A 57671-nucleotide genomic window follows, 5' to 3' on the forward strand; every position below is an offset into this window, starting at 1 on the left:
CCGACCAATGTGAGATCGCCGTCGTGGTTAACCTCGTGCAGCCAACCAGGGAACAATGGGCCAGCTGGCCACGTCTGCATGGCAAATGGGATGCAGTCACGCTGGGGGGCATCTGCCTGCGGCGACTGCACTTGCCGGTTGCCTCCGGTCGGCCCTTGCCGTTGCTGCTGGAGGCCGTAGCCCGGACTCACGATGGGGAGATGAGACATGGCTGATGCCCGGCGCCTGATCATCGTCAGCGGCCTGTCCGGCTCTGGAAAGACCGTCGCGCTGCACACCCTGGAAGATGCCGGCTATTACTGCATCGACAACCTGCCCATCTCCCTGCTCTCCGGTCTGGGCGCGCACCTCGGCCTGCTCGGCACCGATGGTGGCCAGGATTTCGCTGTCGGCATTGATGCGCGCAACCGGCCAGGGGATCTACAACAGTTTCCAAGCTTTCTCGATCATCTCCGCGCTCACGGGGTCAAGACGGAGATCGTCTTTCTAACCGCCGATGACGCCACACTCATCAAGCGCTTCAGCGAAACCCGCAGACGCCACCCGCTAAGCGCCGACGATCGGCCGCTGGCCGAGGCCATCGCGGTTGAAAGGCATCTGCTCTCGCCCATTCAGGAGCGGGCCGATCTGCTGGTGGATACGACAACCACCACGCTGCATCAGCTGCGGGATATCATCAACGAGCGTCTGGGCGGTCATCACGCCCGGCTGTCCATCCTGTTCCAGTCCTTCGGCTTCAAGCACGGCGTGCCCGCGGACGCCGACTTCGTGTTCGATGTCCGCTGTTTGCCCAACCCTCATTGGGAGCCGGCACTGCGTCCGCTGACCGGGCGCGATCAACCAGTGGCCGAATACCTTGAGGCACAGCCCCAGGTCGAGCAGATGTACGTGCATATCCGGGACTTTCTAGCTCATTGGATTCCGGCCTTCGAGCGGGACAACCGCAGCTATCTCACCATTGCCATCGGCTGCACTGGTGGGCAGCATCGCTCTGTCTACCTGTCGGAACGCCTTGCCGCGCACTTCGCCCGCCAATTCGGACAGGTCTCCATGCGTCACCGGGAACTCTCATGAGCGTGGGCATTCTGCTGGTCACCCACAATGCCATCGGCCAGCAGTTGCTGGAGACGGCCAAGTCGACCCTGGGCTTCTGCCCGGTCCAGACAGGCAGCCTGGCCGTGACCCAGGATGTCGACCCCGACGGCGTGGAGCGCAATGCGGTGCAGATGCTGGAAACCCTGGACACCGGCGACGGCGTCCTGGTCCTGACCGACGCCTATGGCTCCACGCCGAGCAACGTGGCCTGCCGGCTCGCGCGTCGGGAACGCATCTGCGTGATCGCAGGGGTGAACCTGCCCATGCTGCTCCGGGTATTCAATTATCCGCGACTCTCCCTGCACGAACTCGCCGAGAAGGCACTGACCGGCGGACAGGATGGCGTTGTCATGGTGCAGACCAATGAATGAGCAAGCTGCCGGCGACAGCGCAGGTAAGCTGCAGCGTCGCGAGATCACCATCATCAACAAGCTCGGCCTGCATGCCCGGGCGGCAGCCCGTTTCGTGGCCATTGCCTCGGGTTTTGACAGTCAGGTTCGGGTGATTCGGGGGAATCGCACCGTCAACGGCAAGAGCATCATGGGTGTGATGATGCTGGCCGCTGCCCGGGGCACCACACTGTTGGTCGAGGCGGAAGGTGATGATGCCTCGGCAGCGCTGGACGCCATCGAGGCGCTGGTGAAGAACCGGTTTGAGGAGCAGGAATAAGGCTTGCGCTCTGACCCGGCGCGGGTTACCCATGAGCTAGTGTCCCGACACAGAAGTTCGCTGCATTTCTGTTTCGGGCACTAGGGATACGTTGCTATTGACGGAGGCCATTGACCCAATGAAGGTAAAGCAACTCATCGAGGCCTGGGAAGAGTCTGCCAGCGAACTGCGGACGGCCAACGAGTATCGGGTGCGCCTGTCCATCCATGACGCCGCGAAGCTCTCAGCCTTGCAGGAGATGTTTCCGGGGCGTTCGGAAAGCGACCTCATTACCGATCTGCTCTCTGCTGCGCTGGACGATCTGGAGGCCGCCTTCCCGTATGTGCAGGGGCAACGCATCGTGGCGGAAGACGAGCACGGTGATCCAATCTACGAGGATGTGGGCAGCACGCCGCGCTTCCAGGAGATCACCCGAAAGCACCTGCAGCGGCTGCAACGCCAGCTGCAGGAACCCTGATACACCTGTCAGGACCCGGCCACGGTCATGCCATCGATGAGGATGGAGCCGGTGTGAATGTTGCCCCGGGTATCCACGTCGTTGCCGACAGCCTGGATACCCAGCAGCATGTCCCGCAGGTTGCCGGCCACGGTGACTTCCTGCACGGGCCTGGTGATCTCGCCACCCTCGACCCAATACCCCGCGGCACCCCGTGAGTAGTCGCCGGTGACCATGTTGATCCCCTGCCCCATGAGTTCGGTGATGAGCATGCCCTCGCCCATGGTGTTCAGTAGCCCGTCCAGGTCGCTGTCACCCGGCGGCAGATGCAGGTTATGCACACCGCCGGCGTTGCCGGTTGTGGTCATACCAAGTTTGCGGGCCGAGTAGCTGTCCAGCACATAGCCCTGGAGCACGCCGTCGCTGACCAGATCCCGCTCCCGGGTGGCAACCCCTTCGTTGTCGAACGGCGCACTGCCGAGGGCGCGCGGCAGGTGCGGGTGCTCGGTCAGTGACAGGCCCTTGGGGAGTACCGGGGTGCCAATGCTGTCCAGCAGAAAACTGGCCTTGCGGTAGAGGCTGCCACCGCGCACCGCTGACACCAGATGCCCGAGCAGCCCCCTCGCCATGGTGGCGTGGTAGACCACCGGTACCCGGCGGGTCGGCACCTGGCCGGCTCCAAGCCGCTTCAGCGCATGGTCCGCGGCCTTGCGCCCCACTGCCTCTGGCGCGTCAAGTCGCTGGGCATCGCGGTCCACCGTGTACCAGTAATCGCGCTGCATGCCGCCGCCGTCCTCGGCGATGACCACACAGTTCATGCCATGGCGTGACCCATGGTAGCCACCCATGAAACCATGGCTGTTGCCATAGACCCGAACGCTGACGTTGCTGGACACCCCGGCAGAATCCGACTTGGTTATCCTTGAATCGACTGACAGCGCCGCGGCCTCGCAGCTCAGGGCCAATTCCACCGCGTCATCGGGGCTGAGCGCCCAGGGGTGGTAGAGATCGAGATCGGGCACATCCCGGGCCAGCAGTTCCGGGTCGGCAAGACCCTGGGCCGGATCCTCCGACGTATGCCGTGCAATTGCACAGGCTGCTTCAACCGTTGCCCGGATGGACGCCGGGGAGAAATCCGCCGAACTGGCAGTGCCCTGACGCTGACCGAAATACACAGCCACTGCCAGCGAGCGGTCCCGTTGGTGTTCCAGGGTATCCACCGCACCGTTACGGACCTGCACCGACAGGCCCGAACCCACGCTGGCCGAGGCTTCCGCCGCAGTGGCACCCTGCCGTCGCGCTTCGTCCAGTACCTGCTGGACAAGTTGCTCCAGCTGCGCCTTGTCCGGCAGGGATGTCCGCCCTTGCGGCTCTGCAATTGCTGTCATGATTAACCCTCAGTGCCGCCGACCGTCAGCCCATCCACCTTGAGCGTGGGCTGACCCACACCCACCGGTACGCTCTGCCCGTCCTTGCCGCAGACGCCAATACCCGTATCAAGCCGCATGTCGTTGCCGACCATGCTCACCCTGGTCAACACCTCGGGTCCGTTGCCGATCAGCGTGGCGCCCTTCACGGGGCGGGTGACGCGTCCGTTCTCGATCAGGTAGGCCTCACTGGCGGAGAACACGAACTTGCCCGAGGTGATATCCACCTGCCCGCCGCCGAAATTCACGGCGTACAGGCCGCGCTCCACGCTGCGGATGATCTCTTCCGGATCGTGGGGCCCATTGAGCATGTAAGTGTTGGTCATGCGGGGCATGGGCAGGTGAGCGTAAGATTCGCGGCGCCCGTTCCCCGTCGGCGCCATCTTCATGAGCCGGGCGTTCATGCTGTCCTGCATGTAACCCACCAGCCGACCGTTCTCGATCAAGGTGGTGCACTGGGTGGGCTCGCCCTCGTCATCGATATTGAGCGAGCCGCGACGTCCCGCCAGGGTGCCGTCATCCACCACCGTGCAGAGTTCCGAGGCAACCTTGTCGCCCATGCGCCCGGCGAAGGCCGAGGTTCCCTTGCGGTTGAAGTCGCCTTCCAGGCCGTGACCGATTGCCTCATGCAGCAGCACTCCGGGCCAGCCCGGGCCCAGCACCACCGGCATGGTCCCCGCCGGGGCAGCAACGGCTTCCAGGTTGACCAGCGCCTGTCGTACCGCCTCCCGGGCGTAACCCAGTGCCCGGTCATCCTCGAGGAAATAATGGTAGTCGACGCGCCCGCCACCGCCGGCAGAGCCGTTCTCCCGCCGGCCGTTCTGCTCGGCCAGGACGGTCACATTCAGGCGCACCAGGGGGCGTACATCGGCGGCCAGCCGTCCTTCGTGATCGGCTACCAGCACCACGTCGTGGACCCCGGCCAGGCTGACGATCACCTGTTCGACCCGTGGGTCCTGACGCCGTGCCTCGGCGTCCACGGTGCGCAGCAGCGCCACCTTGTCTTCCGCGCTCATGCTGTCCAGCGGGTCGTGGGCGTCGTAGAGGCGCAGCCCGTTGCGGGCGCTCCAGGCCTTGAGACCGCGGCCGCCATCGCCCCGGGCAATGGCCCGCGCCGCCGATGAAGCCTCCAGAAGGGCCGGCAGCACGATTTCGTCGGAATAGGCGAATCCGGTTTTCTCACCGCTCATGGCACGCACACCAACCCCCTGGTCGATGCTGTGGCTGCCCTGCTTGATGATGCCGTCCTCCAGCACCCAGCTCTCGTGACGGCTGCACTGGAAGTAGAGGTCGGCGGCGTCCACCGACGGCGTCATCAGCCGGGAGAACGCCTGATCCAGGTCAGACTCCCCCAGGCCCGTTGGAGCGAAGAGTGTCTGTCGTGCGATGTCTAGGCTCTGCTGCATGCGTGCACCTTGCTGGAACTGATCAGGATTGTCGTGTGTCAGGCTTCGACAACACGAAAGCGTCTGTGATCCAGCGCCGGGAAATGCTGTCGCAGTTCCCGCTGGCGCTGAATATCGATGTCGCCGAAGACCACACCCGAGCCGCGGGACAGACTATCGAGAATCCGGCCCCAGGAGTCGACGATCATGGTCTCGCCGTGGGTCTCCCGGCCGTTGACATGGTAGCCGCCCTGGTTCGGGGCGATCACGGTACACAGGTTCTCGATGGCCCGGGCCCGGACCAGGGTACGCCAGTGGGCTTCGCCGGTCTTCGCGGTAAAGGCTGAGGGCACAACCAGCAAATCCGCGCCGTGCTCAATCAATAATCGGTACATTTCCGGGAAACGCAGATCATAGCAGACCGAGAGCCCGATTCGGCCGAACGGGCTGTCAACGGTCACCACGGTGTTCCCCGGCTCCAGGGTGTTCGACTCCCGATAGGCGGTATCGCCTTCCACGTCCACATCGAACAGGTGGATCTTGTCATAGCGGGCCACCCGCCGGCCCTCGGCATCAAATACCAGGCAGCTCTGCCGCGCCCGCGCCGGATCGGCCCCCGCCATCGGGATGGTGCCTGCAATGATCCAGATGCCGAGCCGAGCCGCTTCCGCGGCGAAGAATCCCTGCAGCGGTCCACCCTCGTCGGTCTCGCGAACGGCAAGCTTGTCGGTCTCGGCCATGCCCATGAGCATGGCGTTCTCCGGCAGAACAGCGAGTTCGGCACCACCGTTGGCGGCAATCTGCAGGAGTCTGCGGATCTCCTGCTGGTTGCCTTCGATTCGCGGCCCGGACGCCATCTGAATGGCCGCAACCCGGCGTGTTCCCTCAACGACCTGCTGCATCGTCAACTCCTTCCTGCAGGGACGAACGCTGCCTGACGGGGTCGCCCCCGCTGGCCTCGATCCGGGAAATCCTGCGGATGTCCGGGGCCTGCCATGGGCCCGTCAGGCGGTAGTGAAAACGGGTTGCCCGATCCAGTTGATCGCTGAACACCGTCTGCGCGAGAAACAGTGCCGCCGCTCCCGGTGGCCCCGCCACCAGGCCGCCAAGCAGCGGCAGTGCCGACGAACTCCTCGGCACCACCGTCACGGTCTGATCATACTCCCTTGCCACCAGGTCGATGGGACCTTCCGCCTCGATTCGCGCGGCCGGACCATCCAGCCAGAGCTGGCGGGGTATCGCAATGCCACTGTCAAACTCGAATTCGCCGCGAATCCGGTCGAAACTGAATCCTTCGCTGACCAGATCAGAGAAATTCAGGGCCAGCCGCTGCGGTAACCGGGCGACACTGATCAGGCCCAGCATTCGCCCGGCACCGGGATCCACCTGGACCAGTTGCCCGTCCCGCAAGTTGACGACCATATCGCCTCGCAACGTTTCCAATGCCACATCCTGAGGCGCTCCGGGCCACCGAAGATCGACACGGGCCCGCGCGGTTCCGCCCCTGATGGCGTCAGCGTATCCCAGTCGGGTCAGTGCGGCGTTGACGTTATCGCTCGCACCGCGGGCCCGAAGCTGTGTCTCGCCAGCGGCGCCATCATCCTGCCAGACGCCGTCGCCGTGGAGTTCCAGATCCGGCGAGGAGATGGCGATGGAGTCGAACCGATAGCCGGGGCTGTCCCGGGTTCCCGACAGACGCGAGGCTCCCAGCTCAAGGCCGAATACCGACAGCCGGGTAATTTCCACGTCCAGAGCTGGCCAGTCCCGTGGCGTCGCGGCATCGTTCCCATTGCCGCCTACCCCGCCAGGGTCGTCAGCGGCAACTGATTCCGAACCATCGGGTTCAGCCAGGACCAGATGACGCAAACGCGCCTGCAGCTCTGGCCGTGGACCGCCAGACCATTGCAGGGTACCGGCGACGCCGGATCCCTCCAGGTTGAAGCGCCAGTCTCCGTCATCCCGTCGGCCGAAAACGGAAACTTCCGGCAAGCCAAGCGTGCCGACGTCGAGCCGACCGATCTCCAGGTCCAGCCCTCTCAGGGGCACCCCCTCCCCATCCTGTTCCACCGCACTGCCATCACCTGCGCCCACCTGCAGCCGTCGCAGCCAGCCCGCCAGATCCACCACGTCGGCCTGTCCACTGACTGCCATGCCCTCCAGGGCAGGCAGGGACGCGGTACGCGCCAGGCCGATACCCACACGCTCCGGCATGCCATCCACTGACCAGCCGATGATTCCTGTGACCCGCTCACCGGCGGCGAAACGCAAGTTGCCTGGACGCTCGCCGATGCCCATGTTCAGGCTGAATGGCAGGCGCTCGTCAGCGACCTTGTGTGCCGGGCGTGGCAGTGTGCTGACGACTCCGATCAGGTCGGATTCGAGCCGCAGGCTCACCGGGGGCGTGGCGGCCTCCCCGGTGAAGCCGGGGAAAGTCATATGCAATCCGAAGTCACCCCGCCCCTCCAGGAAGTCGAGCCCGGGAAGTTGCGCCGCCACCGCGTCCATGCCGAGACCGTCGATATCCGCAGACAGGTCGATACGGCTTGTGCCGGGTTCCGTCACGGTATCCAGGGACAGCGACACCGCAGCACCGTCAAGGCTTGCAACCAGACCGTCGGCCTGCAGCCCCAGATTACTGAAATTCACATCACCGGTGAGGTTCGTGAGGTTGATATCCCGCTCCGGGTAACGCATGACGCCATCCAGCAGATGCACCGTGCCATCCACCGTCACCGGCTCGCCACGAAACGGGATGGCAAGCCCCAGGGTCAGGCCGTGTTCACCGTCGAGGCGGAATCGGTCGATAATCCCGGCCACCGCCTCCGGCATCACCGGCATATCACGCAAAAACGCCCACAGGTCATCGCCGGCGCCGTTCAAGGTGCCGTCGATCAACAACGGCGAACGACCCAGGCTGTCTATCCGTGCCTCAGCGCCCTGGACACGTGCGCCACCGATCACGCCATCGTGGGCAATGATGCGCATGGCGCGGTTCTCGAACCGCAATGTGCCGTCGAGATCCGTCAACGGCTCCCACTCCGGCCAGAAGGCAAGCCGCACACCCCGGGTTTCGGCAATCACCGAAAACCGACCCTGTCCGGCGTCGAAGGGAAAAGAGTTGACGTAGCCATGATAGAGCACCTTGGCCCGCTCGGCGGTACCGCTGGTGATTGCGGCATCAAGCCAATCTACCAGCCGAGCGGGCATGATTGCCGCAGGCAGATAACGCCCCGTTCGGGTCGCGTTCCCGTCTCGACCTTCTGCCGTGGCGCGGATATCCAGAAATACCGGTTGCCCCGCCTGACGGGCAATGCGGACAGCTCCCTCGGTGACGCCATCCTCGTTGTTGACGAGGACTTCATCCACGTCGAGTTGCCAGTCGGCCCCATCACCTCGCCAGCGCACTTCCGCAGCCAGGTCATCATAGGGAATCACGTCGCGAAACAAGCGTGGCAGGTGCACGCTGCCGTCCCGGCCGCGAACCGTGACGTCCACGGCCCGGCGCGCGTCATCACGACTTGGGCCGAGGCCAGGAAACCCACCCTGGAGATTGCCCCAGAACTCGAGATCTCCCGCCACGCCGACCATGGGTGATTCGCCCGGCGGGGCAAGCGCCCGCTCCAGCAGCTCCGGCTGAAGGCCTCGCCCGCGGGCGTAGAAACGCACAATGTCCTGCTCAAGCGGCAAACCATCTCCGCCCCACTCCATGACGAACGCCAACTCCTCACCAAACTCCGGAGGCAGAGGCATGGAGCCGGCAAGCTGTCTGCCACCGTCGGGGCGCGCAACCAGTCGCAGGTCTACATTCTGCAGGCGGTAGATCTCGCCGCGGGTGGGGTCCTCGTAGACAATCCGGCCGTCGTTAACGCGGATGCGGGTCTGCTGGATGAGAAAATCGCCCAGAAACTGGTCGATGACCGCCATGAAGCCGGGCCCCGGCTCCACGCCGGCCATGGCGTACTGGCCAGCCAGATCGCGCTGCATGATGATATCGGGCTGCTCGAGCACCAACTCCCTTATTGCCGGGCGTTGCTCCCGCAGCGAGGCACGGACGTCGAGGGCAAGCTCCAGGCGCTCGATCTGGAAACTGTTGCGGCTGTCCTCGCCCGACACTGTGACCTGATCCAGCACCAGGTAAGGGTTCAGCCCCTCCAGGCGCAGCCCCAGGCTGCCCGTATGCACAGGAAGGCCGATGGCGTCGCTGACAGCCGTATCAAGCTGGGCACGAAACTCTGGCGCAGCCCAGACGGCCAGTCGGAGCGCGGTGATTGCCAGTGCCACCATCACCAGCAGCACAACGCCGGTCAACCAGAGCAACCGGCCAGCCTGCAGGGCAAGACGCAGCGGGGCGGCCATCAGCCACGCTCCGGAAACTGGCTGTATCGGCCGCCAACAATCGACGACAGCTTCATGTGGGTGAAACCCTGTCCCATACCAAAGCGCCGGGCGAAGCCACGCGAGAGACGCTGATACGCTTCTAGATCAGGACGACGTCGAACTGATCCGGCGCATACAACGGTTCGGCTTGGAGCGTGATCGGCCGCCCGATGAACTCTTCCAGCTCCGCCACGCTCATGTTCTCGTCTTCCAGCAGACGATCCACCACCGAGGTGGCAGCAAGCACAAGCAGCCGCTCGGCCTCGAACTGCCGCGCTTCGCGCATGATCTCTCGAAAGATTTCGTAACACACGGTTTCCGGGGTCTTCATGGTTCCACGACCACCGCAGGTTGGACACGACTCACAGAGCACATGTTCCAGACTTTCGCGGGTTCGCTTGCGGGTCATCTCCACCAGCCCCAGTGCGGATACACCACTGATCTGGGTCTTGGCATGATCCCGCTCCAGGCTTTTCTCCAGCGCCCGGAGAACCTGCCGACGGTGTTCGGCATCCTGCATGTCAATGAAATCGATAATGATGATGCCACCGAGATTACGCAGCCGGGTCTGCCGGGCAATGGACTGGGCCGCTTCCAGGTTGGTCTTGAAGATGGTCTCTTCCAGGTTGCGCCGCCCCACGTAGGCCCCGGTATTGACGTCCACCGTGGTCATGGCCTCGGTTTGATCGATGATGAGGTACCCGCCGGACTTGAGCTCGACCTTGCGGGACAGGGCGCGCTGCAACTCTTCCTCGACGCCGTACAGGTCGAAAATCGGCCGCTCGCCGCTGTAATGCTCCAGGCGTTCCAGAATTTCCGGAAAGAACTGGCGGCAGAAGCGCTCGACCCGGTCGAAGTTCTCACGGGAATCGACCCGGATGCGCTCCACCTCGTTACCGTTGAGGTCACGCAGCGCCCGTATGACCAGCGGCAGATCCTCATGAACACACTGCCCGCTGACGGCGGTCGCAGTCCGCGCCCGAATCGACTCCCAGAGCTTGCAGAGAAACGTCCTGTCAGCGGCAAGCGCGGTTTCGTCGACCTGCTCCGCCGCGGTGCGGAAGATATAGCCACCGGCATCTCCGGCAGCGATAAAGTTCTCGCCGATGGTCCGCAGGCGGGCGCGCTCCGTCTCGTCCTCGATGCGGGCGGACACGCCAACACTGGAGCTGTCAGGAAGAAACACCAGGTGGCGGGAAGGAATGGTGATATGGGTGGTGAGCCGCGCACCCTTGCTGCCGATGGGGTCCTTCACCACCTGGACGATGACCTCCTGCCCCTCCCGCAGCAGCTGCCGTATGTCCTGCAGGGTGCGCCGCTCACCGCCATCCACACATTCTGCAGTCGAAGGCAGGGTGATGTCGGATGCGTGCAGGAATGCGGTGCGCTCCAGCCCGGCATCGATAAACGCCGCCTGCATCCCCGGCAGGACGCGCTGCACACGGCCCTTGTAGATATTGCCCACCAGGCCGCGACGTCGGGTACGCTCGATGGTGACTTCCTGCAGCACACCATTCTCGACCACCGCCACGCGGGTCTCCTGGGGCGTGCAATTGACCAGGATCTCTTCGGACATGGGTTACCAGCGGTGCCGGAAATCGATGTCGAACTCTTCCATCAGATCCGCCACCTCGAACAGCGGCAGGCCCATGACGCCGGAGTAGCTGCCCTCGAGGTGCTCGATGAATACGGCACCCCGACCCTGGATCGCATAGGCACCGGCCTTGTCCACCGGCTCGCCGCTGTCCCAGTAACGCTCTATCTCCTGCCGAGTCAGCTCGCGAAAGGTCACGGAGCTGTAGCTGAGCCGTGTCGCCTCCCGATCATCCACCAGGGCAACCCCGGTCAGGACACGATGGGTGGCGCCGGACAACTCCTCCAGCATGGCAATGGCATCAGCGCGATCCCGGGGTTTGCCGTAGAGAACGTCATCCACCGCCACCACGGTATCAGCACCCAGCACTGGTAGTGGCGCGCTGCCGGCGACCTGCTGCCAGCCCGCGCGCGCCTTCTCCAGCGCGAGCCGCAGGACGTAGACCTCGGGCGACTCCTCATCGCTGCGTCGGGATTCGTCTACATCCACCTGCAACTGACGAAAGGCGATGCCGGCCTGCCCCAGCAAGGCGGAGCGCCGTGGCGAGTTGGAGGCGAGATAGATATCTGCTTGATCGGCTTGCATAAGTCCTCGGACTGTCCGGTGTCTGTTGTCCGCAGGTTGGCGGACGGCGGTCATTGAAGCACTGATTCAGTGTGTCAACGATGATACGGGTGATTGGCGAGGATGCTCCAGGCCCGGTAGAGCTGCTCAGCCAGTACGACACGGACCAGCATATGGGGCAGCGTCAACCGGGACACGCACCAGCGATGCTCGGCAGCAGCCAGCACCTCCGGGGCAAGACCATCGGGCCCACCGATCACCAGGGCTATCTCGCGACCATCGAGCATCCAGTCTGACAGTCGCTGCGCGAGTCGTTCCGTGGTCTCCTGCCGGCCACCAAGGTCCAGTGCCACGGTGCGGGCACCGGCGGGCAGCGCCTTGATGATGCGTTGCCCCTCGATGTCCCTGGCCCGGGTCGGGTTTCCACCCCGCCCACGGTCCCCCGGCGGCAGCTCGCGCAGCTCCATTCGCAGCTCCGGCGGCATGCGGCCAGCGTAGTCGGCATAGGCATCAGCCACCCAGGCGGGCATTTTCTGCCCGATGGCGATGATCTGCAGCCGCATCAGCCGGTGTGCTGTTCGTCGGATTCTTCGGGCGCTTCAAGCCCCCAGATGCGTTCAAGTCGATACAGTTCGCGCACACGCGGCAGCATCACGTGGATCACTGCGTCACCCAAATCCACCAGAATCCACTCCGCCGACTCCTGGCCTTCCATCCCCAGGGGCCGGAAACCGGCGGCCTTGGCCTGCTCCGCCACGTTGTCGGCAATGGCCTTGACGTGACGGTTGGAATTACCGGAGGCAATGAACATGGTATCGGTAATGCCCGTACGGCCTCGCACGTCCAGCGTAACCGTGTCTACGGCCTTCATGTCCTCCAGCGCCCGCAACACGATTTCCGACAATCGCTGCTGCAGGTCGTCACCACTACTTTCAGTCTGTGCTCTGCTGATAATGCACCTCCCGGGTATCCAGCCGGGCTCAGCCGCCCCCGCGGCAATAAAGCCCGTGCTCCTGAATATAGCGCCAAACCGCATCCGGCATCAGATATCTGCCCGAGCCCCCGACGGCGAGACGCCGTCGCAGTTCAGTCGCCGAGATGTCGAGCTGCGTAACCGTTTGAAACAGCACAAGCCCGGCCTGGGTACGCCGCAACTGCGCCCAGTCATCCGCCTGGCGCCCGGGCAGCCAGCGGCCAAGGGACTCAGGCATTTCGGTGCCGGTCGCCGGGCGCTCCATGATGACCAGATGGGCCAGATCCGACAATTCCTGCCAGCGGTGCCAGCGCGGCAAGCCGTGGAAACTGTCGGCACCGAGCAGCAGGCAGAGTACGTCGTCGGGAAACGCCTCGCGCAGGCCGCGCAGGGTATCGACCGTGTAGGAAGGCATGTCGCGACGCAACTCCCGGTCGTCCACCACGAAGCGTGGCTCATCGGCAGCCCCCAGGCTGAGCATCTCCAGTCGCCGCGCCGCCGTGACCTCGGGGGTATCCCGATGGGGCGGTATGTGGCAGGGGATCAGGCGCACCTGATCCAGGTCGCCGGCTTCGGCGACATCCAGCGCCACCCGCAAATGGCCATTATGGACCGGGTCGAACGTACCACCGAATATGCCGACAAGCCGGGCCATGATCGCCTACGCGCCGGGGTCAGTGGGGCGATTACTGCCGCACATGACCATCCCCCAGCACAACCCACTTCTGCGTGGTCAGGCCTTCCAGACCAACGGGGCCCCGGGCATGCAGGCGGTCGGTGCTGATACCGATCTCCGCGCCCAGGCCATACTCGAAACCGTCGGCGAAGCGGGTCGATGCGTTCACCATGACAGAACTCGAGTCCACCTCGCGGAGAAAACGGCGCGCCCGAGTGTAGTCCTCGGTCACGATGGCTTCGGTATGGCCCGAACCGTATGCGGCAATATGCTCGATGGCATCGTCCAGCCCATCAACCAGGCGCACCGCGAGGATGGGCGCCAGATACTCGGCATGCCAGTCATCCTCGGTGGCTGCCTGCATGGCGGGAACCAGAGCGCGACTGTCGGCGCAGCCGCGCAGTTCGACCCCAGTCTCACGATAACGGGCGGCGAGCCCGGGCAGCACCTGCTCGGCGATGCCCCGCGCCACCAGCAGGGTTTCCATGGCGTTGCAGACACCGAAACGATGGGTCTTGGCGTTATAGGCAATCGCCTCGGCCTTGGCCACATCGGCCCGGTCATCGATATACACGTGGCAGACACCGTCCAGATGCTTGATCACCGGCACCGTCGCCTCGCGACTGATCCGCTCGATGAGGCTCTTGCCACCGCGGGGAATGATCACGTCCACGTACTGGTTCATGGTGATCATCTCGCCCACAGCACGGCGATCTGTGGTGCCGATCACCTGCACGGCGTCCGCAGGCAGGCCGGCAGACTCGAGCCCCTGGCGAATGCACTCGGCGATTGCGGTGTTGGAATGAATCGCTTCCGACCCGCCCCGAAGCAGCGCCGCATTACCCGATTTCAGACAAAGAGCAGCGGCATCGGCTGTCACATTCGGCCGTGATTCGTAGATGATGCCGATGACCCCGAGGGGCACCCGCATATGACCCACCTGGATACCGCTGGGCCGATAGCGCAGGCCGCTGATCTCTCCAACGGGATCCGGCAGGGCAGCGATCTGTCGCAGACCCTCGGCCATGGCCGCGATGCGTGGCGGTGTCAGCTCCAGGCGATCAAGCAGGGCGGCATCGAGGCCGTTGTCGCGCCCCCGGGCGAGATCCCTGGCGTTCTCTTCCACCAGTCGATCAGACTGCGTCTCGATGGCTCCAGCGATGGCCTCAAGGGCCCTGTTCTTGGCGCCGGGCTCGGCCCGCGCCATGGCCCGGGATGCATGGCGTGCATGCTGCCCCAACTTCAACATCTCGTCTTTCATTGCTAAAACACGCCTGTAGATAAACGTCTGTACAAGCGCCGATCATTCAGAGCATCGACGCCAACCATGTCTACGGCAAGTTCCCGCAGGGCCTGCCAGGCGTCGCCTTCTCCGGCGCCCTTTATGAGCCGGTCGATGCGCGCGCAGTCCCGTAGCAGGGTCTCCCAGGCCATGGGGTCGGCCCGTCGGGCCGCCTGCCCCAGCAGCTTCTGCCGTGCGCCGAAGACCCGCTCCTGCCGAAACAGCTCGTCCACACGCCCGACGGCGGTGATCCGGCATACCAGGCGGATATCCCGCGACAGCGACCAGAGCACCAGCGTGGGCTGTTCACCCTCTTCCCGCAAGCCCTGCAGAATACGCAGGGTGCGCCTGATTTCCCCCGCCAATGCAGCCTCTGCCAGATCAAATACATTGTAGCGTGCGCTGTCGGCAACCACGGCACGGGCGGCTTCCACGGTTACCGGTCCTCCCCCCAGGAGCAGGCGCAGTTTGTCGACTTCCTGGGCCGCCGCCAGCAGGTTACCCTCGTTGCGCTCGGCGATCAGCCGCATGGCCTCGGGCTGTGGCTCAAGGCCGGCGGCACGCATGCGCCGGTTGATCCAGTTCGACAGCTCACCCCCGTTGGGCGCCCAGACCTGCATGAACACCCCCGCCCGGTCGATGGCCTTGGCCCAGGCCGAGTCGCGACTGCGCGAGTCGATTCGTCCCATGCTGATCAGCAAGACCGTGTCTTCAGGGGGCTGTTTGCACCAGTCCACCAGCGCGCGGCTGCCGTCCTTGCCAGGCTTGCCACTGGGCACTCGCAACTCCAGCAGGCGCCGGTCGCCGAATAGTGAGAGGTTGCCGCCGGAGCCCGCCAGGCGCCCCCAGTCGAATCGGCCATCCACATCGAGAATTTCGCGCTCGGTATGCCCAACCTCCCGGGCCCGGGCACGAATCGCATCCGCCGCCTCCTGCAGCTGCAAGGGCTCGTCGCCGCTGATGCAATAGACAGGCGCAAGCCCCTTGCCAAGAGTACTGGCGAGTTGTTCCGGCTTCAGTCGCATGAGCTACCAGAGCCAGTCATGGTCATTCTCCGATCAGCGCCTGCACGCGGTCAGTGAGCAGAAAAGCCGCATCGCGGCGCAGTTCCTGCACCAGGGCATCTTCCCGCCCTTCACTGCCAAGCACCTGCTGCTGTTCGAACCGATAACTTCGAATCTGCTGGTAAACGTCGGGCCCGACAAGGCGCTCGCCATTGCCGTCGAGAAACTCCCAGCGCAGGCGGTAGCGCAGTTCGTTCTCGCGGACTTCGTCACTGCGCCCACCGGAAATCCGCTGCGTGGAGCGGCTTTCATCCAGCAGCCTCAGGGTCGGAATGCCGGATCCCGTACTGACGACCTCGGCACCGGCAGCCTCAAGGGCAATACGCACCTCACGGTAGAGTTCATCACGACCCACGCGGGAATCCACCGCCAGTTGCACGCCCTCCAGCGATGCGGCTCCGGGTGCCGAACCCCGGAGATGCCAGCCGCAGCCAGCCAGCGATACAGCAAGCAGAGTGGTCAGCAACAGGGCGAGGCCACGGCGCATGTCAGTTGGCCACCACGTTGACAAGTCGCCCGGGCACCACGATGACCTTGCGCACCGTCTTGCCCTCGATAAAGCGCTGCACGTTACCCTCGGCGAGGGCCGCCCCTTCCACGGCGGCGCTGTCCGCATCGGCGGCCACGGCCACCTTGCCCCGGACCTTGCCGTTGACCTGCACCACCAGTTCCAGGGTGTCCTGCTCCAGGGCGGACTCGTCCACCTCGGGCCAATCGGCATCCAGCACCATGCCGTCATGGCCCATCGCCTGCCAGAGCTCCTGGGTTACGTGGGGCACGATGGGCGCGAGGATGAGAACCGCCGCCTCCAGCCCCTCCTGCATGACAGCGCGCCCCTGGGGCGACTGATCATCTGCAGCCTTGTACAAGGTATTGACCAGTTCCATGACCGCCGCGATGCCGGTGTTGAAGGTGAAGCGCCGACCGATGTCGTCGGAGGCCTTGCGGATGGTCTCGTGAACCTTGCGGCGAGTGGCCTTTTGCGTGTCGTTCAGTTCCGTCGCTGTCACCGCCGAACACGGCCCTGCAGCAACATGCTGTCTAGCCAGAGCCCAGAGGCGCTTGAGAAAACGATAGCCCCCTTCAACGCCACTATCGGACCACTCCAGGGACTGATCCGGCGGTGCCGCGAACATGGTGAACAGGCGCACCGTGTCGGCACCGTAGCGCTCCACGAGTGCCTGTGGATCCACGGTATTGCCCTTGGATTTGGACATCTTGGCACCATCCTTCAGCACCATGCCCTGGGTCAGCAGATTGGTAAACGGCTCGTCGGAGTCGATCAGGCCCTCATCGCGCATGGCCTTGTGGTAGAAGCGGGCGTAGAGCAGATGCAGGATGGCGTGCTCGATCCCTCCCACGTACTGATCCACCGGCAGCCAGTAGCGGGCCCGCTCATCCACCATGGCGCCATCGTTGCCGGCACTGGCGAAACGGGAGAAGTACCAGGACGACTCCATGAAGGTATCGAAGGTATCCGTCTCCCGCTCGGCCTCGCCGCCACACGCCGGGCAGGTGCAGCGATACCACTGGGGCATCTTCTTCAGCGGCGAGCCACTGCCGTCGAAGTCCACATCCTCCGGCAGGATCACGGGCAGATCCTCGTCGGGCACGGGGACGGTGCCGCAGGACGGGCAGTTGATCATGGGGATGGGAGCACCCCAGTACCGCTGCCGGGAAACACCCCAGTCCCGCAAGCGGAAGTTCACCTGCCGGCGGCCACGGCCCTCAGTCTCCAGTCTGGTTGCGATGGCGTCAAAGGCCTGCTCCGAGGTGAGCCCGGTGAATTCACCGGAATCGATGAGCACGCCCTTCTCTGCAACAGCGCCGTCGCTCACGTCCACCGGCGAGCCGTCGGCCGGGGCAATGACCGGACGGATCGGCAGGCCATAGCGGGTGGCGAATTCCCAGTCACGCTGATCGTGGGCCGGCACCGCCATGATGGCGCCGGCACCGTAGTCCATTAGCACGAAATTGGCGACCCACACCGGGATGGCGTCGCCGGTGAGGGGGTGAATGGCCCGCAGGCCGGTATCCAGCCCTTTCTTTTCCATGGTGGCCACGGTGGCCTCGGCGACACCGGCGTGGCTGCATTCCTCGACAAACGCGGCCAACTCGGGGTTGTCGGCAGCAAGCTCCCGGGTAATGGGGTGCTCGGGTGCAAGGCCCATGTAGGTCACGCCGAACAGGGTGTCGGGGCGCGTGGTATAGACGGTGAGTTGATCGGAACGGCCCTCGATGCCGAACTCCAGCTCCACCCCTTCAGAGCGACCGATCCAGTTGCGCTGCATGGCGCGGACCTGCTCGGGCCAGCCGGGCATGCGGTCCAGACAATCCAGCAATTCGTCGGCGTAGTCGGTGATGCGCAGAAACCACTGGGGAATCGCCCGGCGTTCCACCGGTGCACCGGAACGCCAACCCTTGCCGTCCACCACCTGCTCGTTGGCGAGCACGGTCTGATCCACCGGATCCCAGTTCACCGTGGCCGTCTTCTTGTAGGCCAGCCCCTTGCGGTACAGGCGAGTGAACAGCCATTGCTCCCAGCGATAGTACTCCGGGTCGCAGGTTGCAAATTCACGGGACCAGTCATAGGCAAAACCAAGCTGTTGGAGTTGCCCACGCATATAGGCGATGTTCTCCCGCGTCCACTTTGCCGGCGCAACCCTGTTTTGCATGGCGGCGTTCTCCGCCGGCAGGCCGAAGGCATCCCAGCCCATGGGCTGGAGCACGTTGCGCCCGCGCATCCGCTGGTAGCGGCTGATCACATCACCGATGGTGTAGTTGCGAACATGCCCCATGTGCAGCTTGCCGCTGGGGTAGGGAAACATGGACAGGCAGTAGTAGGTGTCCCGCGCCGGATCTTCGTCGACCTGGAAAGCCTGCCGCTCCTGCCAGAGGGACTGGACACGACGCTCGATCTGTTCGGGCTTGTAGTGCTCTTCCATTACCGCAACTGATTCCAGAGAGAGGGGTGGATTGGAGAAAGCGCGAATTATACGGCAAAGCTCCCCGGATTTCCGGTGGCTGCCCGGTCAGAAATCGACCCACCCGGCAAGCTGAACAATGCATGGGCTTGCGTTGCGCCCCCACCGCCCTACAGTTCTGGTAGACACCAATGTAACTACGGAGCCCCACTGCATGAGCGAGAAAGAGCGCGAGCGCGAACCGAAAGCCTACGAGAACATGCTCGAGCGCGTGACCGATGCGATGGAGCGTGCAGGCGAGGAAGCGCGCCCGAGATTGAACGAAGCCTTGCAGTGGGCACGGCAAAGGGCGGTGGAGCTTGGCGAACTCACTGCCGAGGAGGCCGAGCGGATCAGCGAATACATCCGCCGCGACGTAGAGGACGCCGCACGCCATCTGGCCCGGCGCAACGAGGACCTTGCCGGCTGGTTCAGAATGGACATGACCCTGCTGCAGAGCTGGTTGATCGACAAGTTCACCAGCATCGCTGATCGCACCCGGCTCGAGCTCGAGGAGCTTAACGCCTCCCTTGAATGGGCTACCCACGTGCATACCGGAGAGATCACCGGCCCCGGGGAACTGCGCTGCGAGGCCTGCGGCAAAGTGCTGCAGTTCACGAGGGCAGGTCATGTCCCACCGTGCCCGGCTTGCAGCGAGACCAGATTCCAGCGAGTTGGTGTGGGCAGCTAAAAAAACGGCCGGTCTGAGACACCGGCCAAAAGGGGGGGTCGAACGCATGCAACGCGGGCAGGCTCCTGCCCGCGTTTCCTGATCAGAACCAGATCTCGGTCTGGGCGCCGAACTGCCACTGACCTCCGGTAAAACCATCGGAGCCGAACGCGTCGTCGGCCGCGTAGTCGTTGAGTGCGGAATCCCAGTCGGTGTAGCTCGCGAAGACACGGATCTCGGGGCGCTGGAAAAAGCCGCCGACTTCCGGCTTGAAGGTGGGAGCAACGGTGAACTTGTAGAAATCACCATCCACCGCATTGCGGTCGAGATAGCCCTCCGGCTCCAGATCCATGGTCTGCCAGGTACCCTCGAAGGCCAGCTCGAAGTTGCTGGTGATCTCGCGCACCAGGCGCATGTTCAGCGTCAGCCAGCGGTAGTCATCATCCTCGACGTAGCGGTCCTGGCTGGCCTCGGCAAAGATCGCCGGCGCAAGTCGCCAGTTCTCGGACAGATAGGTGGTGCCATAGATCGCCAGACGCAACGCTTGCGCATCGTCCTGCAGGTTGGCGTCGCCGCCCAGCACCTTCACCTCGGCACCGAGACGCGCGCCGTAGAGCAGGGCCACCTTGAAGAATCCATCGGAGAGTCCGAAGAAACTGTCGCCGTGGTAGGCAAGCATGGTCTGCACGCCGGTGTTCGCCGGCGCCTCGCCGCCTCCGCCCACGCCGTCGTCGCGGTTACGCGGCGCGCTGATGCCGTTCAGCATCCACTGCCAGTTGCCGACAAAGTTGTTGACGGTACCGATGTAGACTTCCACATCGCCGCTTTCTTCCTCGAAATCCCGGGCGTACAGGGAGAAGTTGGCCCGCCATGCGTCGGCCATCTGTACGTCGTAGATGCCGGCACCGGTTCCCGCCAGGAACACCACGTCGGAATCCAGCCAGTGAATATCGAAGTTATCCCGGTCGAAACGCTTGCCGGCCCAGATGGTGCTGTTCTCGAAGGCGCCACTGAAAGACGGCAGGTGTGACAGTTCCACGAACACGTTCCGGGTGTTCAGGTTGCCAACGTCGGCAGTCCAGTCGTTATTGCTCTCGAGGCTGTCCGCAATCATTGCGGTGAAGCGGGTGCGTGTTCCGTTGCTTGCGATGCTGCGATGGGTCAGGTAGGCCTCGTAGTAGGTGTCGGGCTCGTTCCCGAGCCTCCCCACCGCACCACCCACGGAGCCCGCCGGAGTGGAGAACGGCCCGCCCACACCACGACGACCCTCGTCATTGCTGAGAATGCCAGACCGCGCATAGCCATTGAACGCGAACCCGGTCTCCTCCCGCTCCTGGATCTCACGCTCAAGCCGGTCCATCCGCTCTGCCAGACTGTCGTCGGATTGGGCGCTGGCCAGCATCGGCAGGCAAGCGACGGTACCCGCGACAAAGCCGATGACCGGCAGGATGATGTGCTTTCTCGTTAGCATCGTTGCTCCTCCATAAGGTTTGAAACGTCGTTACTCGGCGCCTTCCCGGCGCGTTATTGCTCCCGGCCGTTTGAGTGTTTCCCTGACGTCGGCCGGAACATCCAGGCACGAAACCATCCAAAATGGCATCGATGTCATTTATTTCGGGCTGCAGTCCATGGCTATTCTTGCTCGGTATATTCCGTGTTCGAGAGGGTTCTAGGGCCTTGTCGGCGGAGCCACGGAGTCACGGACTCGTAACAGACACGGAACCCGTTGCGGGACCGTGGACATTGGGGCCTGTGACGGGTCGACCAGCGCGCGAACGGCAAGCCGTCCCATCTCGGCGTATGGCAATGCGACGGTGGTGAGCGCTGGCCGCAGCGTCTCGGAGATCAGCTTGAGGTCGTCAAAGCCCATGACGGACAGATCCCCTGGCACCTGCAGTCCACGGTCCTGTGCGGCACAGTAGACCTGCAGGGCGATCTGATCGTTACCGCAGAGGATGGCACTGGGCCGGTCGGGTCGCCGCAACATTTCCATGGCGGCCTCAAAGGCGCTGAGCTGCTCGGCTTCCAGGGGCCCGACAAAACCGCACTGCACAAGATCCGGGCTCAGGGAGAGGCCCCGCTCAGCAAGTGCCGTGCGCAGCGCGGCCAGTCGGAGCTGCGTCGCGGGTAACACTGGATTCAGCGAGATCACGCCAAGATGGCGGTGCCCCTGATCGAGCAGATAGCGGGCAGCCGCGTATCCACCACCGTGGTCGTCGGGCACGAGGCTGGCGCCCTGCCAGTCATCTGCGTAACAGTTCAACAGCACCAGGGGCGCGCCTGCCTCGGGAACCGTATGGAGTCGCCGGTGGAACATCGAGGCAAACACCATGCCCTCAACCCGGTGCTGGCGAAACATGCGCAGGAACTCGCGCTCCCGCTGTGCATCGCGTTCGGTGTTGGCGATGAGCATGGTCTTGCCAAAGGCACGCAACTCATCCTGCATGCCACGAACCATGTCCACGGAATACGGTGTGCTCGCCACGACGTCGGTCATGAAGCCGACCACGCCGGAGCGGCGGGTGCGCATCATTCGGGCCGCGTGGCTGGGCTCGTAGCCCAAGCGGTCAATCACGGCCTGCACCCGACTCCTGGTTTCCGGACGGATGGGGGCTTCACCGTTAATGACCCGGGACGCGGTCTTGATGGAAACCCCGGCCTCACGGGCAATGTCCTTCAGGGTTGACACGATCTACTCCTCGTTATTGTTGCCGCTACTCTAGTAAAGCGATGACATCGATGTCAACCGACCATCCTTGCCCTCAGAATGACGCGAAAATCATGTCCCACCGACGCTCGCGGTTCTGGTGAGCAGGGACTGCACTTCATCCAGCGTGGGCGTCTCGGCTCCCGCGCGGGTGCAGCATATGGCAGCTGCCGCGCTGGCAAAACGCAATAGCTCATGCAGTGGCCCGCGGCCCAGCCCGACAGTTGCATCCCGTGACAGGAGCCCTTGCCGGTGCAGCCAGACAAGACAGGCTGCCGTGTAGGTATCCCCAGCGCCCACGGTATCGCGCACGGTAATCTTCGGAGGGCGGACAAAGACCCGCTCTTTCAGCGTGAGCGCCACCGCGCCGTCACCACCCCGTGTCAGCACCACGAGGGCGGGGCCATGCTCGAGCAGGTGCCTGGCGAAAGCTTCAGGTTCTTCTCCCGGCGCCAACCAGCCAACATCTTCATCACTCACCTTGACGATATCGGCGCAGGCGAGTTGACGCCACCAGCGATCAAGCAGCGCTGGACGGTCGTACATGAGCGTCGGGCGTATGTTCGGGTCCAGCACAAGAAGCCGATGGCCACGTTCCCTTTCAAGCAGCGCTTCGACAACCTCTGCGCTCCCGGGCAGACCGGCGGCAAGACCCCCGGTGACAATGCAGTTGACCTGGTCTGGCAGGTTTGCCGGAATGTGCTCTTCCGTGAGGCATGGGCTGTCCGGACCCAGACCGTGAAAGATGTATTCGGCGGAGCCGGTTGGATTCCTGCGAACCAGGGCGATGGGGGTCGCCGCCGTCCGCTGGGCCAGCAGCCCGGTATCGACACCGGTTTCCCGCAGACGGGCGCGCAGCAGCTCTCCCAGCCAATCATCAGCGACAGCACCAAGAAATGCGGCGGGCGCGCCCATGCGGGAAACCGCACAGGCCACGTTATATGGCGCCCCACCCGGCACCGGCTTGAAGTCCGAGTCGCCGGACTCGCCCGGCACCAGATCAATCAGGGCTTCACCACAGGTAAGCAACATGGGAAGACGCGTCCTTGGTTTCCACTTGGGACGCGAGTGTCGGATGCACGGCCGGCAGCGTCAAGCCGCCGCGAGTCAACGGCCGACTGCGGTACGCTGATCCGAAACCGGAACGAAGTAGAAATCTCCCCCTTCATGCCCGGCGGCGCGGATCGGCCGCATCTCCGGCGTCTGTGGTGGCGACCCATCACCACCAGAGCGGCGTCGCACGTTCACGGCCACCCGGGCAAACAGCATGTTCTCACGCATGACGCCGTCGTTTTCTTCAAGTGCGTCGATCAGCGAGCGTGAGAAAAGCGAGTGCGGTCGGTCCACGGAGTCGGGAACAGGCCGCTCCCCACCGGAGGAAATCACGATCCTGGAGCGACGATCGAGGCCAGCACGGATGCTGTCCTCGGTCAGTGCGGACTGGCCACTGCCGAGCAGCAAAGCACTGGATTCAGCCGCCATGGTGCTGCCATAGAGCGAGTCGGCCACCACCAGAATGGAGCGGGCACGAATGCGATCCAGATGATCGCTGATCACTGCGTTGTTGATCCAGCGCACCAGGCGCTCGGCCTCGGCATCGACGGGCAACCAGTAACCGCGCTGGCGGCTACCACTTTCCCGACCACCCGACATGTTGCCGTGGCCGGCATAGTAAACCAGCAGATTGTCCCTTGGACCGACGCGATCATGCAGGTCGTTCAGCGCGTTCATGATCTGATACTGGTCGGCATTGGGCAGGAACGTCACGTTGAACCCGTAGCGCTCCTCGAGCAGTCGATGCACCCGCTCTGCATCGGTCAGCGGGGATTCCAGATCGTCCAGATACTGGTATTCCTGGTTGCCGATGACCAGGGCATAATAACGTCCGAAATCAATGCCACCGGCAATGGCGGCGCCTATCTCCGGGCGCTCAAGGGCCGGCCTGTCCTCTTCGGCCTCCGCAATGGTTTCCTCGGTGGGTTCCGGCAATTCGCTGAGCTGCTGGGCAAGTTCGTCGCGCTCATCCCGCGCCCGCTGGAAGAGTTGCTCCAGCGTTTCGATCTGCAGTCTTGCACCGGCAAGCTCCGTGCTGAGGCGCTCTGACTCCTCGGGATCAGCGGCTCCAGCGTCGTCTCCTCCGCTCTCGGCCTCTTCTACACGACGCTGCATGGCATCCCGCTCATCCACCAGCCGCTGCAGTTGCTGCTGCAGCGTATTGACCTGCTGATCGGCCTGGGCAATCTGGGCATCCAGCTGGGCGCGCAACTCGGCGATTTCGCCGTCCATTTCCGAACGGAAGACCAGGTCATCCTCGGACACACCGGAGGCCTGCCGATAGTAGTTCAGCGCGGTGGCCGTATCCTGCTGCACGCCGAGCCCCTGTTCATAGAGGAAACCCAGGTTGATCTGCGCCCGGGAATACCCCTGATCGGCAGCACGACGATACCAGGTGGCAGCGGAGACATAGTCCGGATCCCGGCCGAGACCCTTCTCGAAGATCTCGCCAACGTAATTCTGCGCCTCGGCATCGCCGCCCTCGGCACGTTCCAGCCAGACATTCAACGCGGTTCGGTAGTCGGCACGGTCGTAGGCAACGTACTCGCCACCGCGAATGCGGCAGTCCTGCACCGTGGTGCGCGTCGGCCGCCGGGGTGTGAGATAGGTCATGCCCCCGACGCGCCGCACCTGCCCGGGAAGCAGGCAATCCACCACGTACAGATCCTCCACCTCGGCGCTGCCCCGATCCCGGCTCTCCAGGCGTGGCTCACCACCACCGGAGGCGCAGCCAGCGAGTACGGCGGCGGCCAGAATGGTCGACCAAAGGCCGCATCGCTGTATCGACAGCGCGGACGGGTTAGTATCGGAAAGGCTCGCACTATTCACTGGACGTTCCCTCGCATCAATGCCTGTCACTGTGGTTTTGACCGTTTTACACCATCAAGGCCCGCGACAACGGGCCAACGCTCTGTATGGTCTGGCCCGCCAGGCAAACGCCCCGATCCGGGTCGGCATCTTTATAGTACTGGCCAGTATAACCCTTCTCTGGGGGTGCTCCAGCCCCGGTGCACAACACCGCCTGGCGGCGGAATCCAGGGGCTTTGACACCGTGGAGATTGCCGTGGAGCAGTTCGTCCTCAGCACCTACAGCCCGCCGCAACAAGCCGAAACCGACCGGCCACTGCATGTCTATCTCACCGGTGACGGCACACCCTGGATCGGCGGCCGCCGCATCGCTCGGGACCCGACGCCGCGGGGCCGCCTGACGTTGGAGCTGATGGCGCAGGATCACGCACCGCGGATACTCCTCAACCGGCCCTGCTACGCCCGCAACCCCATGGATCAGGCCTGCCGCTCGCGGCTGTGGGCGGATGGCCGCTATTCCGAAACGGTGGTTTCCGCCATGGATCAGGCGCTGGACAGCCTGGCGGAGAGCCATGGCGATCATGGCCTGGTGCTGATCGGCTACAGCGGTGGCGGCACCCTGGCCCGCCTGCTTGCCGGCCGTCGCGACGACGTGCGGGCGGTGGTGACGCTTGCCGCCAACCTGGACCACACAGCATGGGCTGAGCACCACGGCTATCGGCCGCTGCGCGGCTCGCTGTCGGCAAAGGACCAGCCGCCGTTGCCTGCCGACATCCTGCAATGGCACTACGCCGGAGGCCGGGACACGGTGGTTCCGGTTGATGTAGTAGCCGCCGGCATCGAGGGTGACCAAGCAGCGGAACTTCGGGTAGAACCGGACTTCGACCATGTGTGCTGCTGGGTGGAGCGCTGGCCAGCGATTCTGCGGCAACTGGATCGCGCCCTTGGAGTGACTAATCCAGTCGCGCATTGACGTCATCCAGGGCTCGCTGCAGGCGGTCTCGCCGTGTCCCGAGTTCCGAGCGCTCAAGAGATTCCAGGCTGATGCGAAGCAACTCCAGGGAGAAGTCGTCCAGATCCTCTCGTTCCGCCTCGCGGATGTAGTGATCCAAGACCTGGTCCGTATGCCGGTCTACCAGTACACGCAGGCGATTGCGATCGCGACCGCTGACCTCCTCCTGCTCCTCTACCCGCTCCCAGGCCAGGGTGTAGTGGCGGTGGGCCTGGGGTATGTCACCCTCAGCCAGGTAACGATCACCCTGGATGATCAGTGCGCGTGACTCTTCCAGGCTGGTGGGCAGATCATCCAGGGTGACCATCATGTCGGTCTCGCGAATCAGCATCCACCAGGACACGGCCGCCACCAGACCCAGGGCCGCCAGGCTGGCCATGACCTTGCGCCCCAGGCGTGCGGGCGGCTTGACCGCCTCGAGGAACATCCCCGCATTGGGGAAGCGCTCGTCACGACTCGGTGCGATGGCCCGCAGCACAGCCCGGACAACCCGTTTCGGCACATCCTTGGGCGGCGTCGGCCGGATGCCCTGCCGCGCCACCTCGTCGGCGGGCAGCTTGCGGCCGGAGTCATCGAGATAAGGATGCCGGCCGGTCAGCAGTTCATAGGCTACACAACCAAGGGCATAGACATCGTCCGCAGCCTCCGGCACCTCTCCCGCCAGCATCTCCGCGCTGGCGTAGGCCGGCGTGATGGCACCAATGGTTGCCGGATCAAACCTGGTTTCATCACCCTCGCCTGCGGCCTGTACACGGGCCGCCCGGGCAATACCGAAGTCGAGAATCTTGGCGTTATTGTCCTTGGTCAGGAACACGTTGCCGGGCTTGAAATCGGAATGCACGATGCCCTGCTGATGGGCATAGGCCAGCCCCCGGGACATGCGGTCAATGATGTGCAGGGCCTCTGACCGGGGTAGTCCGCCGCCAGCCCCCCGCCGCCTGATGACCACGTCCAGAGGGTCTCCCTGCAGGTACTCCATGGTCATGTAGACCTGGGTGCCGTCGCGGTCGAAATCGTAGACAGTGACGATGTTCGGGTGGGCCAGGACCTGGGCCTTCTTGGCCTCCCGCTGGAGCGCAACCAGGGAGTCCGGATGCTGGCGGAATTCGTCGCTCAGCAGCTTGATGGCAACGTGGGGCTCGCTGTCCTGGGCTTCTTCCTTGCGCAGATCCCGGGCCCGGTAGACGGCACCCATACCACCCTGGCCGATCAGTTCCTCAAGCACGAAGCGCTGCTTGATGACAGCCCCTGGCCCCATGCTGCCAGCGGACGGTGCACTCCAGGTCTCCGGTCGGGCCCAGTCCGACGCAGTGCCGGAAGTGCGGTCAGGTCGGGATGACTCGGACGACGCAACGCGCGTTGCGTCGTCCGGTGCGATCCGCGTGGCATCATCGTTGCCGACGCGGGTTGTATCGTCATCCGTACCGGCAACTCGCGTCTTGTCGTCATCCCGATGCTCGGACATCACACTTTCTCCCTGCCTTCCAACGAGCTGACGTCAATCACAGAACACCGCAACCGCCGTGCAGTTGTCCTTGGCCGGTCCACCGAGAACAGCTGCGGTCAGGGCATCCACCGCACCTTGAGGAGACTCAGCGCGCAAAGCGCGGGCGATGACTGTCTCCTCGATCGCCCCATGGATGCCATCAGAGCAGAGCAGATACCGGTCACCGGGCTGCAGGTCGGAGTAGCGGTGCTCCAGCTCAAGGCTGGCTGCCGCGCCCACGGCCCGGGTGATCACATTGGCCTGGGGATGTCCTGCGGCCTGCGCCTCCTGCAGTTCGCCTCGATCCACCATGTCCTGCACCAGGCTGTGATCTCGCGTGCAGCGTGTCAGCTCGCCACCCCGCAAACGGTAAAGCCGGCTATCCCCGGCCCAAAGCCAGGCACACTCATGACCCCCGGCAAACAGTGCCACGACGGTGCTGGCGCTGCGCACGGGTTTGTCCGGTCGCGACGCCGCGCAGGCAAGATGTTCATTGGTCAGTCGCAGCATTTCCCGGGCGGCAGCGAGCCGCTCCTGCAGTTCGCCACCGGTACGGACCTGCTGCAGGCTGTCGACCACAGCGCGGCTGGCGACATCACCCGCGTCATGTCCGCCGACCCCGTCCGCCACCGCCCACAGACCGAGATCCGGCCGATCCAGCCAGGCATCCTCGTTGATCTGCCGCACCTTGCCCACGTGGGTCTGGGCGGCGGAGCGCAGGTTGAGAGGCACCTCGACCAACTCGGCCTGGTCCATCGCCGACGATGTTGCCGCTTGCCAGCGCACAGTGCGGGAATCCCAGCCATGGCGGTGCCATTCGCCGTCGATCATGGCGGCAAACTGTTCCGGCTGTGGCAGGCCGCCGAGCATGAACAGGCAGGGTGCAATACGCTCCGAGCCTTCTGTCCACCACAGGCTGAAGCCCTGATCGCCGCTGGCGAGGGCCTGCTGCGCCGTCAACAGCGCAGGCATGACATCGGACAGATTCTGCAGGCGAAACCGCACCGGACCGCGCAAGGGATCCAGCAGACGCGAAGTCTCCTCGGTCACTCTGGGCGCGAGCTTGCGGCCGATATCATGGACGGACTGATCGAAAAGACCCAGATCAAAGTCATCACCTCCCTCCAGTGCGGACAACGCAAGTTGTTCCACCGTCTCGAACCAGTCCGAGTCTTCCACCGGCAAGGTGAGCAATGTGCTGCCCCCCGGCAGGGGACGCACCAGGGTCAGGGGATAGTATCGACCGACGGCATCCACGCTGGGCATGAGCACGCCGGTGCAGGCGCCACCGCAAGTGCCACGCCCCAGCGCAAACCGCCAGATCGGGCTGGTCAGATAGGCATCAAGCCAGGCATCGCCCAGCGCGCGGCGGGATGCGTGAATGCACCGCTCAAGCCAGGGATCCCAGCGCTCCAGAAAGTCTCCGCTGACCCGGCGCCGCACGAAATCGCCCCGACCAGGTAATTTGCCGTGAAACCCCATGGCCTGGCCGGCAGCCATGAGCTAGAGGCTCCCGACGCAACGGAAGCGACGCCACTCGGCATTACGCAGCGGATTACGCGAGGAGTCGAACTCCACGGAGACCCGCGCCGAGTAGCCACCAACATTGAAATTGGCGAGATAGGCGGTATCGGACTCCGCGGCAGGCTCTGCAGCCTCGATGGCGCGCAACCAGGACCAGCCACCGCTGTAGCCGACGTTGGGCCGCTGCCCGCCCCGATCCTCGAACGCCACGGTGGTGCTTGCACCCTGCCCTGCCCAGGCAAAGCGCTCCGCCAATGGTGGGCCATGGCGATAGACCAGGGATTGCTCACCCATGGAGAGCTGGAACTGCCGCGCCCGGGCGTCCAGATAACGGGGTGTCAGCTCGAAGCTGGTGGCGGGGCCGTTGGCTCCACCAAAGAACAGCTCCTGGATCAGGCGGGCCCGCTGGAACTGATCCAGCACCGAGCGGGGAATCCCAAGGGCAGACGCCTGACCACTGCGCCACTGCCAGCGGCCGCCGGAGGTGTCCACCAGGCTTGCCAGATTCTCGTTGAAGAATTCCTCGATGACACCGCCGGGACCGAACAGCCGGGCGAAATCGCTGGGCGCGATATCCCGCGAACTGCCGGCATCGAAGGGGTAGCGGCCGCTGGTCAGCTCTTCACACACGGGCAGGACGGCACTGCGATAGCGCTGATTGATCTGATTACGCAGGTTGCGCAAGGCAACCTCCTGACCAGAACCTGCCAGAGCCTCCAGCCAGCCGTCGAAGGGGGCTGGCGTGCGCGCCGCTTCGGTGCGCAGGCGACGCAGGGTATCGCCTCCGTCGCGTCCCAGCAGGGTCATGGCATCCTGATCGCCGAATCCGCTGCCAAAGGCGCTCAATTCGTCATAGAGCTGATCCAGCAAGGCGATCAGTCCGTCCAGCGGGGCCGCACCGTTGTCCGACGCCACGTATTGATGGAACTGCTGGAAATGGTCGTTGATGCGCGCGCCGGGTCGCGGCCCGCCATCGTCACTTCTCACCTGATCCACCAGCCCGAGCAGAGCACCGATACGACCGCCGGGCTGCGCCTCGTCGTCCTCGGGCTCCGGGAAGTGGGTCTGCGCGTCCACGGTGCTCATGAGCCGCCGCAACGGCGATGTAGGCCCGGTAATGGCAGCCAGCAGATCAATTGCCTGATCCACTCCCAACAGGGGCGAGAGCTCCAGATCGGCAAGCAGTTCCTGCCAGTAGCGGATATAGGCCAGCTCGTAGTGCTCGACGAAGGCGGCGGCGAGATTGAGCCTTGCAGTACGACCACTGGGTAAGGTGTCTTCGCCAAACACCCAACGGTCTTCCATGAACTGCTCAACCAGGGCACCCCCCACATCACCGGTGATGCGCTGGAACCCGGCACTGGTGTAGAGCGCCGGCACCGGCTCTGACAGGGGTACGCCACTGCGGCGGCGGAAAACCATGTCGCCGCCGAGCCCCGCCTGCAGATCAAGGCGCAGCGCATCACGATGACGCTGGTCGTAGACCACCTCAAGGCGGCGCAGCATCAATGCCGGCAAGGACGCCTGCTGAAGCGATGACCGTGCCCGGGCGACCAGGGTTTCGTCGACCTCCACCGCAGGGAAAGAGCGGGCACTGTCCGAATAGGCACTGAAATGCGCCGCCAGCGACTGGGCAATGGCGCGCTGATCAGCGAACTCGTTCAGCAGCGCCGCGCGCACGATGGCGTCCAATTCCTCCCGCTCAAGCCGCGAGGTGTCCGCCAGCATGAGATAGCCCTTGAGATAGGCATAGACTTCGGTGGCCGGGGTGTTGGCGGAACCGACGCGCTGTTCCAGCAGCAGAACCACCCGCGGCACCAGCAGCTCGCGCACGCCCTGAAGGTAGGCCTGCCGCGCAGCGTCGCCCACCGCATCGCCGCGATACAGACCCAGCCCCATCAGGAACGGGACGTTGCCACGGTAGCGATCGGCCTCGGCGGCGACTTCGCTGAGGGCATCGAGCCTTGGCAACACGTCGCCGAGCCCGGCATCGCCGGGCACAGGCCGTGTCGCCATGTCGGCATGCACATTCAGTGACTCGCCAACGTCCGCCAGGTAGCCCCGGTTGTACTGGTAACTGGTGAACCAGGCGGCCACCAGCACCCCGAGCACACCCAGCAGCGCCAGGTAGGCTACGTTCTGGGCCACGGCCCGGCCCACCTCCAGGCGCCAGTTCACACCGGCCAGCCCGGATTCCGGGAATACCACGTTCTTGAGCAGGCGATGGATGAAATAGCTGCGGCCCTGCCCGGCGGCTGCCGTACCGCCCACATCCGCGGACACCCGCATGCCGTAGGCCCGGGAGATGCTATCCATCATCCGGTCGATGGGCGTGCCTTCCTGGGTGCCGCTGGTGAAGTACAGGCCACGCAACATCACCGGGCGATCGTAGCCCGACCCTTCGAAGGTATCGCGAACGAACGAGATCAGATTGTCCTTGAGGCCAGCCATCTGCCGCGGGAAACCGAACAAGCGGGCGCGCCGCTGGGGTTCGCGCTCCTGGTCCATGCGCTCCAGCAATCGGGCATCCAGGCGGGTGAGCAGGGCGTCATACTGCTCTGCCAGCCAGTGCGCCGGGCTGCCGCCGGCGATTGGTTCCGGACGGGTCATGCCCCAGACCTGCGCCCTGCCCTCGTGCCCCAGATCGTCGAAGAACTCGATGAATCCGGCGATGAGATCGCATTTGGTGACCAGGAAATACACCGGCACCTGCACCTGAAGCTGGCGCTGGAGTTCATCGATGCGTTTCCGCACGGTGGCAGCGTGATGGCGGCGGCCCTCGTCGGACGTGGTGAGCAGGTCAGCCGCGCTCAGTGTCACGAGCACACCGTTAATGGGGCGACGCTTGCGGTACTTGCAGATCAGATCGAGGAAGCTGTTCCACTCTGCTGCGTCGGAGGCGGCGTCGGAATCCTGGGTGAAATAGCGCCCGGCGGTGTCGAGCAGAACGGCCTCGTCGGTGAACCACCAATCGCAGTTTCGCGTGCCACCGACACCGCGGAGCGCGTCCCGGCCATATTTCTGGTCCAGGGGGAAATTCAACCCGGAGTGAATCAGCGCCGTGGTCTTGCCGGAACCCGGCGGACCGACAATGACGTACCAGGGCAATTGATACAGATTCTTGCCCTGGCCGGACTGCTTGAGAAAGCCGATGGCCTCCTCGAAACGCTGGCGTAACTCGTCGTTCTGCCCGTCGCCGGGGCTGGCGCTGGCCACGATGGCTGCGCCGAGTTGCTCACCGGCGCGACGGGAGCGGCGCCAGCGCAGGAAGGTCAAACCACCCCAGACCAGGACAAGCAGCGCGATGGTGATGGCACGGCTGACCACGCTTTCGAACGGCACCATCGGGCCCAGCGCCAGGTAAGGGCCGAACAACCAGATGAGAACCGAGAGCAGGATGATACCCAGCAGGCCAAGGAACCAGCGCTGGGTGACTGCTGCGAAAACTTTCTTCACGACCGGCCTCCCTGCGGGCGGTGGATAATCTCGATCCGGCGATTCAGCGGCCGGTTGGCCGGATCGCTGGCCGGTGTGAACCGGGGACGGTCCTCCCCGATACCCACGTAGTCGACCCGATCCGGATCGGACAGGGGCTCGCGCAGGATCGCGGCGGCACTCTCCGCCCGCTGCTGGGAGAGATCATAGTTGTCGCGGAAACGCGCAGAGCGAATCGGCACATCGTCACTGTGGCCTTCCACCAATACGCTGCCCGGCACCTGCTGTATGGCTTCGCCCAGACGGCGCAGCACACCGCGAAATTCGTCTGTCACATCGGTGCTGGCGGAGGCGAACACCTCGCCGCGCAGGATGATGCGTGTTCGGCCACCGTCCAGGCTCTCCACCTCGATTCTGTCGGGATCGACGGCGCCGACCAGGTCCGCCAGCGTCACGCCACGAATGGCGGCGGGCCCGACCGGCGACTCGAAGGTCGCTCGTCGAACCTCATTGAGCTGCGCGGACAGCGGCGCGGCGGTGGAATTGAGGGAGCTGTGAAAACCGAAAAAGGCACCGCTGCCGATCAGGGCAACCAGTACCATGCAAACCCAGGCGGGCACGGTGCGAACCAGTCGGTTACGCCGGTCTTCCACGCCTCGCCAGGTGGGCGAGAGTTCGTCCGGTGGCGCGTCACGCCAACCACGAATGCGGGCGTAGAGCCGCTCGCGCACCTCTGCCAGTTTGGCCTGGCCCCCTTCTGTCACCCGGTACTGGCCTTGCAATCCCAACGCCAGACAGACGTAGAAGAACTCGACCAGATCGCGTCGCGGCTCGCGATCCGCCAGCACGCGCTCGATCATCTGGAACACTTTCTCGCCACCGGCACTGTCGCGATGGAAGGTCAGCAGCAGGGACCGCCCCGGCCACAGGCTGCCCGCCCCCCAGGGCGTGTTCATGACCACTTCGTCGATGAACGTACACAGGGCGTAGCGGGCGGCAATGGCAGACTCCTGGCTCACACCACGCTCGGCGGCCACGGCCTCGAATTGCTGAACCTGCCGCACGGCCTCTGCATGCAGGCCGGCGACATCCGGGTGTTCACGGGTGCCGCGCAAACCACAGCACAGCAGCAACAGCGGCATGGCCGCCTCCACCAGCGGATTCAGGGCCCGGCTTCCAAAGGCCTGGATATCCTGTACCGACCCTGCGGTGGCAGATTGCTGCGGCCCGCCACCTCCCATGGGTGGCGGCGGGGCGGCCGCTGGTGGCGCCGCCGGAGGCGGCCGGCCTGCGCCGGCACGACCCCCGGGCGTGGGGCGAATGATGGTGCGGTCCCCACCGCCTGGCGGGGTGCGATCGTCGCTCATGACCCGGCTCCACGAATAGCCCAGAGATCCATGACCAGCTCCGGATACTGCCCGGCCACATGAACAGCCAGACCGCCGGAGCCGGACAGCGCCTTCCATAACGGGCCGCTGCGATCCAGTTCGAAATACACCCGGGAACTGAGCTGCGGAATCTGTCGCGGTGCTGTGGGCATGGGAACAAGTTTCACGCCAGGAAGGTTGTTGTTGACTAGTTCGGCAATGCGTTCAACCGGCGCGATTTTCGCCTGTGCGGGGAAGTAACTGCGCAGGTCTTCGGTGGACACCGCCGCGCCCACCGAGAGCACGAAACTCGCGCTGCTGAGCAGGGACTGATCCTGAATACGGGCCACCCGCACACCGTGCGCCCCCGCCTCCTCCAGGGGTATGGGTACCGCCGGGGATTCCCGGACAGTGCGGAACTGCGCGCGAAGGGACTCGAAAATCCCGTCGAAGACCGGCTGCAATTCGTCGTGACGGTAGGGGGCCATCTCCGGTGCGCGACGGCTTTCCTGCGTCAGCGTGGCCAGCTCACCGGCCAGGCCGATGACGAAGCGGTAGAGGGTCTCCGGATGCACATGGGTGGCGGCAGCATAATGCAGCGCCACTGGCAGGTGACGATTGATGATCTGCAGCATGAGGAAGTCGGCAATCTCTCCGGCGCCACCCTGCCCGCTGGCGGTGACGCGACCGGCCAGCATGTCTGCCCGCTGCTGCAGCAAACCGGTCAGTTCATTGAGATAGGCATGCAACCTGGTGGCGGCACGGCAGCGCACCACGGTAGGCACGAAGGCATCATCCAGCACGAGCTGTCCATCGGCCCGGGCCTCCACCACACGGGCCAGGGGAATGCAGGCATACTCTTCGAGGCTATCGCCATCCAGGGCCAGGCGCGCGTTCAGCCGACCCACCTCGACAACCGCAGCGGCACTGCTGTCCAGCACACGGTCGCGCACATCCAGATCGTCGGCGCGATAACGATACAGCCCCGCGGGCGACCCTTCACGGAGCACCTCCACGGCGCCCTCCCGCTGCAGTGGAAGTGCGAGAAAAGCAAGGCGATCGCGGGTGTCCGTGCCAACCTCCAGGGGTGCCGGCAGTGGATCGTCCGCAGGCATGCTGAAGGGCGTGCCATCGGGAAAGATGCCCCGGGCGGCGCGAAGGCCCAGTTTGCCGATGGCTAGCAGGTCGGTGTCCAGCTCGAGCTCCTGGAACCCCCAACCATCATTGCCGTGGGCGGCGAGCCGGCCTGACACATAGCCTTCGACAAACCGATCATGCTGCTGAAAATGCTGCGGCTCGAGGAACAGGCCCTCGCTCCACAGCACGCGACTGCTCCGTGACATTCATGCCCCCCAGGCGCTGACCATGCAGGCCCATCAACTAATCGAAACTCACCCCCACCCTGGAGCGATCCAGCGTGATGGTGAAGGAGTTCGAACGGATGAAGTCCCAGAAACCCTCCCTGGGCAACTCCGTTACAGCACGCCACTGCGTGGCGGGATTGTTCACATCGTAGAATTCCGCCATCACGGCGAGGAAACGCACATCCGGATAGATATCGAGGGTGACCTCGCGCTCTTCGCCCTGACAACGAACGCCACCATCGAGCATGCGCTCGTCTTCCATTTCGATCGGACACAGTTCAAAGGAATCGCGACTGAGCAGGGCGCCGCCAAGGGTGTCCACATCCCGGGTGAGCAACTCCTGGAGCGAAGCGTCCATGAAGGTATCGCGATCCCGCAACTGGTAGACACGGATATAGACCGGCGACGGCCGGCCATCCACATTGGGATTGAGGCCCGGCCCCACGAGTATGCGACCGTCGACTGCATCGGGGCGGGAACCTGAGCCGGATGCGCAGGCGGCGAGCATCGCCAGCGCAGCACAGCACAGCCCCAACATGAGCGCGCCCCGCCGCCATGAATTCTGCAACCCTGTCATCTCACCCTCCACTGGATCTTGCGACGCTCCCTGCGGAGTCCGCTATTTGCCGCCCTGCTTGAGCGACTGCATTTGTTTTTCGTAGGCCTCGCTGAAGGCTTCGCCGAAGAGGCGGTTGAAGGTGCCTTCGCTGTCCCGGTTGAATTCCTCGAACAGGGCCTTGTACTGATCCCAGTGCTTCGGACCTGTCATGCGACCGAGCATGGACCGCTCCCCGCCTTCGCCAAACCGTGCTTCGAGATGTTCCGGGTCGAACTGCCGGAGCACTTCGAAGAAACCGCTGCGCATGCCCGAGAGCATCGCCAGTTGGTGGGCGCGCAGATCCTCGAAACTGGCCTCGAACGCCTCAACCGCGGGCAGGTAGTCCGGATTGTGCTTCACCATGAGGTTATGCAGCGCATCCTCGGTACTGGTGGAGAACTTGAGTGGATTGTTCTCCCTTGCCTGGATCAACGTCACCGACATGCGGAACTGGTTTTTCACTTCCATGCGCGCCCGCAGCAAATCCATGATGCCCTGGATCGCCACACGCAAGATCCGCCCGAGTTCCTCGGCCTTGTCAGCGGGAACCTGGTCGGGATCGAGCCCGGCGCCGGCCAGCATTTGCCGCAGCGCCTGATCGGGCACGCCGCCACTGGCCTGATCCGGGACCGCGCTCTGGCCTGGCGCCGGCGCCTGGAATGGAGGCGGTGCCGGGGTCTCTGGCTCGCCACCCGTATATCCGCCCCGTCCACCCGGCGTGGGGCGCGGTCCGGGTGCAGGTGGAGGCTCCGCTGCAGCCGGTGCCTGCGGTGCACTCATTGGCGGCGGCGATGGTTCAGTCGGTGGGGGCGGAGGCGCAGCTACGGGGGGCTGCTGCGCAGGCTGGTCCGCCGGCGACTTCCACCAGTCATCGGGTAACAGAGGAGCCGACTCGCCGTTGGACGGAGTTCCCGTAGCCGGAGGTTCAGCGGGAGGTGGCGGCGCCGCAGGTTCCTCCCGGTAACTGGGCGGGGCGAAATGCTCGTTGAGATAGGACTGATTTGGCGCCGCAGGCGCTTCCGCCGGTTTCTCCACCGCGCCACCAAGCAACTCCAGGGGATCAACCGCATCGCCCTCCAGCGGAACGTCCGGTGCCGGGGGCGGCGTTGTCTCCGGTAGCAGGGGCTCCTGCGCACCAATGGTGGCGCGAATGCGATAGTCACCGATCAGGAACTCGACACCATCGTCCAGGGGATAGGGCTCGGCGGGATCGATGCGGGTCACACCATCGGCCAGCATGATGCCGTTGGCGCTGGTGTCCTCAAGGAAATAGCGACCCTGCTGAAACCGGATCCGCGCATGGCAGCGAGAGATCTCCATGTTCGGATCAGGCAGGGTCCAGTCGTTGTTGTCGGCGCGTCCTACCGTGCCGCCGCGCTCAAGCCAGCGCTGCGTGGCCTTGTCGCCAAGCCGCGCCGACACTTCATTGATCACCGTCAAGGTGAGTGGCATGCCTCACTCCAACTCCGTTTGTATCTCTCTGCCGGGCAAGGCCTGCTCGCCGACATCGTGAGCTTCAATCCCGGTCTTTCTGGAATGCCGGGTCAAGAGCAACCCGATCAGGTCTGGTAGACCAGTCTCAGGCAACCCTCTTCCATATCCGAATAGACATAAAGCCCATCACTGTCACCCCCCAGGCTGATGATCACCGAGGTGGGCGACTCGAAGCGGGTGGCGGCAATAGCCCGCGCCCCGGTTTCGTTGATGTTGTGTTCCTTCACATAAGCATTCCAGCGCTCTGTGTCCCTTTTCTCGATGCGCCCGCCCCGGTCCGCTGCCTGTTTCAGCAACTGCCGGAAGCTGTAGTAGTCCACATCGATCATTCGCGCTCTGGCCATATGTCTTGCGCAACACCCTTGTTGGTAAAGTACCCTCGCAGCGCTGTGCCGTAAGGTGGGGATTTCTCGCTGGATCAAGGGTCTCTCACCCACCGGGGTGCGTCAAGCATGGGGCTCAGGCGTCAAAAGCATAAGCGAACTCCGCATCCTGAACACTGACATGCACCCGCTCCACCGGTCGATGATCCACCAACCGGGTGAGAAACTCACGGCTCAGGGCCGGCAATAGTGAATTCGTCAGAATTGCGTCGATCATGCGACCACCGCTCTCCAGCTCGGTGCAGCGCTCCAGAATCAGGTCGAGTACGGCGTCGTCGTAGGTAAAGGGCACGCCATGGCTGTCCTGCACCCGACTAGCCACCCGACCGAGCTGCAGGCGAATGATGTCGCGCAGCATCTCGTCGCTGAGCGGGTAGTAGGGAATGGTGACGATTCGGCCCAGCAACGCCGGCGGGAAAACCTGCAGCAGCGGGTCGCGCAAGGCCTGGGTCAGGCCTTCCACCTCGGGCCGTTTCCGGCCGCTGTCACAGGCCTGCATGATCAACTCGGTACCCGCGTTGGTGGTCAGAATGATCAGGGTGTTCTTGAAGTCGATGGTGCGCCCCTCGCCGTCCTCCATGACGCCCTTGTCGAAGACCTGGAAGAAGATCTCGTGCACGTCGGGGTGGGCTTTTTCCACTTCGTCCAGCAGTACCACGCTATACGGCCTGCGGCGGACTGCCTCGGTGAGCACCCCGCCTTCGCCATAGCCGACATAGCCAGGCGGCGCGCCCTTGAGGGTGGAGACCGTATGGGCCTCCTGGAACTCACTCATATTGATGGTGATGATGTTCTGCTCGCCGCCATAGAGCGACTCCGCAAGGGTCAGCGCGGTCTCGGTCTTGCCGACACCTGATGGGCCGGCCAACATGAACACACCCACCGGCTTCGACGGGTTGTCCAGGTTGGCGCGGGATGTCTGCACCCGCCGGGCGATCATCTCCAGCGCATGATCCTGACCCTTGACCCGCTCGGCGAGGCGATCCGCCAGGGTGAGCACATTGGCGATCTCGTCCTTGACCATGCGACCGACCGGGATACCTGTCCAGTCCGCAACCACGGAAGCAACCGCCTGGGCATCGGCGCTGGGCAGAATGAGCGGGCTATCGCCCTGGAGTTCGGACAGCTGCTGCTGCAACTGGTCGAGTTGCTTGAGGGCGGCCTCCACATCAACGGGCGGCTCGCCGCCTGCCGTGTCTTCGGCTGTCCCAGTCGTGCTGTCGGACTCTGTCGCCGACTCGGCCTCGCTGGCGACTTCCGCCGGCGCGTCGGCGGAACCGGTCTGCTCGCGGAGCTTCGCCCGAAGCTCCAGGATCTGGTCCACCAGCGCCTTCTCCTGCTGCCAGTTGTTCTCCAGTTCCTCAAGCCGCGCCTTTTCGCTTTCGAGTTCGGCGGCGATCTCCTCGGCACGTCCCTGAATGACCAGCCCCACCGCCCGCTCCCGCTCGACGATCTCTGCTTCGGTAGTCAGCATCTCGATGCGGCGGCGGCAGTCTTCCACCTCGGCGGGGACGCCATGCTGGGAGATGGCCACCCGGGCACAGGCGGTATCCAGCAGACTCACTGCCTTGTCCGGCAGCTGACGCGCTGGAATATAGCGATGGGAAAGCTGTACTGCCGCCGTCAGCGCTTCGTCCCTGACCAGCACCCGATGATGCTTTTCCAGTACCGAGGCCAGGGTACGCATCATGGCGACGGCCTTTTCCTCGCTGGGTTCGGGCACCTGCACGGCCTGGAAACGGCGGGTCAGGGCCGGATCCTTCTCGATGTATTTCTTGTACTCGGTCCATGTGGTGGCACCGATGGTGCGCAGGGTTCCCCGGGCCAAGGCGGGCTTGAGCAGATTTGCGGCATCACCGGTGCCGGCGGCACCGCCCGCCCCCACCAGGGTATGGGCTTCGTCGATGAACAGAATGATGGGCTTCTCCGAACCCTGCACTTCCTCGATGACCTGCCGCAGCCGGTTCTCGAACTCGCCCTTCACGCTGGCCCCCGCCTGCAGCAGACCCACATCCAGCGAGCGCAGCGACACATCCTTGAGCGGTGGCGGCACATCCCCCTTGGCGAGGCGCACTGCAAACCCCTCTACGACAGCAGTCTTGCCGACACCGGCCTCGCCCGTGAGGATGGGGTTGTTCTGCCTACGACGCATCAGGATATCCACCATCTGGCGGATCTCCTCGTCCCGGCCAATGATGGGATCGATCCGGCCCTGCCGGGCCTGCTCTGTGAGATCGACGGTAAAGCGCTGCAAAGCCTCCTGCTTGCCCATGGCGGCGGGCGCGGCGGCGCCACCGGCGTCAGCCGTGCCAGCACTACCCGCATCGCCGGCGGCCTGTTCCCGCTCCGGGGAGTCCCCGACGATGGCATCCCACTGGTCCACCAGCGTGTCGGCCTGCACCTTGCGGAACTCGGCGGAGATGTTGGGCAGCACGTTGCGCAAGCCCGTGGTCTTGAGCAGCCCCACCACCAGATGGCCACTGCGCACGCGGCGCTCGCCGAAACACAGTGTCGACCAGACCCAGCCACGCTCCACCGCTTCTTCCACATGGGACGACAGATCGCTAACCGAACTCGCTCCGCGAGGCAGGGCATCCAGTGCCCGGGTCATGTCCTGGGCAAGGCGCCCGGCGTCGAGCTCGAAGTGGCGGACAATGCGAATGAGATCGGAATCATTCTGCTGCAGGAGCTGGTGCAACCAGTGCACCAGCTCAACGTAAGGGTTACCCCGCATGCGACAGAAGGTCGTGGCGCTTTCAATGGACTGATAAGCGAGGCTGGTAAGTTTCCCGAATAGCGCTGTACGGCTGATGTCTGCCACGGTTTTTCTCCCTGTTATCTCTTCGGCCGGCCGTGCTTCCGGTCGGGTCTCATCATATGTGCGTCACGAATCGTTGCCCGGGCACTGTCCCGGGCTCCACGCCCCAGCCAGGTTGTCAGACCCAGCCGGCGGCCACGGGACAGACGCAGCGGCTCAGCCTCCCGGGGCCTTAAATGCAACTCGAGATCCCATCGCAGCTCATCGCCGATGTAGGCGCGAACCAGATCGCCAAGCTGGGTCAGCCCGGGCTGCCCCGGCATGAGGCTTTCGTACTGCTGGCGGGACACATCGCGCAGAATCACCCGAAAACTGAACTGGCACTGCCAGGAACGGCGACCCAGATTGGCGTCACGGCCAAGCCGCCCGACTTGGGTTGTCCGTCCCAGACGCAGCCTGTCTTCAGGAGGAATGTCCAACCACTGGGGGAGGAATGACTCGATGGTGACCGGCATGCCGAAGTGATCCTCAAGCATGTCCTCGAGCCCTTCCTGGCTGCGGGTCTGGCTGGCAAGCCTGCCGACCCGGTGGAGCTTCGCCCGGTCGCCCAGGGTATCCCGGCCCTGCAGGCCCGGTGTACCCAGCCCCGCCAGCGAACCCAGATACCAGAAAAAACGGTTGTCGGCGCGGTCCGCCTCTACCGCCGGTGCGGCGTCCGCCCAGGCGCGATAGAACAGGGACGCCAGGCGATGATGAAACAGGTTCAGAAAATCTGCGAAACCCGGGTCCTGATGCAGGCGGCGCCGCTCATCAGCATATTCGGTCAGATGCAGCGGCAACGGTCCGTTGGGGCCGAGCAGGCCAAAGCCCTCTCCGTGAAGGCGCGGCGTCGGCCCATCATCCACCCGCGCAAGTTCACCCGGGGCAAAGCGCAGCGATGGCAACTGGGCAAGGCGCACCACGTCGTCCGCCGGACGACGGCTTCGCCCCAGCCGCGGCCGATCCGGCGACAAGGCTTCTAGCAGTCGCAATGCAGCGAATAGCGTATAGCGCTCCGGCGCCCGGGAAAGGCCTTCCGGCAAACTCACAGGGTCATTCTCCGCCCAGCCCTGGCCGGCCAGCGCATGATCTCGCCGCGTTGGGTGGACTCGACAATGGTCTGGGTAAAGCTGTTGAGGGAAACGTACTTGGCGAAGAAGCGATCCAGCACGGCACCCAGCAGGAAGGCGCCCACGCCGGTAAAGGCGTCCTCGTCCAGCCTGAGCCGCAGCTCAAGGCCATTGCCAAAACAGATCGGGCCCCGGATCGGCATACGCCGCACGGCGGCTCGTGACCCGATGGACACCACGCCCTCCACGTGTCGCGCCAGCGGATCCTTGGCGTCGACGTAGAGATCGAGAAGCTGGCGAAGGGCCCTGGCCCCGGCATGCTCGTCCTCGTCAATGAGTGACAGGTAGTTAAGGGACAGATGACTGACCAGGCGCCAGCTGGTCTCGCCTGCACGAAACGCGGCTCGCGGTCGCGTGGGGCCGGCGACTACACGCACTGCCTTGACCGGTGCGGCGATATCCAGCGTGAAGTCGGTTGCCCCCTTGCCCACCGCCATCTGGATGGGTAGGTCGCGGTTGGTGCAGAGCAGCGTCACATCAAGCTGGCGCAGTTCATCGGCAAAGGGCGCCTGGGCCTCGTCCACCAGTGAGAGGAAAACCTCGCTGCCGAGATAGTTGGTTCGACCACCCCGCTGACGCTGGCGGGTGGAGCCGAGTCGCGGGCGCCGACTGGTGAAGTAGTAAGCACCAGGCTCGGCATCGGCCTTGTCTCGCCCTACACGATAGAACATCTCGAAGGGCTGTACGGCGTCTTTTCCCCGACCGTGACCGGTGACCGAAAGCACCTGGTACACCTCCAGATCCATGGGGCGGTTGCGGTCCGGCACGACGTGAAACTCGGTCCGCTCCGGTTTGACGTGTATCCGATCGGCGGTGTGACGGAACAGGTTGATGACCGGCGTGGCATTGAGCAGGAATGCTTCCGCATTGACGACATGCTCCAGGCGGTTGTCAGCCCGGCTGAGCAGAACGGTAATCTCGAGCCGGCGCCCGTCGAGCTTGCTGATGGCGCCTTCAAGCCCGGTGAACTCGGCGAACAGAAACCGTTGGGGAAAGGTGAAGTACTCCTGCAGCAGGCGGTAGCCGTCAAAGGTGCGCCGCACGGAGGGCAGCAGGGCTTCGTCGCGATCAAACCCCGGTTGCCGAATAGAGACGCCGTCGGCAATGCGTGCCGGTGCCTCGACATCGTCGCGCAGACAGGCGCCTGCGAAACCGCCATGCAGGATTTCGTAAAGCCACATGGGGGCTTCGTCACTGCCGCGCAGGTAAAACGCCAGGCAATCCAGTGGCAATTCTGCCAGCGAATCACCTGCCGTCAGCTCCAATTCGATCTGCAGCGCGGCACGCACACCGCTCGGTGTTGGAATCCCGCGGGCCGCCAGCACCCCAGGGTTCGGCAGATAGCGGGCCGCCGACACCTGCAATGGCCAAAGCCGCACCTCATGGGCAGTGCGGTATTCGCAAGCCGTCTTCTCGCCCTTGGCAAGCTGGCTGCGCATGGGCGTGCCAGCAGGCACCCGGTAACCACCGAGCAAGGTCCCCGCAGTCAAGTCCGGCTGCAGTCCAACCACCGCCATGGACGGCGTGGGCGCAGTCAGATGTGGGTAGACCAGATCCAGTAGCTGGTGGGTGAACTCCGGAAAGCGGGCATCGATCTTGTGCTGCACCCTGGCGGTGAGAAACGCAAAGCCTTCCAGCAGGCGTTCCACATAAGGGTCGGCGCAGTCCACGCCATCCATACCCAGCCGACCCGCGATCTTCGGGTAGTCGCGAGCAAACTCCGCCCCCATCTCACGGATGTAGCGCAGCTCCTGCTCGTAGTGTTCCAGCAGTCGCGGGTCCATGAACTATCCCCCGGCCAGACGCATAGGAGTTTTCCTAGCGGTCATTGGATTCCCTCAGGGTGACCGAGGCGTCTTCAAGGTCCAGCTCGGTATGCAGATAGAGCTGTTCCGGCAGCGGTTGCCCCCAGAGCTCACCCTCGATGACAAAAGCAATGGTGTTCTTCCGGCCGGTCTCATCACGCTCCACCGGGGTGACCAGCACATCATGCAGACGCGGCTCGAAGGCAATGATTGCCTGGCGGAGGCCGTCGGCCAGGGACTTGAGATCGGCGCCGGACAGGCTCTGTCCGGTCATGTCCGGAACGCCGTAATTCAGCGTGGAGCGAGTCACTTCCGGGTACAGGCTCAAGTCCACCAGTTCACCCATGCGAGGCGTGTTAAGCAGCCAGCCCAGATCCCGCAGCACCATCTGCCGAAGCCGGCGTTGCGAGATCAGGCGCTCGTCGCGGGATTCGTCCAGGCTCGGCACCAGTGTGCGACGCCGCAACTCGATCAGCGATTCGACAGCAGGAACGTCAGCCCTCGGCGAAAGCTCCATGACACGACGGAATGGCCTGACATCCAGACGATTGTCCCAGACGTCCTCGTCCGCTTCGCCGCCCTCCCCGCGAACCAGACCGAGGGACGTGAACATCTCCCGGAGGTCCGATACATCGAGACCGGCGTCGGTCAGAGCCTGCTCGCGATAGGCAATGGTCACCCGCTCAAGATATCTGCTCCGATCCGTCAGCCTGTCCAGCAGGGACGGTTGCAACGCTTCTCGGGTCGCCAGTTCCGCCATGGGGGTCGCGCCTGGATCAGGTAGCGTAAGGGGACGATCAGCGCTGAATGCCGCTCAATCCGGCTGCCGAAGCACATCCGGATTGAACGACAACCATCACTGAACCACGGACGCAGTCAGGCGTCCTTGCTCTCGGCAATGTTGTACCCGTAGTCCACCGCCGCCCCGGCTGTGCCGTCGGCCGCCTGAGGTGTGTAGTTGATCTTGAACTCACTGAAATTAAGCGTGATGTTCTCGGTCAGACGGTCTTCTCCGCTGGAGCCGCCGGTGCTCGTGCTGGTGATCATGATGCTCTTTAACTCGATCACCAGATATTCCAAGGGATCATCGCCACCAGCCTTGCGCACGGTGAGTTTGCCACTCGGGTAGTGGATTCCCTTGGCAACAGCCCGCCAGATCGTGGGCGTCGCCTTGTCGATCCACTTGGTGATCGAGATGTCCTGGAAGTTGGCCTTGCCGGCGCCACCACCCCTGGCTTCATGCATGGTGCCCGAGTTCGACGCTCCCCAACTCCAGGCCAGTACGTCGATCTCGTCGGCGTGTACGCTATCGCTGGACTCGCCATCCACCCCTTCCAATTTCAAAAAACTATCAACAGCCATGTCGTTTCTCCGTTGTTACCAGACGCTGCGAACATCGTCCGCCTTCATGATGTCGCCGGTCGCCACCCCCCAGGGCGGGTCCGATCCGTCGACCCTACCGAGCCACTGCCAAAGGCTAGCCCTTCGCCGATGGCAGCTTGGAAACAAGACGCAATGAGACACTCAGACCCTCGAGCTGATAATGAGGGCGGAGGTGAAAAGTGGAGCTGTAGTAGCCCGGATTCGCCTCATCCTCCATCACCGAGACCTCCGCCGCTGCGAGCGGCTTGCGCGCCTTGGTTTCTTCCGTTGCATTGGCGGGATCACCGGTAACGTATTTCATGATCCAGCCCTGCAGGAACTTCTGCATGTCGTCCCGTTCCTTGAACGAGCCGACCTTGTCGCGAACGATACACTTCAGGTAGTGCGCGAAGCGTGTTGTTGCAAAAAGATACGGTAACCGGGCGCCAAGCTGCGCATTTGCCGTGGCGTCCGGATCGTCGTACTCGGTGGGCTTGTGCAGGGATTGCGCACCAATGAACGCCGCTATATCGGTGTTCTTCCGGTGAATGAGTGGCATCAGACCACTCTTTGCAAGCTCTGCCTCGCGACGGTCGCTGATGGCGATTTCCGTCGGACACTTCATGTCGACACCGCCGTCATCGCTGGGGAAGGTGTGCACCGGGAGGCCTTCCACCGCGCCGCCGGACTCCACACCACGAATTCGCGTGCACCAGCCGTATTCCTTGAACGAGCGGTTGATGTTCACCGCCATGGCATACGCGGAGTTCGCCCAGGTGTACTTGCCGGCGTCCGAACCGCTGGTGTCCTCCTCGAAGTTGAACTCCTCCACCGGCTCGGTTGCGGCCCCATAGGGCAACCGGGCGAGGAATCGCGGCATGGCAAGCGCCACGTACTTGGAGTCTTCCGAGTCGCGCAGGGAGCGCCATCCCGCATACTCCGGCGTGGAGAAGATCTTGCCGAGATCGCGGGGGTTGGTGAGTTCCTGCCAGCTGTCCATCTGCAGCAGACTGGGATCGGCACCGGCGATGAACGGCGCGTGGGCGGCAGAGGCAATCTGCGCCATACCGGAGAGCAACTCCACGTCCTGCGGGCCGTGGTCGAAGTGGTAGTCGCCGACGATACAACCGATTGGCTCGCCACCAAGCTGACCAAACTCCTCTTCGTAGATGCGCTTGAAGATGGGGCTCTGGTCCCAGGCGGTTCCCTTGTACTTACGCAGGGTCTTGTGCAGTTCTTTCTTGCCGACGGGCATGAAGCGGATCTTCAGCATTTCGTCGGTTTCGGTGTTGTTGACGAGGTGGTGCAGCCCACGCCACGCACCCTCCAGAGCCTGGAACTTCTCGGTGTGGAGGATCTCGTTGACTTGCCCCGTCAGCTTCTCGTCGATCTCGGCGATGATCGCGTTGATCGTGCTGATCGCGTCGTCGGAGATGACCGTGGTCTCGCGCAGGGCCTGCTCGGCCAGGGTCCGAACAGCGGTCTCGACCTCTTCCCGGGCGCGATCGGACTTGGGCCGGAACTCCTTATGCAACAGCGCACCGAAGTCATCCGCCGTCAGGGCCTCGGCTTCCGCCTGCGCCTGTGTGTCCTTTTCCGTCTCTGCCATGGTTCAGCCCTCGTTCTTCTCTTCGCCGTCGTCTTTCGGACGCGCACCCAGTGTTTCCAGGAGACCCTGATCGTTAAGCACCTTGGCGATCAGCTCCTCGGCCCCGGACTTGCCATCCATGTAAGTCACCAGGTTGGCAAGCTGCTGACGTGCTTCCAGTAGCTGCCGCAGTGGCTCGATCTTGCGAGCCACTGCGGCCGGAGAAAAGTCGTCCATGCTCTCGAGTTCCAGGTCCACCTCGAGGCTGCCCTCGCCGGTGAGCTTGTTCTCGACCGCGAACTTGAGACTGGGCCGCAGCGCCTTCATGCGCTGATCGAAGTTATCAACGTCAATCTCAAGCAGCTTGCGCCCGTCGATCGGTGGCAACTGCTCCTGGCTATCTCCCGCCAGATCCGCCATCACCGCCATGACGAACGGCAGCTGCACGGATTTTTCCGCGCCGTAGAGTTCCGTGTCGTACTCGATCTGCACACGCGGCGCGCGGTTCTTGGCGATGAATTTCTGTGAACTTGCCTTAGCCATGCTTTCCCACTCCGTTTATATGGCCGGACCGATGATCGGCGGCCGCATCACTTTTCCGATTCAACGCCCCCAAGGCGACGCACCTGATCGACAGCATCCGGCGCGACGTCCTGCAGAATGTCCAGAAAATCCATGTCCACCAGCCGCTTGGCGCGCGCCATCAACAAGGGCACAGGGCTGGAGGGCTCGTTGGCCCGAAAATAGGCCGAGATTCGATCCATGGCGGCGATGGCGTCCTGCCGCGACAGGATGTCGCCGGGCGCGCCGCGAGCCGCTGCAGGTGCCGGCGCGCTGCCCGACTGCATCGAATCAGGCTGTGCTTCCTCGGGCTGTTTGTCGTCCATGCCGCCCCCTGTTGCGTACTGCGACAGCGTCGCGTGAATCCGTTTGACGCCGTCTCGCAGACGGGCCAGATCCGGCGCCTGCTCGGCACCCACCTGTTCCCGGAACGCTGTCTCGATGCCGGCGATATCGTCGACGCACTGCTTCACGGCATCGTGCAGCGACTGCCGCAATTCGGCATCCATGGATTGCAGCGCACCCTGGATCAACCCCAGCGGCGGAATCTCACCGTCGAAACCCGCGGGTGGCTCCGCCTTGCCCTCGGCCAGTTCGATATCCTGCAGGCTGAACCGCCCGGCTGCGCGATCCTCTACCAGTGCCGTGGTTCGCAATGGCTTGAGGACTTTCTGAAAATGGGTGAGGTTGAAAACGGCGTTGGCGCGCTCCATCGCGTCGCCATCTTCATCGAGCACTGGCTGCACAACATCCCAGTGCTGCTCCAGCAGCCCGCGAATCAGACTGATGCCGGCGCAGAAATCACGTAGCCCCTGGGTGTGGAGCAATGCTGCAGCAAGGTAGGTGGCGGGGCGAAGATCGCGGCTTTTCTCCAGCGCAGCAATGCAGGCCTGCTGCAGCTCTGCCCAATCGGGGTCATCATCCGGAGAACCCCATTTGGCCAACATGTCGAGTGTCATGATCTCGCCGGACTCGTAGAGATCGACGCCGGCAGGGCCGGGTTCGCTCAACGGCTCGAGATACTTATCCAGACTCATGCTGCAACTCCGCTCACGGGATAACCCCGGGCTTCCTGCCTGCGGCCGCGTAACTGAACTCCGCTCTTTGCGGCGGATTCAATTCCGGCAACCCCCAGATTCACCGGTGTCGAGGCATCAATCGATTGCCCTGACTCATTTCTTAGCTTCTCAATGTAGCATCGGCGTCGTTCGACTGCGACACCCGATTTGGGGTCTTGCAACGATGCCGCTCCTGTGCCCACCTCGATCAGTACACGGTGTAGCGTCATTGTGCGGTGACCTGCCAGACTATAGGCTTTCTCAAGCTCATAGAACAAATGTTGCAACATCCACATGACAGGCGGTTGAAACTAGGGAGGAGGAATGGCCGAGGTGCGGCAGGGCGAACAGGGCGATGAAGATGGGCTGCACTGTCTTGGCGGATCACCCCCCGCTGCGGCAATCACGGAGAAGTTTCGTTTGCTCCTGTCCCTGCCCGATCAGGCCGCTCGCAACCTCTGGCCGTTGATCGAAAGTGTCCTGGGCGACTCGGACGCGGACGTGTCTCAGCTGACCCAATACTTCGCACAACAGCACAATGTCGAGGCGGGCCGCGTCCTCGGCGCGCTGCAGGTCTGCGAGGCGCTGTTGCGCCAGGCAGCAGCCATGAACGTATCGGCAGAGGAGTTCCAGCATGACCTCGAGGTATTGGGGCCCGGCTCGGCCATGCCCATGCAACTGCTGATGCCAAACTTCGAGTCAGCGATGCACTGGCTCAGGGGCAAGATCCTGGAGAGGTCGCTGGCTGACCATGGGAAGGTGGTGACCAGCCTGGACTGGCGCATCGAACAGGTACATGCATCCAGTCACGGTGCCGGGCTGGACACACGGGTGATGCACTTGGCAATCCGCTACCTGGAAGGCGACGAAAAAGGTGTGGTGCGACTGCAACTCACTCCGACCGCCGCCCAGGCGCTGTCGAAGCTGTTGTCTGAGCTCACCCGGGCCGGCAGGGATCAGCCGGAATCATCCGGGCCGCAGTAAGGGGCGGCCATCCAGGTAGAACTCGCTGATCCACCAGCGACCGCCCTGCCGAACCAGGCGGATCTCGCCAGGCAGCGTCCCCTCCTCGACTGTCGCTGTAAGCGAGACAGCCGCGGTATCCCCGCTTCGCTGGTAGGACTCTATAGATATTGCGCGCAGGCCCATCAATTGATGATTGCGACGCATGTGCTCGGTGAAAGACTGGTTATCGGGATGTCCGGCACGGACGTGAACCTGACTGGCCACACGACCGAAGGCCTGGCTGGAGGCGTCTTGAGCAAATTGCTGCACCCGGGCCTCGACTTCCGTGCGGGCAGCATCCTCACCACCCCCGAACCGGATCACGCCGTTGCCCCATAGCACAACCAGCACAAGCAGGGCCGATAACGAAAGGATCAACAGGATGAGGACGTTATCGCCGTCCACGGCACCACGCACCCTTTTCACGGCTGGTTGCCCAGTCGACATCACGTTCCCCCATGGCTACAGGCCAACGAGCACGCGGACCTGGCTGGGGACAACCTGCAACCCCGCCGGCATATTGGCGTTACTCCCGTTATGACCGGTCATTGCCGTCAGGTGCTGGGTAGGCTGCCCTTCCACCTTCACCTTGTCGCTACCCTGCTTGTAGGCCACCGGCCCCATGTTCTGGTTCGAAACCACCCCGCCGGCCGTTCCCGCCTCGTCACCCTGGGAGCGGTTCATCTTGGACTTCTTCGTGACAGCTCCCTTGCCGGCGAACTTCACCTTGGTGGACTCCTGCTGCACCTGCATCACCATGCCGATGTTCGGATAGGGAATGGGCACAGGACCGCCAGGAGATGGCGTCTTGCACACGTCCGGAAAGGCGAAGCACTGACCTGCCTGTTTGGTACTTGCTGGAAACACGATCACATTACTCCATGTCTGCCCGGCCTCAGCCCAGGTGAATCTTGTCGCCACGAACCTTGAACGCGTTGAGCGTCCGATACATGACCTTCTTTGCCTTGACCTGCACCGTTTCCTCTACCAGTTGCCGCAATCGGTTCGCCGTGACCTGATGAACGCCGCGAACCCGCTGGAACACGTCTCCAGCCGTCTGAATGAAAGTTTCCGCGCTGGTCTCAACGCGATTCGCGATGAGGCATGCGCGGTCCAGCTGACCCCGCCAGACTTTGCCGAGCCATTGCAGCTCGGCAATTCGGGCCCTGGCGGAATCGGCCTCAAAGCCCAGTTCCGGTGCCTCCAGGCTTAGCCGCCGTTTATCCAGTCGGGCGCAGCTCCGGGACTCCCCGGCAACACCCGCCGCCACATCAAGCCGATCTGTCGCGTCGACGGCCACCCGGCGACCACCGATCGATACCTCCTCATCGGCATGCAGCGCCATTGAGCGGGCATGCACACGCAAGTCCAATCCAGAGGATTCCAGCGCAAGGCATTGGTTCTCCGCATCGAATCGAAACAGCACCTGCCCTTCGCCACCGGTGACGGTGAGTTGTGAACCACCATTCTCGACCACAACTGCACCGGCAGCCAGGCGAAGGCGGCGCTCACGGGGTCGACCGACGGGGCCAAGCACGTAAATCTCACCGTCATCACTGCACGTCGCAAGCACACGGTCTCCCGGGTCGGGATACCACGCCTGGGAACCCACAACGCTTGCATGGCCGCGATGCAGCCGCCCCTCGGCTCGCCAGCGAAGGGCCACTGTCGCGCCATCATTCGCAACGGACTCCACCTCCCCGCTGAATGGTGACGCGGGCATGGCGGGTAGCCGCCTGGTAGCTGTAACGGACATGAGCAAACCCTCCTACGGTGAATCAAACCTTGGCGGACGCCAGTCTTCGGCCTCGGCAAGGCGGGGATCGGTCCGTCGGGTATCGGAAAGGTCGGCTCCCGACCACCGAGTATCCCGGTCGACAATTCGATGAAGCACGGCCCCATGCAGACTGGCGCCGGACAGATCAGCACCACTGACTACTGCGTGAGCCATATAGGCGTAGCGCAGGCTTGCACTGCGGAAGGACGCACCCTGACAGCCAGCATGGTCAAATTCGGCGGCGTCCAGTTGTGCCCCACCGAAATCGGCGCCTTCGGCATCGCATCGACTGAAACAGGACCCGCGCAGGTCCGCACGTGAGAAACGGGTGCCCCGCAGGGACGCGTCAGAAAAATCCGCATAGTCCGCGGTCACCGCAGTCAGGTCGGCCTCGTCAAGCCGGGCCGTCCGGAAAAGCGCCTGACTGCAATTGCTTCCACCGAAGCGCGCGGCAGCGAGGCTTGCACCGGTAAAGTCACTGTCCGAGAGGTCGCAAGTCGCCAGGTCGACGCCATCCAGCACCGCCCCCTTGAGATTGCATAGCCGCAGGGTGATGCCTGACAGGTCACTGCCGCGAAGGTCAACGCCATCGAGATCAAGTTGGTGGCAGTAAGCCCCGGCGAAGCTGACGTCGACCAGGCTGGCACCATTCATGTCGGAATCGATCAGCCGGGCATGATCCAGGCGCGCGCCGTCGAGGCGACAGCCGGACAGGTCACCGCCGTCTACCGAAACCCGCACCAGGGATGCGCCGACCAATTCCGCACCAGCGAAACTGGCATCATCGAGTCGGCTGCCATCGAGCCGGGCACCACGCAGATCAGCGCCGGAGAAATCCGCATCGCTGAGATCTCGACCGCTCAGGTCAACACCCTTCAGGCGCGACTCCGGAAAACTCGTCGCCAGCATGGTGGCTCCGGACAGTTTCAGCGGGGAGAGTTCGCAGTTGCGGAAACTGGCGCCCCGCAGGGAGGCGCCCGAGAGATCGGCATCCCAGCAGTCGGTGGCTTCAGCAGCCAGCCCATCCAGCATTGCACCTCGGAGATTCACTGCCCGGGCGCTGCAGCCCTGCAGAACACCGTCGGCAAGCTCAAGCCCTGTGCAGTCCGCCGCATCCAGTTGACAATCATCGAGACGAGCGCTCCTCATGCGTGTCGGCCAGGCGGACAAACCCGTCAGATCGATCTCCCGCAACGTCGCCCCGCCAAACTCCGCTTCGGAGAGATTGGCTTCGGCCAGACTGCACGTCTGCATGGCAGCAGCTTCACAATTCGCGGCACTGAGATCCGCCTGATCGAGCTTGCAGAGAATCAACTCACAGGATCTGAGAGTCGCCATACGCAGATTCGCATTGCGCAGATCGCAGGCCGCCATGCGGACCTCTGTCATCTCAGCCTGTTCGAAACAGGCGTCTGACAGGTCAACGGCGCTAAAGCGGGCGCGCTGTAACCGGGCTCGACGGAATTTGCACCGAAGAGCACTGGTGATCACCGGCACGGCGTCACCGAATACCCCAGCCTCGTGGTCGGCGTCGGGGAACGTATGCTCTTCTTCCAGCCGGGCGTCACCGAGATCAACCTCGCTGAGATCGGCGTCGTCCAGGACACAACCCAGAAGCTCGACGGTGGCAAGCCTGCCCCCACGAAGACAGGTATCGCGGAGGTCGCACATCACCAGCGTCCCGCCCTCCAGGTTGATGCCGGTGAGATCCATGCCGGAGAGGTTGCAGCGGGTGAGCATCACGCCGGTCAGATCCTTCCCCCGCAGATCTTCCCGGCGCAGGTCCAGGTCGATCATTGTGCAACCGACTACCGATGCATCCGCCGTCAACCGCCCACGGAAATCTTCCAGCGTCAGTCGTGCCGGAGGCGCCCCCGCATCAGCCATGCCGGATGTCCTGTTCCAGCTTGGTCATGTTCAGGTTGGCGCCGGCCAGGCGTGCCTCGGCATGTTGGGCATCGAGAAACTCGACGCCGTAACAATTGGCACCAGCGAGGTCCGAGCCGCCGAGGCTGGCCCGCTCAAGGCTGCCGAGAAACAGGTTGATCTGACGGAGGCTGGCATTGGCAAGGTTGGCGGCGATGAAGCGCGCGCCGGCGGCATCAACCCGATCAAGACAGACGTGGGACAGATCGGCGTGGGAGAAATCTGCCTGTCGCAAATCGGCCTCGGTGAAGTCGGCTCCCGCAAGGGATGCGGTCTCCCAGTAGGAACCGGCCGCGGCCAGTCGACCAGCCCGCATTCCCGTCAGCACACTGCCCTCGGCTGCACGCAGCCCCGTAGCACTGGCGCCGACCAGGGAAAGCCCCGGCGCATTGACGCCTTCAAGGCGTACGTCCTTGAGATTCGCCTCGTCGAATACGGCGTTGGCCATGCTCGCTGCAGAGAAGTCGGCTTCGAAAAAGTCGCCGCCACGCGCCGTGGCCCTGGTCAGAACCGCATCGGCGAACACGGCATCCGTCGCCTTGACGCCATCCAGACAGGCGCCATTCAGCTCGGCTTGCTGGAATTGCGTCGAGATCAGCGTTGCCGATGAGAAGTCCGCGCCCAGCAAGCGCGCACTGGAGAAGTCGGCATCATCGAGGATCGCGGCACGGAAGACTGCATCCGTTAGATTGGCCTCCGCCAGACAGGTGCGCCGCATCCTTGCGGAAGCGAAGACCACGTCAGTGCCGTCCACACTCGTGAGGTCCGCGTCCAGCAGCCAGGCACCGGCAAAGGACGCACCGCCGAGGCTGGCACCGCGCAGACTCGCGCCTGTCAGGCGGGCCCCATCGAAGATTGCGCCGGCGAGATCGGAACCATGGAACAGGCATCCATCCAGTTCACGCCCCGTAAAGTCGATTCCGGACAGGTCGAGTCCGGAGAAATCCTCTCCAGCCAGAGAGGCATCCTCCGCACTGCCCAGCACTCGTTCACGGGTCCAGGCCGATGGGCCTTCCGGGGCTTCCGAGGCATCCTCCGGTTCGAACTCCGCGGCCCGTTCAGCGAGCAGCCGTTCCGCCGTCTCGGCATCCGGCGGCTCACCAGGCTTCACATCCGGGGACAAGGCCAGGGTCTCTGCCCGGATACGATCGAGCTGGGCTGCTTCATCGAGCGGCGTTTCATCATCCGCGGTATCCGCCGGCGATACGGAATCCGTAGGCTCCTCGACCTCCAGCACCTCCGGCTGCTCCGGCTCGAAGGCCCATTCCGCCTCGATAGCCTGGAGCTGCTCCAGGTAACGCCGCTGGAAGTAGCCGATGGGCCGCGGCGCCGCCGAGGCATGCTCGGCATCGACATAGACTCGCAGCAGGTCACCCGCTTCGACATCAGCCACGCTGGTGACACCCCGCCACACGAGCACCGCCTTTTCGGCGTCGGCGTCGATCCAGAGGGTGTCGAGGCGCATCTCGACCTCGTCCAGCGCCGCATCTTTTGCGTCCCGCCGCTCGACGAAGAGCCGGACCCGCAGATCCGGCAGTCGGCTCGTGTATTCCGGATAGCTGGGGTGGAGATGGAACAGACTGATGGATTCGGTGCCATCGAGATAACCGTCGCTGAAGGCCACCGGCGCTGCATTCCAGTAGCGCCAGTCAAAGTCGTCCGGATACCATGGCCAGCGTTCCGCTTCCCAACGGGCGTCGTAGGTTCCCTGGCGATGACTGCGGCCCGACCAGGCCCGGGCCAGCGGTCCGAGCCCCGCAGGGCCGGGGTTGTCCGCCGGGGCCCGGATCAGGCGATCCGCGAATTCGATGTTCGGCAGCAGTAGCCGCCGGTCACCCTGATCGAGCACCCGCTCTGCGCCGAAACCCACGCCCACGGGATTGCGGGAATCCTCCGGGCCCCCGAAGGCCCGTTCATACCGCAACGGCATCTGCGTAAATGGCCGAGGATCACTGACTATGCCGCCGGCAAGACCATGCTGCCAGTATCGGTCGCCGGTCACCGCGAGTTCGATACGCCGCTGCCCCACCTCCAGGCGGACCGGGCAGCGCTGCGCCGGCTCGCCGCCCGGCGTATGACAGTGGCCAACCAGGAGCACATCAGCCAACGGCTTGTAGGGTGCGAAATCCGTCTCGTAGCGCGGTGCCGAGAGACCATCGGGATCATCGTCATAGGCCACGTCACCAGTAGGAAACGGCTGTTCCTCGAGAACGGTGGCGACGCCTCGGTGCACCAGCGCCAGTGTCGCCTTGACGACGAACGTACGGGAATGCCCCGGGAAGCCGAATCTTCCCGGTATCGGTGCCACGGTAAAGGGCGTTCGATTTACAACTTCCAAAAGACGATCCCTCGCCGGAGCCATGCCCGCCGATCAAAGCAGGGCCGGCGCCATTACGTGACTTTGAGATTCTTGTGGTCGATCTTCGCGCTGACCTTCATGACGCCAGCATTCTCACCCAACACAAGCAGCTTGTTGAACTTCACGTCGCCCTTGGTTTCGATCACGACATCCTTTTCCGCTATCAGCTTGATGTCCTTCTTGTCCATGACAATTTCCGTAAGGCGGCCGGTGCCTGCCCAGAGCTGGACCTTGTTGTCTTCAAGGACAACGTTGGCGGTTTCGGTCGCCAGACTAGGCACAGGCTCGCTTTTCCAGGTTTTCAGAAATCCGATCACAGACGCGGCCAGTATTCCGCCGGACGCGAGCGCGCCCACACCCGAAGCAATAGCGGCCCCCTTCATCGCCTCTCCGCCGTCGGCGCGATACACATCGCGGTCGCAGCAGTTGTCATCTCGGCGATCGGCTGCCTGGTCCGCTTCCAGGGAAGCCTTCATGCCCCGCACACCCCCCTCGACGGACGCAAGAAGCCCTGCCCCGGAGGCCAGGCCAGCGGCGAAAAAGCTGTATGCCGCAACCTTGCTTAGCTGCGGCGGAGGTGTCTCCTGTCCGAACGCCAGCTTCATCGATCTGTTGTCAGAGATCAGCAAACTGCGGTTTCCCTTGCCAGCACCACCACCGAGCACGACTTCCTTGGCGGCATCCAGAATCATGTCGGCCTGGGTATCTCGACGATAACGATCCTTGGTGGACTTGAGTTCCTGGGATTTGCCAAAGGAATAACTCGTCACCAGCTTGCCAGAGACCTCGGGCCCCATGGTCAACCCCAGCCTGACAGAGGCGTCGATGGAGAAATTCAGTGCCAGACTGGCAGACAACTTCGAACCCACGAAAAAGCTAGCCTCGTTGCCGATCTTGATGCCGAGCGAACTCCCGAGAGTCATACCAATACTATCGCTGAACGTCACCTTGAAGGTGTCGCCATAAGTCTTCTCCCAGTCGTCACTCTTCGACTGCCGCTTGAAGGACCGCCCCAGCACCATCAGGGAATCGTGGGAGGGAGAATAGAGGGAAATGTGCTCCTTGCCCGGCGTGCCGTTGAACACCATGGCGTTGCCGTAGTGATCCTTGATGACACTGCAGTACTGATGGTCAGGCAGTGGACAGGCCGGCATGTTGTCCGCGTTGTAGACGCGGCCGGTGACGATGGGGCGATCCGGGTCCCCTTCCAGGAACGAAACGATAACCTCCTGATCGACATGGGGCATGAACATGGAGCCCCAGCGGTCACCCGCTGATATCTGTGACACCCTCAACCAGCAGGAACTGTTCTCATCCTTCACGCCCACTCGGTCCCAGTGAAACTGGCATTTCACCCGACCAAATTCATCTGTCCAGACATCTTCGCCGCCGGGACCCACGACCGTTGCCGTTTGTGGGCCGTGGACCAACGGCCGAGGGGTCAACCGGGCAGGCCGGAAGGGAACATCGCTGGAGATAGCCGTGAACCGACACTCGAAATCATCACCCGTGCCGTCGCTACCGGTTTCATAATCAGCCGACTCGCAACGGAAGCTTGTCCGGGTGACGAGATACTCACGATTCTGGTCATCCCTCGGGTGCCCGGTAAGGCCAAGCAAACCACCCACCGCCACCGCACGCAGATTGCCAATTGCCTCGGCCTGCTCGAAGCGGGCGTCACGGGCTTCGATTCGAGCCACCGCCAGATGCGCTCCCCTGTCGGCCTGGGTGAAGCGCCCCGGATAATCGTAGACCTCGAAGCTACCAGCCTCGTGGGGGCGAGTTCGGGTCTCCGTCGCCTCGGGCGGGTTACCGGGGTTGGTGAAATCGTAATCGCGCAGCTTGTAGGTCTCGGTCTGGACTTCCTGGCCCAACCACCAGTCCCAGACATGATCCCCCGCCAGCCCGTCTTCGGCTCCGACGGGCAGGTAGGCGACTTCTTCGCAGCCAGGCGTCACCTCGTGCGCGCCGGTGGAATCAGCAAGCACCAGGGTGTGCTTGCCCTCTTCGTGGCGGAAAAAGTAGTAGATGCCCTCCTCTTCCATCAGACGACTGATGAAGTCGAAGTCACTCTCCCGGTACTGCACACAATATTCCCGGGCTTCGTAGGAGGCGGTCAGCAGATTCTCGACATCGGAATAGCCGTGTTCATCGAGGATCTCGCTGATGATGTCAGGCGTGTTTTTCTGCTGAAAGATCCGGCAGTCATTCGTCAGCGTGAGGTACCAGAGCTGTGGCCGCAGGGTTGCAGTGTAAAGGTGGCGGCGTCCCCGCCGGCCATTCTGGGAGAAGGCCACGATGCAGCCATCGAAATAGCGCTCTTCTTCTCCGTCCTCCAGCCCGAGTACGAGACTGAGCCGGGAACCAAGAAGTTGCGGGAAGTCCAGATCATCGTCGGTGGCCAGCAGTTCAACAACAAACTGAAAGGGGCGACCGAGTTCTTCCGTGCCACTGAATCGAAGAACTTCGAACGTGTCTGCATGACTACCCACCAGGCGGATATGGCGCTCATCGCTCATTGTTCCGTGCCTTTTATTGTGGCGCCCTCGGGGCCGGGCGCTTTGTTCCCTTGGCAGCAGTCTAGCGGAGTGAACTTTCAATGCCTACCGTTGGCAGATTGAGCCACTGCGCCATGGGCTTGCTCGCCTCACAGGGCTGCGGCTATTGTGCGGACTGAAGTGTTGTCGTCTAAAAACGACGGGGCGAATCTCCAGGGAGGCAGTCGCGATGACCCCGCTCATGAGCGCACGGAGACGCGCAACCCGTCGCGGGCGAACCCCGGCATTACACATTCTCTACCGCGTGGGCATTGGCCTGTCCCTTTGTATGGGTGCCGCCGCCAATGCACCGGCGGCAACGTTGTTCGTTGCAGACGGCATTCCGGACACGGTGGCCA

At 63.7% G+C, this 57671-nt stretch carries 48 protein-coding genes (2 of these 48 running past the window's edge); 9 read left to right on the forward strand and 39 right to left on the reverse strand.

The genetic code is table 11. The features are described 5' to 3' along the window. The 5 genes from J2T57_RS04935 to J2T57_RS04955 form a co-directional block, all read left to right on the forward strand. Positions 1-215: the end of an HPr kinase/phosphorylase gene (locus tag J2T57_RS04935; RefSeq protein WP_253475157.1), read on the forward strand. 250 nt of this gene lie to the left of the window's left edge; only the last 215 of its 465 coding nucleotides appear in the window; its start codon lies beyond the left edge, outside the window; it ends in the stop codon at positions 213-215. Beyond that, entirely contained in the window at positions 208-1074 is an 867-nt protein-coding gene (gene rapZ / locus J2T57_RS04940; RefSeq protein ID WP_253475160.1) for an RNase adapter RapZ, read from the forward strand. Before J2T57_RS04935 ends, rapZ begins: the two co-directional genes overlap by 8 nt. Then, entirely contained in the window at positions 1071-1466 is a 396-nt protein-coding gene (locus tag J2T57_RS04945) for a PTS sugar transporter subunit IIA (protein WP_253475163.1), read from the forward strand. The genes rapZ and J2T57_RS04945 overlap by 4 nt, the downstream gene beginning before the upstream one ends. A gap of 28 nt (positions 1467-1494) precedes the next feature. Continuing rightward, complete coding sequence (locus J2T57_RS04950) at positions 1495-1764, forward strand: HPr family phosphocarrier protein (RefSeq protein WP_253475707.1); 270 nt, start codon at positions 1495-1497, stop codon at positions 1762-1764. 118 nt (positions 1765-1882) lie between these two features. After that, positions 1883-2221: a UBA domain-containing protein gene (locus tag J2T57_RS04955; protein ID WP_253475166.1), complete on the forward strand. Its 339-nt coding sequence runs from the start codon at positions 1883-1885 to the stop codon at positions 2219-2221. Between the two features lie 8 nt (positions 2222-2229). Here J2T57_RS04955 and pmbA read toward each other — a convergent pair whose 3' ends face one another. From pmbA to leuS, 13 genes are all read right to left on the reverse strand, one after another. Continuing rightward, a complete protein-coding gene (pmbA, locus tag J2T57_RS04960; protein ID WP_253475169.1) occupies positions 2230-3588 on the reverse strand; it encodes a metalloprotease PmbA in 1359 nt (452 codons plus the stop codon). 2 nt (positions 3589-3590) lie between these two features. Continuing rightward, positions 3591-5033: a metalloprotease TldD gene (tldD, locus tag J2T57_RS04965; protein WP_253475172.1), complete on the reverse strand. Its 1443-nt coding sequence runs from the start codon at positions 5031-5033 to the stop codon at positions 3591-3593. 38 nt (positions 5034-5071) lie between these two features. Further along, on the reverse strand, positions 5072-5914 hold the full coding sequence (locus J2T57_RS04970; protein WP_253475175.1) for a carbon-nitrogen hydrolase family protein: 843 nt from the start codon (positions 5912-5914) through the stop codon (positions 5072-5074). After that, positions 5898-9368 carry a YhdP family protein gene (locus tag J2T57_RS04975; RefSeq protein WP_253475178.1) on the reverse strand — a complete coding sequence of 1157 codons (3471 nt, stop codon included), beginning with the start codon at positions 9366-9368 and terminating at the stop codon, positions 5898-5900. Before J2T57_RS04975 ends, J2T57_RS04970 begins: the two co-directional genes overlap by 17 nt. Before the next feature lie 121 nt (positions 9369-9489). After that, positions 9490-10965, reverse strand: a complete 1476-nt coding sequence (rng, locus tag J2T57_RS04980) for a ribonuclease G (RefSeq protein ID WP_253475181.1) — start codon at positions 10963-10965, stop codon at positions 9490-9492. Between the two features lie 3 nt (positions 10966-10968). Next, positions 10969-11568: a Maf family protein gene (locus J2T57_RS04985; RefSeq protein ID WP_253475185.1), complete on the reverse strand. Its 600-nt coding sequence runs from the start codon at positions 11566-11568 to the stop codon at positions 10969-10971. Positions 11569-11642: 74 nt separating this feature from the next. After that, entirely contained in the window at positions 11643-12110 is a 468-nt protein-coding gene (gene rlmH, locus J2T57_RS04990) for a 23S rRNA (pseudouridine(1915)-N(3))-methyltransferase RlmH (protein ID WP_253475189.1), read from the reverse strand. Beyond that, entirely contained in the window at positions 12110-12451 is a 342-nt protein-coding gene (rsfS, locus tag J2T57_RS04995) for a ribosome silencing factor (RefSeq protein ID WP_366519065.1), read from the reverse strand. Before rsfS ends, rlmH begins: the two co-directional genes overlap by 1 nt. A gap of 76 nt (positions 12452-12527) precedes the next feature. After that, complete coding sequence (gene nadD, locus J2T57_RS05000; RefSeq protein ID WP_253475192.1) at positions 12528-13175, reverse strand: nicotinate-nucleotide adenylyltransferase; 648 nt, start codon at positions 13173-13175, stop codon at positions 12528-12530. A 31-nt stretch (positions 13176-13206) separates the two neighbouring features. Then, entirely contained in the window at positions 13207-14457 is a 1251-nt protein-coding gene (locus J2T57_RS05005; protein WP_253475195.1) for a glutamate-5-semialdehyde dehydrogenase, read from the reverse strand. 2 nt (positions 14458-14459) lie between these two features. Continuing rightward, complete coding sequence (gene holA, locus J2T57_RS05010; RefSeq protein WP_253475199.1) at positions 14460-15503, reverse strand: DNA polymerase III subunit delta; 1044 nt, start codon at positions 15501-15503, stop codon at positions 14460-14462. Between the two features lie 22 nt (positions 15504-15525). Next, positions 15526-16029, reverse strand: coding sequence for an LPS-assembly lipoprotein LptE (locus J2T57_RS05015; protein WP_253475203.1), 504 nt, complete (start codon positions 16027-16029; stop codon positions 15526-15528). Between the two features lies 1 nt (position 16030). Continuing rightward, positions 16031-18487, reverse strand: a complete 2457-nt coding sequence (leuS, locus tag J2T57_RS05020) for a leucine--tRNA ligase (RefSeq protein WP_253475206.1) — start codon at positions 18485-18487, stop codon at positions 16031-16033. A gap of 193 nt (positions 18488-18680) precedes the next feature. Between leuS and J2T57_RS05025 the strand changes: the two genes are divergently transcribed. Further along, positions 18681-19196 (forward strand): zinc ribbon-containing protein, encoded by a 516-nt coding sequence (locus J2T57_RS05025; protein WP_253475209.1) that lies wholly within the window; start codon positions 18681-18683, stop codon positions 19194-19196. Between the two features lie 82 nt (positions 19197-19278). On the opposite strand, the gene J2T57_RS05030 is transcribed toward J2T57_RS05025, so the two are convergent. From J2T57_RS05030 to J2T57_RS05045, 4 genes are all read right to left on the reverse strand, one after another. Then, complete coding sequence (locus tag J2T57_RS05030) at positions 19279-20646, reverse strand: carbohydrate porin (RefSeq protein ID WP_253475212.1); 1368 nt, start codon at positions 20644-20646, stop codon at positions 19279-19281. Positions 20647-20844: 198 nt separating this feature from the next. Then, on the reverse strand, positions 20845-21864 hold the full coding sequence (locus J2T57_RS05035) for a LacI family DNA-binding transcriptional regulator (protein WP_253475215.1): 1020 nt from the start codon (positions 21862-21864) through the stop codon (positions 20845-20847). Between the two features lie 90 nt (positions 21865-21954). Beyond that, positions 21955-22914 carry a carbohydrate kinase family protein gene (locus tag J2T57_RS05040; protein WP_253475218.1) on the reverse strand — a complete coding sequence of 320 codons (960 nt, stop codon included), beginning with the start codon at positions 22912-22914 and terminating at the stop codon, positions 21955-21957. A gap of 75 nt (positions 22915-22989) precedes the next feature. Further along, entirely contained in the window at positions 22990-24795 is a 1806-nt protein-coding gene (locus J2T57_RS05045) for a caspase family protein (protein ID WP_253475221.1), read from the reverse strand. A gap of 205 nt (positions 24796-25000) precedes the next feature. Here J2T57_RS05045 and J2T57_RS05050 point away from each other — a divergent pair, with 205 nt between their 5' ends. After that, positions 25001-25717: an alpha/beta fold hydrolase gene (locus J2T57_RS05050; protein ID WP_253475224.1), complete on the forward strand. Its 717-nt coding sequence runs from the start codon at positions 25001-25003 to the stop codon at positions 25715-25717. Here J2T57_RS05050 and J2T57_RS05055 read toward each other — a convergent pair. The 16 genes from J2T57_RS05055 to tssA all read right to left on the reverse strand — a co-directional run bounded on the left by J2T57_RS05055 (position 25698) and on the right by tssA (position 47687). Further along, positions 25698-27221, reverse strand: a complete 1524-nt coding sequence (locus J2T57_RS05055) for a serine/threonine-protein kinase (protein WP_253475227.1) — start codon at positions 27219-27221, stop codon at positions 25698-25700. The genes J2T57_RS05050 and J2T57_RS05055 overlap by 20 nt on opposite strands. A 33-nt stretch (positions 27222-27254) precedes the next feature. Continuing rightward, a complete protein-coding gene (gene tagF, locus J2T57_RS05060) occupies positions 27255-28742 on the reverse strand; it encodes a type VI secretion system-associated protein TagF (protein WP_253475229.1) in 1488 nt (495 codons plus the stop codon). A gap of 3 nt (positions 28743-28745) precedes the next feature. Next, positions 28746-32222 carry a type VI secretion system membrane subunit TssM gene (gene tssM / locus J2T57_RS05065; protein WP_253475231.1) on the reverse strand — a complete coding sequence of 1159 codons (3477 nt, stop codon included), beginning with the start codon at positions 32220-32222 and terminating at the stop codon, positions 28746-28748. Next, positions 32219-33568: a type IVB secretion system protein IcmH/DotU gene (icmH, locus tag J2T57_RS05070; protein ID WP_253475233.1), complete on the reverse strand. Its 1350-nt coding sequence runs from the start codon at positions 33566-33568 to the stop codon at positions 32219-32221. Before icmH ends, tssM begins: the two co-directional genes overlap by 4 nt. After that, complete coding sequence (gene tssK / locus J2T57_RS05075) at positions 33565-34911, reverse strand: type VI secretion system baseplate subunit TssK (RefSeq protein ID WP_253475235.1); 1347 nt, start codon at positions 34909-34911, stop codon at positions 33565-33567. Before tssK ends, icmH begins: the two co-directional genes overlap by 4 nt. Before the next feature lie 37 nt (positions 34912-34948). Next, positions 34949-35509: a type VI secretion system lipoprotein TssJ gene (tssJ, locus tag J2T57_RS05080; RefSeq protein ID WP_253475237.1), complete on the reverse strand. Its 561-nt coding sequence runs from the start codon at positions 35507-35509 to the stop codon at positions 34949-34951. 42 nt (positions 35510-35551) lie between these two features. Then, entirely contained in the window at positions 35552-36982 is a 1431-nt protein-coding gene (gene tagH, locus J2T57_RS05085; protein WP_253475239.1) for a type VI secretion system-associated FHA domain protein TagH, read from the reverse strand. 107 nt (positions 36983-37089) lie between these two features. Further along, complete coding sequence (locus J2T57_RS05090) at positions 37090-37353, reverse strand: hypothetical protein (RefSeq protein ID WP_253475241.1); 264 nt, start codon at positions 37351-37353, stop codon at positions 37090-37092. Between the two features lie 130 nt (positions 37354-37483). Then, entirely contained in the window at positions 37484-40228 is a 2745-nt protein-coding gene (gene tssH, locus J2T57_RS05095; protein WP_253475244.1) for a type VI secretion system ATPase TssH, read from the reverse strand. A 14-nt stretch (positions 40229-40242) separates the two neighbouring features. Continuing rightward, the gene (gene tssG, locus J2T57_RS05100) at positions 40243-41253 is read right to left on the reverse strand and encodes a type VI secretion system baseplate subunit TssG (protein WP_253475247.1); all 1011 of its coding nucleotides are present in this window, start codon (positions 41251-41253) and stop codon (positions 40243-40245) included. Next, on the reverse strand, positions 41250-43118 hold the full coding sequence (gene tssF / locus J2T57_RS05105; protein WP_253475250.1) for a type VI secretion system baseplate subunit TssF: 1869 nt from the start codon (positions 43116-43118) through the stop codon (positions 41250-41252). The genes tssG and tssF overlap by 4 nt, the downstream gene beginning before the upstream one ends. Positions 43119-43152: 34 nt before the next feature. Beyond that, a complete protein-coding gene (gene tssE, locus J2T57_RS05110; RefSeq protein WP_253475253.1) occupies positions 43153-43899 on the reverse strand; it encodes a type VI secretion system baseplate subunit TssE in 747 nt (248 codons plus the stop codon). A gap of 116 nt (positions 43900-44015) precedes the next feature. After that, complete coding sequence (locus J2T57_RS05115; protein WP_253475256.1) at positions 44016-44501, reverse strand: Hcp family type VI secretion system effector; 486 nt, start codon at positions 44499-44501, stop codon at positions 44016-44018. A 115-nt stretch (positions 44502-44616) separates the two neighbouring features. Continuing rightward, positions 44617-46110: a type VI secretion system contractile sheath large subunit gene (tssC, locus tag J2T57_RS05120; protein ID WP_253475259.1), complete on the reverse strand. Its 1494-nt coding sequence runs from the start codon at positions 46108-46110 to the stop codon at positions 44617-44619. 3 nt (positions 46111-46113) lie between these two features. After that, positions 46114-46632, reverse strand: a complete 519-nt coding sequence (gene tssB / locus J2T57_RS05125) for a type VI secretion system contractile sheath small subunit (protein WP_253475264.1) — start codon at positions 46630-46632, stop codon at positions 46114-46116. A gap of 47 nt (positions 46633-46679) precedes the next feature. Continuing rightward, positions 46680-47687: a type VI secretion system protein TssA gene (gene tssA, locus J2T57_RS05130; RefSeq protein ID WP_253475267.1), complete on the reverse strand. Its 1008-nt coding sequence runs from the start codon at positions 47685-47687 to the stop codon at positions 46680-46682. Positions 47688-48032: 345 nt separating this feature from the next. Between tssA and J2T57_RS05135 the strand changes: the two genes are divergently transcribed. Then, positions 48033-48692: a hypothetical protein gene (locus tag J2T57_RS05135; protein ID WP_253475270.1), complete on the forward strand. Its 660-nt coding sequence runs from the start codon at positions 48033-48035 to the stop codon at positions 48690-48692. Here J2T57_RS05135 and J2T57_RS05140 read toward each other — a convergent pair. The 6 genes from J2T57_RS05140 to J2T57_RS05165 all read right to left on the reverse strand — a co-directional run bounded on the left by J2T57_RS05140 (position 48675) and on the right by J2T57_RS05165 (position 57294). Beyond that, positions 48675-49139 (reverse strand): hypothetical protein, encoded by a 465-nt coding sequence (locus J2T57_RS05140; protein ID WP_253475272.1) that lies wholly within the window; start codon positions 49137-49139, stop codon positions 48675-48677. The two genes, J2T57_RS05135 and J2T57_RS05140, sit on opposite strands and share 18 nt — an antisense overlap. Positions 49140-49175: 36 nt before the next feature. Then, a complete protein-coding gene (locus J2T57_RS05145; protein ID WP_253475274.1) occupies positions 49176-49580 on the reverse strand; it encodes a DUF4150 domain-containing protein in 405 nt (134 codons plus the stop codon). Positions 49581-49608: 28 nt separating this feature from the next. After that, positions 49609-50469: a DUF3540 domain-containing protein gene (locus J2T57_RS05150; RefSeq protein WP_253475276.1), complete on the reverse strand. Its 861-nt coding sequence runs from the start codon at positions 50467-50469 to the stop codon at positions 49609-49611. Positions 50470-50481: 12 nt separating this feature from the next. After that, positions 50482-52377 (reverse strand): pentapeptide repeat-containing protein, encoded by a 1896-nt coding sequence (locus J2T57_RS05155; RefSeq protein ID WP_253475278.1) that lies wholly within the window; start codon positions 52375-52377, stop codon positions 50482-50484. Further along, entirely contained in the window at positions 52370-54724 is a 2355-nt protein-coding gene (locus J2T57_RS05160; RefSeq protein WP_253475280.1) for a DUF2169 family type VI secretion system accessory protein, read from the reverse strand. Before J2T57_RS05160 ends, J2T57_RS05155 begins: the two co-directional genes overlap by 8 nt. Positions 54725-54807: 83 nt before the next feature. Continuing rightward, positions 54808-57294 carry a type VI secretion system Vgr family protein gene (locus J2T57_RS05165; protein ID WP_253475282.1) on the reverse strand — a complete coding sequence of 829 codons (2487 nt, stop codon included), beginning with the start codon at positions 57292-57294 and terminating at the stop codon, positions 54808-54810. 220 nt (positions 57295-57514) lie between these two features. On the opposite strand from J2T57_RS05165, the gene J2T57_RS05170 reads away from it, so the two are divergent. Further along, positions 57515-57671: the beginning of an autotransporter outer membrane beta-barrel domain-containing protein gene (locus J2T57_RS05170; protein WP_253475284.1), read on the forward strand. It continues 1562 nt past the right edge of the window; only the first 157 of its 1719 coding nucleotides appear in the window; its start codon is at positions 57515-57517; the stop codon falls past the right edge of the window.

It is taken from the genome of Natronocella acetinitrilica, assembly GCF_024170285.1.
In the GTDB taxonomy this organism is placed as follows: Bacteria; Pseudomonadota; Gammaproteobacteria; order Nitrococcales; family Aquisalimonadaceae; genus Natronocella; species Natronocella acetinitrilica.

Bases quoted from the DNA above. Each gene is read 5' to 3' on its own strand.
- tssA (WP_253475267.1), bottom strand. From the start codon at position 47,687: ATGAGTCTGGATAAGTATCTCGAGCCGTTGAGCGAACCCGGCCCTGCC.
- J2T57_RS04985 (WP_253475185.1), bottom strand. From the start codon at position 11,568: ATGCAAGCCGATCAAGCAGATATCTATCTCGCCTCCAACTCGCCACGG.
- nadD (WP_253475192.1), bottom strand. From the start codon at position 13,175: ATGGCCCGGCTTGTCGGCATATTCGGTGGTACGTTCGACCCGGTCCAT.
- tssB (WP_253475264.1), bottom strand. From the start codon at position 46,632: ATGGCTAAGGCAAGTTCACAGAAATTCATCGCCAAGAACCGCGCGCCG.
- J2T57_RS05090 (WP_253475241.1), bottom strand. From the start codon at position 37,353: ATGATCGATGTGGACTACTACAGCTTCCGGCAGTTGCTGAAACAGGCA.
- tssF (WP_253475250.1), bottom strand. From the start codon at position 43,118: ATGGACCCGCGACTGCTGGAACACTACGAGCAGGAGCTGCGCTACATC.
- J2T57_RS05055 (WP_253475227.1), bottom strand. From the start codon at position 27,221: ATGTCCGAGCATCGGGATGACGACAAGACGCGAGTTGCCGGTACGGAT.
- J2T57_RS05015 (WP_253475203.1), bottom strand. From the start codon at position 16,029: ATGCGCCGTGGCCTCGCCCTGTTGCTGACCACTCTGCTTGCTGTATCG.
- J2T57_RS05155 (WP_253475278.1), bottom strand. From the start codon at position 52,377: ATGGCTGATGCGGGGGCGCCTCCGGCACGACTGACGCTGGAAGATTTC.
- J2T57_RS04975 (WP_253475178.1), bottom strand. From the start codon at position 9,368: ATGGCCGCCCCGCTGCGTCTTGCCCTGCAGGCTGGCCGGTTGCTCTGG.
- J2T57_RS05030 (WP_253475212.1), bottom strand. From the start codon at position 20,646: ATGCTAACGAGAAAGCACATCATCCTGCCGGTCATCGGCTTTGTCGCG.
- J2T57_RS05025 (WP_253475209.1), top strand. From the start codon at position 18,681: ATGAGCGAGAAAGAGCGCGAGCGCGAACCGAAAGCCTACGAGAACATG.
- holA (WP_253475199.1), bottom strand. From the start codon at position 15,503: ATGCGACTGAAGCCGGAACAACTCGCCAGTACTCTTGGCAAGGGGCTT.
- J2T57_RS04955 (WP_253475166.1), top strand. From the start codon at position 1,883: ATGAAGGTAAAGCAACTCATCGAGGCCTGGGAAGAGTCTGCCAGCGAA.
- tssE (WP_253475253.1), bottom strand. From the start codon at position 43,899: ATGGCGGAACTGGCGACCCGAGAAGCGTTGCAACCGTCCCTGCTGGAC.
- tssJ (WP_253475237.1), bottom strand. From the start codon at position 35,509: ATGACAGGGTTGCAGAATTCATGGCGGCGGGGCGCGCTCATGTTGGGG.
- tldD (WP_253475172.1), bottom strand. From the start codon at position 5,033: ATGCAGCAGAGCCTAGACATCGCACGACAGACACTCTTCGCTCCAACG.
- tssK (WP_253475235.1), bottom strand. From the start codon at position 34,911: ATGTCACGGAGCAGTCGCGTGCTGTGGAGCGAGGGCCTGTTCCTCGAG.
- rlmH (WP_253475189.1), bottom strand. From the start codon at position 12,110: ATGCGGCTGCAGATCATCGCCATCGGGCAGAAAATGCCCGCCTGGGTG.
- J2T57_RS05135 (WP_253475270.1), top strand. From the start codon at position 48,033: ATGGCCGAGGTGCGGCAGGGCGAACAGGGCGATGAAGATGGGCTGCAC.
- J2T57_RS05115 (WP_253475256.1), bottom strand. From the start codon at position 44,501: ATGGCTGTTGATAGTTTTTTGAAATTGGAAGGGGTGGATGGCGAGTCC.
- icmH (WP_253475233.1), bottom strand. From the start codon at position 33,568: ATGAGCGACGATCGCACCCCGCCAGGCGGTGGGGACCGCACCATCATT.
- rapZ (WP_253475160.1), top strand. From the start codon at position 208: ATGGCTGATGCCCGGCGCCTGATCATCGTCAGCGGCCTGTCCGGCTCT.
- leuS (WP_253475206.1), bottom strand. From the start codon at position 18,487: ATGGAAGAGCACTACAAGCCCGAACAGATCGAGCGTCGTGTCCAGTCC.
- J2T57_RS05005 (WP_253475195.1), bottom strand. From the start codon at position 14,457: ATGAAAGACGAGATGTTGAAGTTGGGGCAGCATGCACGCCATGCATCC.
- tagF (WP_253475229.1), bottom strand. From the start codon at position 28,742: ATGGCTGCCGGCCAGGCCATGGGGTTTCACGGCAAATTACCTGGTCGG.
- J2T57_RS05040 (WP_253475218.1), bottom strand. From the start codon at position 22,914: ATGTTGCTTACCTGTGGTGAAGCCCTGATTGATCTGGTGCCGGGCGAG.
- J2T57_RS04945 (WP_253475163.1), top strand. From the start codon at position 1,071: ATGAGCGTGGGCATTCTGCTGGTCACCCACAATGCCATCGGCCAGCAG.
- J2T57_RS05165 (WP_253475282.1), bottom strand. From the start codon at position 57,294: ATGAGCGATGAGCGCCATATCCGCCTGGTGGGTAGTCATGCAGACACG.
- J2T57_RS04970 (WP_253475175.1), bottom strand. From the start codon at position 5,914: ATGCAGCAGGTCGTTGAGGGAACACGCCGGGTTGCGGCCATTCAGATG.
- pmbA (WP_253475169.1), bottom strand. From the start codon at position 3,588: ATGACAGCAATTGCAGAGCCGCAAGGGCGGACATCCCTGCCGGACAAG.
- rng (WP_253475181.1), bottom strand. From the start codon at position 10,965: ATGTCCGAAGAGATCCTGGTCAATTGCACGCCCCAGGAGACCCGCGTG.
- J2T57_RS05150 (WP_253475276.1), bottom strand. From the start codon at position 50,469: ATGTCCGTTACAGCTACCAGGCGGCTACCCGCCATGCCCGCGTCACCA.
- tagH (WP_253475239.1), bottom strand. From the start codon at position 36,982: ATGCCACTCACCTTGACGGTGATCAATGAAGTGTCGGCGCGGCTTGGC.
- tssC (WP_253475259.1), bottom strand. From the start codon at position 46,110: ATGGCAGAGACGGAAAAGGACACACAGGCGCAGGCGGAAGCCGAGGCC.